Origin of the sequence: Actinobacillus seminis (assembly GCF_002263215.1) — a bacterium.
Lineage (GTDB): Bacteria > Pseudomonadota > Gammaproteobacteria > Enterobacterales > Pasteurellaceae > Actinobacillus_B > Actinobacillus_B seminis.
On the sequence record NZ_NLFK01000009.1, the window covers coordinates 1 to 57,671 of the forward strand.

General features: G+C 40.7%; 46 protein-coding genes, 1 other RNA gene and 2 pseudogenes (1 of these 49 running past the window's edge). 16 read left to right on the forward strand and 33 right to left on the reverse strand.

Annotated features, from left to right (window positions below; translation table 11 throughout):
• Nucleotides 1–1,988, forward strand: a 1,988-nt coding sequence (locus CFY87_RS08945) for a hemagglutinin repeat-containing protein (RefSeq protein ID WP_143226171.1), incomplete at its 5' end; no start/stop codon positions are given.
• Nucleotides 1,989–2,103: 115 nt separating this feature from the next.
• On the opposite strand, the gene grxB is transcribed toward CFY87_RS08945, so the two are convergent.
• Nucleotides 2,104–2,751, reverse strand: a complete 648-nt coding sequence (gene grxB, locus CFY87_RS08950; protein WP_094946843.1) for a glutaredoxin 2 — start codon at nucleotides 2,749–2,751, stop codon at nucleotides 2,104–2,106.
• A 151-nt stretch (nucleotides 2,752–2,902) separates the two neighbouring features.
• On the opposite strand from grxB, the gene CFY87_RS08955 reads away from it, so the two are divergent.
• Complete coding sequence (locus CFY87_RS08955) at nucleotides 2,903–3,769, forward strand: fructosamine kinase family protein (protein WP_094946844.1); 867 nt, start codon at nucleotides 2,903–2,905, stop codon at nucleotides 3,767–3,769.
• A 105-nt stretch (nucleotides 3,770–3,874) separates the two neighbouring features.
• Here the strand turns inward: CFY87_RS08955 and CFY87_RS08960 are convergent.
• The 3 genes and pseudogenes from CFY87_RS08960 to rnpB form a co-directional block, all read right to left on the reverse strand.
• Nucleotides 3,875–4,012: pseudogene (locus CFY87_RS08960) on the reverse strand (MFS transporter); the annotation flags it as partial.
• 126 nt (nucleotides 4,013–4,138) lie between these two features.
• Complete coding sequence (locus CFY87_RS08965; protein WP_094946845.1) at nucleotides 4,139–5,029, reverse strand: Dyp-type peroxidase; 891 nt, start codon at nucleotides 5,027–5,029, stop codon at nucleotides 4,139–4,141.
• 527 nt (nucleotides 5,030–5,556) lie between these two features.
• An RNA gene (gene rnpB, locus CFY87_RS08970) (RNase P RNA component class A) lies at nucleotides 5,557–5,943 on the reverse strand.
• Between the two features lie 105 nt (nucleotides 5,944–6,048).
• Here rnpB and CFY87_RS08975 point away from each other — a divergent pair.
• On the forward strand, nucleotides 6,049–6,984 hold the full coding sequence (locus CFY87_RS08975) for a KpsF/GutQ family sugar isomerase (RefSeq protein ID WP_094947011.1): 936 nt from the start codon (nucleotides 6,049–6,051) through the stop codon (nucleotides 6,982–6,984).
• Nucleotides 6,985–6,988: 4 nt separating this feature from the next.
• Nucleotides 6,989–7,537 (forward strand): KdsC family phosphatase, encoded by a 549-nt coding sequence (locus tag CFY87_RS08980; protein ID WP_094946846.1) that lies wholly within the window; start codon nucleotides 6,989–6,991, stop codon nucleotides 7,535–7,537.
• A gap of 190 nt (nucleotides 7,538–7,727) precedes the next feature.
• Here CFY87_RS08980 and cdd read toward each other — a convergent pair whose 3' ends face one another.
• The 3 genes from cdd to folE form a co-directional block, all read right to left on the reverse strand.
• The gene (gene cdd / locus CFY87_RS08985) at nucleotides 7,728–8,621 is read right to left on the reverse strand and encodes a cytidine deaminase (RefSeq protein WP_094946847.1); all 894 of its coding nucleotides are present in this window, start codon (nucleotides 8,619–8,621) and stop codon (nucleotides 7,728–7,730) included.
• A gap of 226 nt (nucleotides 8,622–8,847) precedes the next feature.
• Entirely contained in the window at nucleotides 8,848–9,675 is an 828-nt protein-coding gene (locus tag CFY87_RS08990; protein ID WP_094946848.1) for a GIY-YIG nuclease family protein, read from the reverse strand.
• Between the two features lie 202 nt (nucleotides 9,676–9,877).
• Nucleotides 9,878–10,531, reverse strand: a complete 654-nt coding sequence (gene folE, locus CFY87_RS08995) for a GTP cyclohydrolase I FolE (RefSeq protein WP_094946849.1) — start codon at nucleotides 10,529–10,531, stop codon at nucleotides 9,878–9,880.
• A gap of 147 nt (nucleotides 10,532–10,678) precedes the next feature.
• Here folE and moeA point away from each other — a divergent pair, with 147 nt between their 5' ends.
• Both moeA and moeB read left to right on the forward strand, forming a co-directional pair.
• Nucleotides 10,679–11,902: a molybdopterin molybdotransferase MoeA gene (gene moeA / locus CFY87_RS09000; protein ID WP_094946850.1), complete on the forward strand. Its 1,224-nt coding sequence runs from the start codon at nucleotides 10,679–10,681 to the stop codon at nucleotides 11,900–11,902.
• A 3-nt stretch (nucleotides 11,903–11,905) separates the two neighbouring features.
• Nucleotides 11,906–12,631 (forward strand): molybdopterin-synthase adenylyltransferase MoeB, encoded by a 726-nt coding sequence (moeB, locus tag CFY87_RS09005; RefSeq protein WP_094946851.1) that lies wholly within the window; start codon nucleotides 11,906–11,908, stop codon nucleotides 12,629–12,631.
• A gap of 343 nt (nucleotides 12,632–12,974) precedes the next feature.
• Here the strand turns inward: moeB and CFY87_RS09010 are convergent, their stop codons facing one another.
• Genes CFY87_RS09010 through CFY87_RS09020 form a run of 3 tightly spaced genes read right to left on the reverse strand, consistent with a single transcriptional unit; the run spans nucleotide 12,975 to nucleotide 15,572 of the window.
• A complete protein-coding gene (locus tag CFY87_RS09010; protein ID WP_094946852.1) occupies nucleotides 12,975–13,559 on the reverse strand; it encodes a UbiX family flavin prenyltransferase in 585 nt (194 codons plus the stop codon).
• Nucleotides 13,549–15,060: an amidophosphoribosyltransferase gene (gene purF, locus CFY87_RS09015; protein ID WP_094946853.1), complete on the reverse strand. Its 1,512-nt coding sequence runs from the start codon at nucleotides 15,058–15,060 to the stop codon at nucleotides 13,549–13,551. Before purF ends, CFY87_RS09010 begins: the two co-directional genes overlap by 11 nt.
• A 14-nt stretch (nucleotides 15,061–15,074) precedes the next feature.
• The gene (locus CFY87_RS09020; protein WP_094946854.1) at nucleotides 15,075–15,572 is read right to left on the reverse strand and encodes a CvpA family protein; all 498 of its coding nucleotides are present in this window, start codon (nucleotides 15,570–15,572) and stop codon (nucleotides 15,075–15,077) included.
• A 253-nt stretch (nucleotides 15,573–15,825) separates the two neighbouring features.
• Here CFY87_RS09020 and CFY87_RS09025 point away from each other — a divergent pair, with 253 nt between their 5' ends.
• Entirely contained in the window at nucleotides 15,826–16,758 is a 933-nt protein-coding gene (locus tag CFY87_RS09025; RefSeq protein ID WP_094946855.1) for a bile acid:sodium symporter family protein, read from the forward strand.
• Nucleotides 16,759–16,820: 62 nt separating this feature from the next.
• Here CFY87_RS09025 and yfbV read toward each other — a convergent pair whose 3' ends face one another.
• A complete protein-coding gene (gene yfbV / locus CFY87_RS09030; RefSeq protein ID WP_094946856.1) occupies nucleotides 16,821–17,264 on the reverse strand; it encodes a terminus macrodomain insulation protein YfbV in 444 nt (147 codons plus the stop codon).
• 271 nt (nucleotides 17,265–17,535) lie between these two features.
• On the opposite strand from yfbV, the gene CFY87_RS09035 reads away from it, so the two are divergent.
• Together CFY87_RS09035 and pta are read left to right on the forward strand one after the other, a co-directional pair.
• On the forward strand, nucleotides 17,536–18,756 hold the full coding sequence (locus tag CFY87_RS09035; protein WP_094946857.1) for an acetate kinase: 1,221 nt from the start codon (nucleotides 17,536–17,538) through the stop codon (nucleotides 18,754–18,756).
• 63 nt (nucleotides 18,757–18,819) lie between these two features.
• On the forward strand, nucleotides 18,820–20,958 hold the full coding sequence (gene pta / locus CFY87_RS09040; protein ID WP_094946858.1) for a phosphate acetyltransferase: 2,139 nt from the start codon (nucleotides 18,820–18,822) through the stop codon (nucleotides 20,956–20,958).
• 112 nt (nucleotides 20,959–21,070) lie between these two features.
• On the opposite strand, the gene topA is transcribed toward pta, so the two are convergent.
• On the reverse strand, nucleotides 21,071–23,668 hold the full coding sequence (gene topA / locus CFY87_RS09045; protein ID WP_094946859.1) for a type I DNA topoisomerase: 2,598 nt from the start codon (nucleotides 23,666–23,668) through the stop codon (nucleotides 21,071–21,073).
• A 97-nt stretch (nucleotides 23,669–23,765) separates the two neighbouring features.
• Here topA and CFY87_RS09050 point away from each other — a divergent pair, with 97 nt between their 5' ends.
• Nucleotides 23,766–24,656 (forward strand): LysR family transcriptional regulator, encoded by an 891-nt coding sequence (locus CFY87_RS09050; RefSeq protein ID WP_094946860.1) that lies wholly within the window; start codon nucleotides 23,766–23,768, stop codon nucleotides 24,654–24,656.
• Nucleotides 24,657–24,707: 51 nt separating this feature from the next.
• Here the strand turns inward: CFY87_RS09050 and rnm are convergent, their stop codons facing one another.
• Nucleotides 24,708–25,547 (reverse strand): RNase RNM, encoded by an 840-nt coding sequence (gene rnm, locus CFY87_RS09055; protein WP_094946861.1) that lies wholly within the window; start codon nucleotides 25,545–25,547, stop codon nucleotides 24,708–24,710.
• Between the two features lie 78 nt (nucleotides 25,548–25,625).
• Between rnm and CFY87_RS09060 the strand changes: the two genes are divergently transcribed.
• Complete coding sequence (locus tag CFY87_RS09060; RefSeq protein ID WP_094946862.1) at nucleotides 25,626–25,937, forward strand: hypothetical protein; 312 nt, start codon at nucleotides 25,626–25,628, stop codon at nucleotides 25,935–25,937.
• Nucleotides 25,938–26,019: 82 nt separating this feature from the next.
• Nucleotides 26,020–26,949: an AEC family transporter gene (locus CFY87_RS09065; protein ID WP_094946863.1), complete on the forward strand. Its 930-nt coding sequence runs from the start codon at nucleotides 26,020–26,022 to the stop codon at nucleotides 26,947–26,949.
• On the opposite strand, the pseudogene CFY87_RS09070 reads toward CFY87_RS09065, so the two are convergent.
• The 10 genes and pseudogenes from CFY87_RS09070 to thiI form a co-directional block, all read right to left on the reverse strand.
• Nucleotides 26,950–27,911: pseudogene (locus CFY87_RS09070) on the reverse strand (AEC family transporter).
• A 132-nt stretch (nucleotides 27,912–28,043) separates the two neighbouring features.
• Entirely contained in the window at nucleotides 28,044–30,500 is a 2,457-nt protein-coding gene (locus tag CFY87_RS09075) for a glycogen/starch/alpha-glucan phosphorylase (RefSeq protein ID WP_094946864.1), read from the reverse strand.
• A 156-nt stretch (nucleotides 30,501–30,656) separates the two neighbouring features.
• Nucleotides 30,657–32,096: a glycogen synthase GlgA gene (gene glgA / locus CFY87_RS09080; protein ID WP_094946865.1), complete on the reverse strand. Its 1,440-nt coding sequence runs from the start codon at nucleotides 32,094–32,096 to the stop codon at nucleotides 30,657–30,659.
• Between the two features lie 56 nt (nucleotides 32,097–32,152).
• Complete coding sequence (gene glgC / locus CFY87_RS09085; protein ID WP_094946866.1) at nucleotides 32,153–33,463, reverse strand: glucose-1-phosphate adenylyltransferase; 1,311 nt, start codon at nucleotides 33,461–33,463, stop codon at nucleotides 32,153–32,155.
• A gap of 47 nt (nucleotides 33,464–33,510) precedes the next feature.
• The gene (gene glgX / locus CFY87_RS09090; RefSeq protein WP_094946867.1) at nucleotides 33,511–35,484 is read right to left on the reverse strand and encodes a glycogen debranching protein GlgX; all 1,974 of its coding nucleotides are present in this window, start codon (nucleotides 35,482–35,484) and stop codon (nucleotides 33,511–33,513) included.
• A 55-nt stretch (nucleotides 35,485–35,539) separates the two neighbouring features.
• Entirely contained in the window at nucleotides 35,540–35,785 is a 246-nt protein-coding gene (locus CFY87_RS09095; protein ID WP_143226172.1) for a hypothetical protein, read from the reverse strand.
• A 20-nt stretch (nucleotides 35,786–35,805) separates the two neighbouring features.
• Complete coding sequence (glgB, locus tag CFY87_RS09100; protein ID WP_094946869.1) at nucleotides 35,806–38,076, reverse strand: 1,4-alpha-glucan branching protein GlgB; 2,271 nt, start codon at nucleotides 38,074–38,076, stop codon at nucleotides 35,806–35,808.
• Nucleotides 38,077–38,087: 11 nt separating this feature from the next.
• Nucleotides 38,088–40,190 (reverse strand): 4-alpha-glucanotransferase, encoded by a 2,103-nt coding sequence (gene malQ / locus CFY87_RS09105; RefSeq protein WP_094946870.1) that lies wholly within the window; start codon nucleotides 40,188–40,190, stop codon nucleotides 38,088–38,090.
• 84 nt (nucleotides 40,191–40,274) lie between these two features.
• Nucleotides 40,275–40,721, reverse strand: coding sequence for a YcgN family cysteine cluster protein (locus CFY87_RS09110; protein WP_094946871.1), 447 nt, complete (start codon nucleotides 40,719–40,721; stop codon nucleotides 40,275–40,277).
• A gap of 8 nt (nucleotides 40,722–40,729) precedes the next feature.
• Nucleotides 40,730–42,187, reverse strand: coding sequence for a tRNA uracil 4-sulfurtransferase ThiI (gene thiI / locus CFY87_RS09115; protein ID WP_094946872.1), 1,458 nt, complete (start codon nucleotides 42,185–42,187; stop codon nucleotides 40,730–40,732).
• A 120-nt stretch (nucleotides 42,188–42,307) separates the two neighbouring features.
• Between thiI and xseB the strand changes: the two genes are divergently transcribed.
• From xseB to CFY87_RS09135, 4 genes are all read left to right on the forward strand, one after another.
• Nucleotides 42,308–42,556: an exodeoxyribonuclease VII small subunit gene (gene xseB, locus CFY87_RS09120; RefSeq protein ID WP_094946873.1), complete on the forward strand. Its 249-nt coding sequence runs from the start codon at nucleotides 42,308–42,310 to the stop codon at nucleotides 42,554–42,556.
• Nucleotides 42,557–42,566: 10 nt separating this feature from the next.
• On the forward strand, nucleotides 42,567–43,457 hold the full coding sequence (ispA, locus tag CFY87_RS09125; RefSeq protein ID WP_094946874.1) for a (2E,6E)-farnesyl diphosphate synthase: 891 nt from the start codon (nucleotides 42,567–42,569) through the stop codon (nucleotides 43,455–43,457).
• Nucleotides 43,458–43,486: 29 nt separating this feature from the next.
• On the forward strand, nucleotides 43,487–45,355 hold the full coding sequence (gene dxs, locus CFY87_RS09130; protein ID WP_094946875.1) for a 1-deoxy-D-xylulose-5-phosphate synthase: 1,869 nt from the start codon (nucleotides 43,487–43,489) through the stop codon (nucleotides 45,353–45,355).
• 346 nt (nucleotides 45,356–45,701) lie between these two features.
• On the forward strand, nucleotides 45,702–46,052 hold the full coding sequence (locus tag CFY87_RS09135; protein WP_236757407.1) for a recombinase family protein: 351 nt from the start codon (nucleotides 45,702–45,704) through the stop codon (nucleotides 46,050–46,052).
• Nucleotides 46,053–46,583: 531 nt separating this feature from the next.
• Here the strand turns inward: CFY87_RS09135 and CFY87_RS09145 are convergent.
• The 10 genes from CFY87_RS09145 to tsaB all read right to left on the reverse strand — a co-directional run.
• The gene (locus CFY87_RS09145; RefSeq protein WP_094946877.1) at nucleotides 46,584–46,793 is read right to left on the reverse strand and encodes a hypothetical protein; all 210 of its coding nucleotides are present in this window, start codon (nucleotides 46,791–46,793) and stop codon (nucleotides 46,584–46,586) included.
• 1,125 nt (nucleotides 46,794–47,918) lie between these two features.
• Nucleotides 47,919–49,661 (reverse strand): hypothetical protein, encoded by a 1,743-nt coding sequence (locus CFY87_RS09150; protein WP_094946879.1) that lies wholly within the window; start codon nucleotides 49,659–49,661, stop codon nucleotides 47,919–47,921.
• A gap of 358 nt (nucleotides 49,662–50,019) precedes the next feature.
• Entirely contained in the window at nucleotides 50,020–50,334 is a 315-nt protein-coding gene (locus CFY87_RS09155; RefSeq protein WP_094946881.1) for a hypothetical protein, read from the reverse strand.
• Between the two features lie 138 nt (nucleotides 50,335–50,472).
• Nucleotides 50,473–51,564 (reverse strand): selenide, water dikinase SelD, encoded by a 1,092-nt coding sequence (gene selD / locus CFY87_RS09160; protein ID WP_094946883.1) that lies wholly within the window; start codon nucleotides 51,562–51,564, stop codon nucleotides 50,473–50,475.
• Nucleotides 51,565–51,693: 129 nt separating this feature from the next.
• Nucleotides 51,694–52,887, reverse strand: coding sequence for a Na+/H+ antiporter NhaA (gene nhaA, locus CFY87_RS09165; protein ID WP_094946885.1), 1,194 nt, complete (start codon nucleotides 52,885–52,887; stop codon nucleotides 51,694–51,696).
• Between the two features lie 238 nt (nucleotides 52,888–53,125).
• Nucleotides 53,126–53,599 carry a sporulation delaying protein family toxin gene (locus CFY87_RS09170; protein ID WP_094946887.1) on the reverse strand — a complete coding sequence of 158 codons (474 nt, stop codon included), beginning with the start codon at nucleotides 53,597–53,599 and terminating at the stop codon, nucleotides 53,126–53,128.
• An 87-nt stretch (nucleotides 53,600–53,686) separates the two neighbouring features.
• Nucleotides 53,687–54,838: a ribonuclease D gene (gene rnd, locus CFY87_RS09175; RefSeq protein ID WP_094946889.1), complete on the reverse strand. Its 1,152-nt coding sequence runs from the start codon at nucleotides 54,836–54,838 to the stop codon at nucleotides 53,687–53,689.
• An 85-nt stretch (nucleotides 54,839–54,923) separates the two neighbouring features.
• Nucleotides 54,924–56,612, reverse strand: a complete 1,689-nt coding sequence (gene fadD, locus CFY87_RS09180; protein ID WP_094946891.1) for a long-chain-fatty-acid--CoA ligase FadD — start codon at nucleotides 56,610–56,612, stop codon at nucleotides 54,924–54,926.
• Between the two features lie 54 nt (nucleotides 56,613–56,666).
• Nucleotides 56,667–57,215 carry a Slp family lipoprotein gene (locus CFY87_RS09185; protein ID WP_419670259.1) on the reverse strand — a complete coding sequence of 183 codons (549 nt, stop codon included), beginning with the start codon at nucleotides 57,213–57,215 and terminating at the stop codon, nucleotides 56,667–56,669.
• A 5-nt stretch (nucleotides 57,216–57,220) separates the two neighbouring features.
• Nucleotides 57,221–57,671, reverse strand: partial view of a tRNA (adenosine(37)-N6)-threonylcarbamoyltransferase complex dimerization subunit type 1 TsaB gene (gene tsaB / locus CFY87_RS09190; RefSeq protein WP_094946895.1) — the 3' portion only. It continues 284 nt past the right edge of the window; 451 of the gene's 735 nt are visible here — the last part of the coding sequence; the start codon falls outside the window, past its right edge — the gene reads right to left on this strand; its stop codon occupies nucleotides 57,221–57,223.

A 57,671-nucleotide genomic window follows, 5' to 3' on the forward strand; every position in this document is an offset into this window, starting at 1 on the left:
TTGACAGCACCAACACGCAAATTACAGCTCAAGCTGAGGCGATTGTGCCAAACCAAATGAATGGCGTAATTATTAACTTACCAGAACAAAGTCTATATCAGATTAACCCCGACGCCCCTAATGGTTATTTAGTGGAAACCGATCCGCACTTTACTAACCGTAAACAATGGCTTAGCTCCGACTATATGTTTAACGCATTGCGTTACAATCACGAAAATGTGCAGAAACGATTGGGAGACGGGTTTTATGAACAACGCTTGATAAACGAACAAATTCATCAACTCACCGGACGACGCTTTTTAGATAATTACCAAACCGATGATGAGCAATACAAAGCCTTAATGGATAGCGGTATTTATTATGCCAAAAAATTTAACCTGCTCCCCGGTGTCGGCTTAACAGCGGAGCAAATGGCAGAGTTGACTGCGGATATGGTGTGGTTTGTGAATAAAGACGTCATACTGCCGAGTGGTAAAAAGTTGACAGTTCTCACTCCACAAGTTTATCTTGTCGCACGAAATCTTGATGTAACTTCACAAGGTGCTTTAATTTCAGCGAGAGAAATTATGGGTAATATTAACGGAAAACTTACCAATACGGGAACGATTGCGGGGCGAAATCTGACCGCACTTTCTGCCAAGAATATCAACAACCAAGGGCTTGTTTTGGGGGATTCCGTCAATTTACTTGCAAAGCAAAAATTAGTTAACCTCGGCGGTAGAATTGAAGCTCTTGATTCAGTGACATTAGTCGGTAAAGAAGGTGTTGACATTGCAAGTACAATAACTCGCCGAGCTTATCAAGATGACTTTGGTAATAAATTTGACCGCACTCATGTAGATAACCTTGCCGGTATTCATGTCAAAGATAAAAACGGTAAATTAATTGTTCACAGCCCAAAAGATGTTACTATTAAAGGTGCAGAACTCAATAGTGCAGGCGGAATACTTGTTCAAGCCAAACATATTGATATTGGTACCCTTAATACAAAAAATAAAACGGATTACAATGCGGATATGGATAATTACTACCGCTTAGAACAGCATCAAGAAGTCGGTTCTCAATTAAATGGAAAAGGTAATATCACCCTTGCCGGTGAACAGGGCATTGTGATTCGCCAAGGGGAAATTCATAGCGAGAACGGTGATGTTCATATTGCCTCAAACGGTAATATTCGCATTGAAGAAGGGCGTCATAAAGAGCGGCTTTCTTCTGCCTCTAAAGTGAAGCATAGTGGTTTTCTTCAATCCACGACAGATATCACTAAACATGACCACCATTATGATTTAGCTCAAGGCTCAAGCATAGACGGTAAAAATGTGTTATTACAAAGCAATGCTAACCTGACGGTTCAAGGCTCAAATATTGTTGCTGAAAATCAGCTCAATGCTCGAGCGAAAAACATCGCAATTAAGGAAGCAGAAAACCGTGTTTTCGAACAAGATGTTGAGAAAACCACGAAATCAGGCTTAATGGGTTCAGGGGGATTTGGCTTTAGCATTGGCGAAAAGAAAAACACCACAGAAACCAATCAAACCAAATATTACGCTACAGGTAGCCAAGTGGGAACCCTGAAAGGAAACGCTACCCTACTTGCCCAAGACCATTATCACCAACAAGGCAGTACCGTCTCTTCCCTTGAGGGCGATGTGATTATTGGTGCGAAAAAAGTCGATATTTTGGCTGCAGATGACCGATACGAAAGCCATTATAAACAGACGATGGAACAAAAAGGTTTTACGATTGCGGTGAATATTCCAGTGGTGCAGGCGGTACAAAATGCCCTTGCGGTAGCGAAACAAGCCGAACAGGTGGGCGACAGTAAAAACAGTCGAATTAATGCCATGGCAGCGGCGAATACCGCATGGAGTGCGTATCGAGCGGGACAAGGGTTAAAGCAAGCGAGTCAAAGTCTCAGCCAAATGGCGAACGGTAATATGATTGACCTATTCAGATTGGGGTTGATCTTCTATATTTTAAATCCCTAGGATTAAATCTGTGCATTTTTGCACCGCACTTTTAGTTATACCTACCTTGTGCGATAAAAGTGCGGTGTATTTTGGCACCGTTTTATCGCAATGCCAAAACTTGCAACTTGCGAACTTAGATTGCTTGGTCAAAATAAAGCGCTACTTGGCTTAAATTTGCCATAGTTTGTATATAATTCAATACATTTTCAGGGAAAACCACGCCTTTGACGCAGGTTAAATTACGCAGCATTGGGAACAGCAAAATATCTTCTTCCGATAATTGTTCGGCGGCGGATTCTGCGCATAAAATAAGCGGTGATAATTCGAGCAAATCTTGCTGCAAACATGTCAGATATTGCGGTGATTGGGCGAAAAGTTCAGCAAAATCGCCAAAATGTTCGCTTTTCTTTTTGACAAAATAATCCACCGCACTTTGTGTGGTGTATTCGCCTAATCTCAAGCGTACAAAACGCGGTATTAATAAATTGTTATAATAACTGCCGACGTTTTTCATCCACGCCTCAATTTCCGGGCGCACTGTCGGAGACAAGGATTTTTCGCCATAAAATGCATCCACATAATGCACAATCTCCAAACTTTCCGGCATTGCCGAACCGTCCTCTTTGACTAAAATCGGCAACATTTTTTTACCAACCAAATCTGCCGGCGTTTTTTCATCGTCATAAGGCAAAGTAATCAATTCAACCGCTTGATTTTTCAAACCGAAAATCATTCTGGCACGCACGCAAAACGGACAATGATCATAAACATATAATTTCATTTTCAGCTCCTTTTTAATAATCATCAATTAACTTAGCATATTCCAATAAATTTTCAGAGATTTTTTGCAAAAAATTGACACTTATCACAGAAATTTGCCGCATTTCCCTTTACTATCAAACATAATCCCACACACAAAACAGGAGGATATTATGTGGAAAGCTATTTCGCAGTTGCTTGCCGATCAATTCGGTGCTTACTACAACATTAAATGTAAAAATAATGTTCATACCGGTGAAATACACGAAGCTTGGCTTATTAGCGACAATATTCAACCTGTTTTTGTCAAAGTTAATGAAAAATCCTATCGCTCAATGTTTCGAGCTGAAGCGGATCAGCTGGAATTGCTCGCAAAAACCAATACGGTGAATGTACCGCGTGTTTATGGCGTAGGTTGCTCCCACAGCCACAGTTTTTTGTTGCTTGAAGCATTGTCGCCGGCGCCGATTACGGATGTTGAGATGGGCGAATTAGGCAATCAGTTGGCCGCCTTGCACCAAGTAAAAGGTACTAAAAATTACGGGTTGGATTTTGATACTTGGCTGGGGCCGCAATATCAACCCAATAGTTGGAACGGAAGTTGGGCAAAATTTTTCAGCGAACAACGGATCGGTTGGCAATTGCAAATTTGTAAAGAAAAACAATTAGATTTCGGCAACATTGATGAAATTGTGCAAAAAGTGGCACAAATCTTGGCAAAACATAATCCGAAACCCTCATTGTTACACGGTAACTTATGGATTGAGAATTGCACTTCCGCTAATCAAAAACCTTATATTTATGATCCCGCTTGCTATTGGGGCGATCGAGAATGCGATTTGGCGTTTACGGAATTATTCGAACCTTTCCCTGCCAAATTCTACGAAAATTATCACCGCACTTTTCCTTTGGATGAAAGCTATCAAGAGCGTAAATTAGTGTATCAGCTTTACCATTTGCTCAATTTTAGCCATCGTTTCCGCCATCATTATATTGAGTTAACTAAAACAGTGCTGCAAAAATTGCTGATGCAAGACTAACAAAAAACGCTGATAAATTTCCTTAATTTATCGGCGTATTAGTTTGGTTTAAAATAATTGTAAATCGCACGTTTCTTTCACTTTCTACAGCGCTAGATACCGACAGCCGATAATCACGGTTAAAACTCCCATTAATAACAACGACATAATAAAGGTATTTTTACGCCCGATACGATCGCCAAAATGCCCCAAAAGCGCCGCGCTTAATGGACGTGCCACAAAGGTTAAGGCAAGGGTGGCGATATGAGATCGGCGCTATGGAAGAATTAATGATTATCCGGTTGCAAAGATAATTTAAATTTTAAAAATAATTAAACAAAAACGGTGGAGACCACCGTTTTAATCCAATTCAATACCATCAAATAGTACTTACAAGCTCATCAATTTTTCCAAAGATGGAGCAAAATAATAGCTGCCGGTCACTGCTTTAGTAAAGCCTAACAATCGATCAGTTTTTCCATCAATTTCGCCGAACATACTTAATAATTGCTGTTCAATATTGTGCAAACTATAGCAATAGGCAATGAAAAATAGCCCGTTTGTACCGCTGGCAGTACCATAAGGCAAACTTTGACGTAAAATTTTCAACCCTTCTCCATTTTCTTTAATATCGACGCGTCCTACATGTGAAGTCTCCGGTACCTCATCTAATTCAACGCTGTCCTCTTTGGTACGCCCAATCACATCTTCTTGTTTTTTATCGGTTAATTTTTTCCATTTCGCTAAATTGTGTTCATAACGTTGCGTAAACACATAGCTTCCGTCTTTATCGGCGCCATCTTGAATAATGCCGACTAAAGAGCGTTGCTCATCTTGTGGATTTTCCGTTCCGTCGATAAAACCGGTTAAATCGCGTTCTTCCACCCAACGGAAACCATGAATTTCTTGCGCGATTTGGATGCTGGAGCCGAAAGCCGCCAATGCCGCCTGTGCCACAGAAAAATTCACATCCGGACGTAACGATTGAATATGAACCAACAAATCATATTGCGTCGCAGGCGCAGTTAAATCGCCTTTACCCAAGGTTGAAAACGGTTTTAATTCAACCGCACTTTGCTTATCCGCCAATTGTTTCCACACGCGATCACCAAAAGCAACTACCGCACCTAAATTTGCCTCAGGATATTGTTGTTGCAAGGCTGCCAATTTTTCGCAAAATACCCGCGCCGCCTCAGGAATTGCCGTTAAATCGACAATATTGGACTCCAGATAAATTGCAGCTTTGCAATGTTCTAATAAAATCCCGCTTTGAATTGTCATTTTTTCCTCTCTTAAACTTTCATTTTCACCTTTTCCATCATAATCCTTAAGCGTTTGTTTTTCAATATAAATAAAGTTGAAAACTCATTAAGCTTCACCTTAATTTTCGCCCCAAAAGGAATCAATTAAACGACGATAATCAACATAATTTTGTCATTACGACGACACTATTTTACCTTACTTGGCAACAACATTTTAAAACCATTGATGATTTACCGGCACAGGCGTTGGCACAATACCAAACCGGCGATATTGACACGAAAAAAATCAGTGTAACAAATGCAACATGACAGTTATAAATTATTTTTGATGAGATCCTTGTTATGCTCCAATACGAATAAAAAAGTTAAATATTAGTATAAATCAATATGTTACAATGTAATAGTCGTGGGAGGCAAGGCACACAGGGGATAGGAAAAAAAAAAAAAAAACAAAATGGTATTGGTGCCTTAAAATATAGTCAAAACAAAAATGGCGCTTAGATTCCTATCCAAGCACCATTTTTATTTTATAATTTTTATATAAAATTAATGAGTTAGTCGATAAGCCGGGTTCTGTCGTGGACAATCATTCCTCTAGACGTACATTTACACATACGCTCAAGCAACCTACCCGAATCCCAAGCGGGCAACTCGTTGGATTCCTATTTGGTCTTGCTACGAGTGGAGTTTACCCTGCCATGACATGTTACCACGCACGCGGTGCGCTCTTACCGCACCCTTTCACCCTTACCTGATCTCAATTGAGCCATCGGCGGTTTGCTCTCTGCTGCACTGGTCGTAGGCTCACGCCCCCCGGACGTTATCCGGCACTCTGCCCTATGTAGCCCGGACTTTCCTCTCGTTTACTTGTCCCGCAGGTCGTCTTATGACGGTTAAGGGCTTCAATAAACCAGCGATTGTCTGACTAACTCAAGGCGCAGTATAGCGTAAATTCAATCTAAAAGATAGGGGCTGTTTTTAAAGGAAAACTTGCGTTAAAATAACCGCACTTTTCCAATCATGAAAATGGTCAATACAATGGAATATCTAAAAATTGCACGCGATACCCTCGCGATTGAGCAACAAGCCTTAGCAAAATTAGCACATAATCTTGATGACGCCTTTCAAAGCGTGGTTGAAGCGATCTTAAATTGCAACGGACGCTTAGCGGTAGGCGGTATTGGGAAGTCAGGATTAATCGGCAAAAAAATGGTGGCAACCTTTGCCTCCACCGGTACACCAAGTTTCTTTTTACATCCAACCGAAGCCTTTCACGGTGATTTAGGAATGCTAAAACCGATTGATATTGTGATGTTAATTTCCTACAGCGGAGAAACGGATGATGTCAATAAACTCATTCCCAGTCTAAAAAATTTTGGCAACAAAATCATTGCAGTCACCGGCAATAAAAACTCGACATTAGCCCGACACGCTGATCATATCCTTGATATTAGCGTAGAACGGGAAGCCTGCCCTAATAATTTGGCACCCACAACCTCTGCGCTGGTAACCTTAGCCTTAGGCGACGCTATTGCAGTTGCATTAATTAACGCGCGTGATTTCCAACCGGCGGACTTTGCTAAACTCCATCCGGGCGGCAGCCTTGGTCGTCGTTTGCTTTGTCGTGTTAAAGATGAAATGCAAACCCGTTTGCCTATTGCACAATTGAAGACCTCCTTTACCGATTGTTTATCCATCATGAATGAAGGTCGTATGGGTGTTGCTTTAGTCATGGAAAATCAACAACTTAAAGGAATTATCACGGATGGCGATATTCGTCGAGCCTTAACTGCCAATGGTGCGGAAACCTTAAATAAAACTGCCCAAAACTTAATGACCTCAAATCCTAAAACCATCAATTACAACTGCTATCTCGCCGAAGCCGAAACGCTAATGAAAGAGAAAAAAATCCATTCCTTGGTGGCAGTAGATGATGAAAATAATGTGGTAGGTTTAATCGAATTCTCAAGTTAATAAAATGATTAATAACGAAAAATTACAAAAAATTAAATTCATTATCACGGATATTGACGGTGTATTAACCGACGGATTATTACATTATGACGCTAATGGCGAAGCCATTAAAAGTTTTCATGCTCGTGATGGATTAGGTATCCGTATGTTGATCGAACAAGGCATTCAAGTTGCGGTATTATCCGGACGTGACTCCCCTATTTTGCGCAAACGTATCGCTGATCTTGGTATTTCACTGTTTTTCTTAGGAAAATTGGAAAAAGAAAGCGCCTGCTTTGAACTAATGCATCAAGCCGGCGTCAATGCTGAAGAAACCGCCTATATCGGCGACGATAGTGTCGATCTTCCGGCATTTGCGGTATGTGGCTTGTCTTTTACCGTTGCTGATGCACCGCATTATGTCAAAGATTGCGCCGACCATTGTCTTTCTTTACCCGGAGGCAAAGGCGCCTTCCGCGAAATGTCCGATATGATTTTAAATGCCCAAGGCAAAACCGACGTGTACGCCACTGCCCAAGGTTTTTTAAAAACGGTGAAAAACATGGCACAGTAAAAAATACCCGGTTACTTTTTATCTATCACTGGCGCAAACGTTGCTTGCACCGGTGATTTATGAAAGAATCATCAAATTTTAACCGCACTTTTCTCTCTTGTTTACGGGAAAGAAAAACACTGCTTATTATTAATAATGTAATTAATTGATTTTTTATATTGCGGTGACTATCGTCACCCACCCCTCTACCCTAAATACTTATTAACTCAAGTTCAACCTCACACAAATACCCTAAAACCTCTTTTGCCATTTGGCAATAACTTAAATTTAGCGATTGTTCCACAAGGACAGCACGAGCAATATTATCGACTTCATTACCGTTAAGCAATAAATAATTTAAGGCAACTTGCATTGCCGGTAGGCTTGGATTAAAGGCGGCATTTTCCGCATAACTACCATGGAAAATTTGTCCGTCTTGTAACTGAATTGCGACGCCATGACGACTATTTGAATAAGGCGCATGGGAAGCATTGGCGGCGTTAAGCGCGGTTTGGATTAACGGATCTTGAGTTTCATAATGCAAAGCGCTTTCCGTAGGGCCGAGTAAGCGCTGCTTAATATCTAAATCATTCGGACCAAACGCCTCCGGTAAATAACGCTGCAACGTATTGTTGGGACTATGTGGTAAATGAATACGCAATGTCTCTGCGGAATTCAGTTCATTCATAAATTGACGACAATGTCCGCAAGGTGTGTAATTTACGCTGATGTCCGTTAATTGGGTTTCTTTACGCATCCAAGCATGAGAAATCGCACTTTGCTCCGCATGGATGGTTTGCTGAATATGGGTTGCACAAAATTCCTGATTAGCACCAAAATATAAATTCCCGCTCTCTCCTCGCACCACCGCACCGACGCTAAAATGCGAAATTGTCGGGTTGGCGTAACAGGCGGCGATCGGTAATAAAATCAATGCGAGTTGTTGCGCGGTCAATCGATATTTTTGGCAAAGATGTTCAACGCTAAAGTGCGGTAAAAATCCTTGAAAATGTTGTTCTTCGAGAATATGCCAAAGATCTGTGGCAAGTTGAGGATTTTCCAGTTGACAAAGACCGGTTTGAATTTTCGTTGAGATATGTTTCATCTTCTCCTCCTATGGTTTGATTAAATCATACTGAATTATGCCCAAAAGTAAGCAAGATTTTACCTTATTTGTGAGAGAGATCAAAAAATGCACTTTATTTTTTAATTTGATAACTCGACGTTATCCTTTTAATGATGAAAATATCATTTTCATTTATAATAAATTGTCGAAATTATCGCGACCGAGGTTTCGACAACGAAAAACCCTACAAAATTTCACCGCACTTTTATTTATCCCAACAAAACTCCACGCTTATTCCCAGTTCATCCGCAAAATTTTGAATCGCTTTGCGGCGATCTTTGGTTGATGAATGTGTATGAAGAAAAAGATTTTCTTCAAGTTGAACCGTATATGCCATTCCATTTGGGCGGAAACTCGGTTGGTTGCCAATACAATGTCCAACGGTTGGTTTGCCATTTAAACAAAATTCTTCCACTAAAGGGCGATATTTGGCGCTTTTTAATAAAAAGAGAAAGAAATTCACTTGGTTATCTCGGTAACTTTTTCCTGAAATTTTATGCCCGTCAAATTCAATATAATGTTTTTTGGATTGTATTTCTTCATCCTCAATAAAATCCGTTTCAAAAATATTAATGTGTGCAACTTCATCCATAATTTCTTGAACAATATTCCAGATATTATCTGCTTTAATTTTATTAGTTTTATCAATATATGATTGATTTCCTAAGGTATTATTATCTAACATTAACCCCGTTTTCTTAAAGGCTTCAATTAATTTCTTTTCTAAATAATCCGTTTGCGATTTATCTAAATGACCATCTTCTCGTCCAAAGAAAATAATTTGGTTCCACCAAGATTTATTTTCATCATTATCATGTTTAATTAGACGATCATAAATTTTATTACTCGCTTGTCCGACATAACGTCTATTTTCGCCTAATAGAACATAAATACCAGCTTTGTTTGCTTCTTCTAAATATTTTAATGCTTTTAAATCATTGCGCTCTGCAATAGCTAAGAAAGCAGGTTCTTTGGTGTAAACAGTAATATTATCTCTTGCGCGATCGCTAATAATCACAGTATGCGTTACCATAAATTAACGTCTCCATCTTAATCTTTCATATAGTTTATCAAGAATTCCACCGCTCTTTTACCATCATTTCATTCTGTTCTCGTCTATTTCGCCGGCAATAACGATAAATTTTTTGATATTAAATATAGTCAATCAGTTAAAAAGGATATTCTGCGATATTTCATATTGCTCTGCACTTTTACAAAGCAATATCAATAGGAGCTTAGCGAATTAATGTTAAAAACTCTTTGCGGGTTTCTCGGTCATCGAGGAACACGCCACCAAAAGCGGAGGTGACAGTGTAACTGTTGGTATCTTTTATACCGCGACATTTAACGCAAAAATGCGTCGCTTTAACATAAACCGCCACATCTTCTGTCTCTAAAATAGTTTGAAACGCCAAGAGAATTTGTTCGGTTAAACGTTCTTGCACTTGCGGACGTTGGGCAAAAAAAGAGATGACGCGATTAATTTTGGATAAACCAATCACCCATTTTTTCGGATAATACGCCACGGAGACCATACCGTCGATAGTAACAAAATGATGCTCACAGGTACTGGTTAAAGTAACGTCGTTAACAAGCACCATTTCACTTACTTTCATGCGGTTTTCAATATTGGTGATTTTCGGAAAATTGGCATAATCCAATCCACTGAAAATCTCATCAATAAACATCTTGGCTAAGCGTGCCGGCGTTTCTTCTAAACTGTCGTCACGTAAATCCAATCCAATCAATTTCATTACTTCGCGCATATGTTGTTCAATGCCAACGCGTCGTTCATCTTTACTTTGTTGAGGTGCGATCATTGGTGTTTCAATTCCCTTAGCGATAAGGGCTTCCCGTACTTTTTTCGCCTCCGGCAAAATACTGTCCATGAAATTACTCCGAAATAAATCAATCCGCACATTCTATCAAACTCTCGTAGAATAATAAAATGAGAATATTCATTAACGATAATGAAAAGAATTGAAGTACAATAAACCAACTTTATTGTTAACCAAAAGTAAGATAAGGATCATTTTATGTTGACGATTGAACAAGCGATCAGCCAAATGTTAAATCAACTTCCCTCCCCTTCATTACAACACGCCGAAACGCTATCCCTCGCCGAGGCGGTTAATCGAATTTGCGCACAAGAGGTGATTTCGCCGATCAATGTGCCTTCTTTTGATAATTCAGCAATGGATGGTTATGCGGTACGTTTTGCCGATTTGCAATCATCGTCCACCTTACCGGTAGTAGGAAAAGCCTTTGCCGGTAACCCTTTTGGCGGTGACTTGCCGGCGCAAAGTGCGGTGCGTATTATGACCGGAGCCATGATCCCTCCGGGGGCTGATACGGTGATTATGCAAGAAGATACGACCTTAAATGAAGATGGTAGCATAACTATTAATGGGTTACCGAAAAAACGCGGTCAGCACGTGCGTAAATTAGGCGAGGATGTGAAACAAGGGGAGGCGGTATTAAAAATCGGTGCAAAATTGACCGCACTTTCCTTGCCTCTATTAGCTTCATTGGGCATTACGGAAGTTCAGGTTTTTCCACGCGTCAAAGTCGCCATTCTTTCCACGGGCGATGAATTAGTCCCTGTAGGGCAACCGTTGCAGGCAGGACAAATTTATGACACTAATCGTTTTGCGGTGAAATTAATGTTGGAAAAATTAAATTGTGACGTCTTGGATTTTGGCATTTTATCCGATTCCCCAGAAATATTTGAGCAAGCCTTTATCAATGCGCAACATCAAGCGGATTTGTTAATTACCAGCGGCGGCGTTTCTGTGGGGGAAGCGGATTTTACCAAAACGGTGTTGGAAAAAATCGGCAGCATTAATTTCTGGAAAATTGCGATGAAACCGGGAAAACCTTTTGCTTTCGGCAAATTGGAAAAAGCATGGTTTTGTGGTTTACCGGGTAATCCCGTTTCGGCATTGGTCACATTTTATCAATTAGTACAACCTGTTATCGCCAAACTTAGCGGTCATCAAGAATGGGCGCCAACACAACGCTTAAACGCCATTGCCGCGACAAATTTGAAAAAAGCGGTAGGCAGAACCGATTTTCAACGTGGCTTTTATTCTCTCAATGCACAAGGACAAATTGAAGTAAAACCGGTAGGTTTTCAAGGTTCACATTTGTTCAGTTCGCTGGTAGAAAGTAATTGTTTTATCGTACTGGAAGCGGAGCGTGGTCATGTGGATGCCGGTGAAACAATTATGATTGAGCCTTTTAATGCAATTTTAGGATAACTTATGGCTGAATTGACTCCCGCAGAGGAAATGCGTTATAACCGTCAAATTGTTTTAAAATCCGTCGATTTTGACGGGCAAGAGAAATTAAAAGACAGCACCATGTTAATCGTCGGACTCGGCGGCTTGGGCTGTGCTGCGGCGCAATATTTGGCAGTGGCTGGCGTGGGAAAATTGATTTTACTGGATTTTGATACGGTCTCTTTATCCAATTTACAACGTCAGGTCTTGCATGCTGACGAGCGGTTGGATTGGCTAAAAGTAGATTCTGCCAAGCAGTCGCTGCAACAACTTAATCCCCATATTGAAATCCAAACTTGTGGTGAAATATTAGAAGATGACGGCTTGTTTGCCTTGATAAAAGAAGCGGATGTTGTGCTGGATTGTACGGATAATGTGCAAACCCGTAATCAATTGGATCATATCTGTCAACAAAGTAAAACGCCGTTAATTTCCGGCGCTGCTATTCGCATGGAAGGTCAGGTATCGGTGTTTACTTATCAAGAAAACACCCCTACCTATCGCCAATTAAGTCAGCTTTTTGGCGACAATGCGTTAAGTTGTGTGGAAGCCGGCGTACTGGCGCCGATTGTTGGCATTGTCGGTTCAATTCAAGCAATGGAAGCGATAAAAGTGCGGTTAAATATTGGTGAGAATTTGTGTGGGCGATTATTGATGATCGATGGGTTAAACATGAATATTCGCGCGCTTAAATTGCCACTTGGTTGAGATTTCAATCTTTCTTGATAGAATAAAATCGATTCGAGAATCAATCATAAGGAGAATTCCATGCTAAAAATCGCATCAATCATGATAATGGCTGCGCTATTGAGCGCTTGTTATATAACCCCAGCTCGCAATATACATTGTTGATCAAGACAGACATTTAGATCAACTTAAACAAATTACCGAGGTGAAAGTACATCCAAATGTCGTTCAAGTCAAACCGTTAAGGTAAAACCGGGGGAAAGTAAAATATAAATCTGCACGATATTATCGTTAATCGTATCAGATAAAGATGATAAACATTGAAAAAACGACCGCACTTTTCTCTATGTTTACAAGCAAAAATCTATTCCCCCCAGCGCTGAAATAAATCCTGCTCCAATTCAATGCCAAGATGATCGCAAAGCCGGTTAACACCTTGATTGATAATATCATCCACGCTTTGTGGCTGATGGTAAAATGCCGGCATCAACGGCACAATTTGCCCGCCGATTTCCGCAAGTTGCATCATTAAGCGCAAATGCCCCAAATGCAGTGGCGTTTCGCGTACACATAAAATCAGCGGTTTGCGTTCTTTTAAGCAAACATCTGCAGCACGTGTAATCAAATCATCCGTGTAGCTATGGGCAATACCGGATAAGGTTTTAATCGAGCATGGTACCACAACCATCCCTAATGTACGGTAAGAACCGGAGGAGATTGCCGCGCCAATATCACGCACATCATAGTTATAATCTGCTAAATCGCGAATTTGTTGTACGGAATAATCCGTTTCCGCTACCATCGCCTGTTTTGCCGCATTGCTAATCACCAAATGCGTTTCAATATGCTCAACAGATTTTAAGACTTCAAGCAAACGTATCGCATAAACAATGCCGGAAGCACCGGTGATACCGATAATTAAACGTTGTTTTTTTGTCTTAACGTTCATTGTGAATTTCTAGGTTAGCGGCATCTTTTTCGCGTTTTTTCTTCGCACTGTCATTGCGTAATCCGGCGATATTATCCAAATATTCTGCGGTAATATCTCCGGCGATATATACGCCGGTAAATACCGAACAATCAAAATCAGTAATATTCGGATTTTCTTGTTGTACGGAGCGGGTTAAGGCTTCAAGATCTTGGAAAATCAATCGATCTACACCGATTAGCTGCGCAATTTCGTCCACCCCGCGACCATAAGCGATAAGTTCGGTTTTTGTCGGCATATCAATACCATACACATTCGGATAGCGAATTTCCGGCGCTGCCGATGCAAAATAAACTTTCTTCGCACCGGCTGCTTTTGCCATATCGACGATTTGTTTTGAGGTTGTACCGCGCACAATAGAATCATCAACCAATAACACATTTTTGCCTTTAAATTCGGAGGAAATGGTATTTAATTTCCGTCTTACCGCACTTACTCGTTGGGTTTGCCCCGGCATAATGAACGTGCGTCCTACATAGCGGTTTTTCACAAATCCTTGGCGATAAGGTTTGTCTAAAATATGTGCAATGCGCAACGCAATATCGTTGGAAGTTTCCGGCACCGGAATCACCACATCAATATCCAACGCTTTCCATTCTCGCGCAATTTTTTCGCCCAATCGTTCGCCCATGTGAACACGTGCGGCATAAACGGAAACGCCATCAATGTAAGAATCCGGGCGAGCAAAATAAACATATTCAAAAATACAAGGCGTTAAACGCGGGTTCTCTGTACATTGCTTAGCATACAATTGTCCATCGAAAGTAACATAAATCGCCTCTCCCGCCTGAACATCACGCACAAACTCAAAACCGACAATATCAAGCGCGATACTTTCCGAGGCAAACATATATTCGGTTTTGCCATTTTCTTCCCGCTTGCCCAATACCAGCGGACGAATTCCGTGCGGATCGCGAAACGCCACCATCCCATGTCCGATAATCATCGCGACACAAGCATACGCCCCGCGAATATCCTGATGGGTAGATTGAATTGCGCTAAAAATATCTTGTGGGCTTAATTGGTAATTTTGTGTTTGATCCAAATGATACGCCAAAATATTCAACAACACTTCAGAATCCGAATTGGTATTGACATGACGGCGCGCCAAGCTAAATAACTTCTCTTTTAATTGATCCGAATTGGTCAAGTTTCCGTTATGTACTAAGGTCAATCCATAAGGCGAATTTACATAAAAAGGTTGCGCCTCTGATACACTTGAACTTCCCGCTGTCGGATAACGCACATGACCAATTCCGGCATTGCCTTGTAATCGAAGCATATGGATTTGTTGAAATACATCACTGACTAAACCATTGGCTTTGCGCAAACGAAAGCGATTTTCGTCGTCTACGGTAACAATTCCGGCAGCGTCTTGTCCGCGATGCTGCAATAAGGTTAATGCATCATAAATGGATTGATTAACCGGGCTTTGACTGACAATTCCAACAATACCACACATACTGGATTGATCCTCTATTTTAACGGTGAATTAAGTAAACTTGAATTTTCTTTTAATTGTTGAAAAAACCACTCAACAATAAACCCAAAGTGCGGTATTAATTTGGAGTTTTTCCACCAGTCACTTTGGCTGAAATTCGTAAATGTATCGACAAAGAATAGTAACGCCGCCACGATAAGTACGCCGCGCAACAAACCGAAACAAGCGCCTAACACCCGATCGGTACCGCTTAGCCCCGTTTTATCCACTAATTGGCTAATCACATAATTGACAATGGCGCCAATAATCAATGTGGCAATAAACAAAATCGCAATCGCCGCCCCATCCCGCAAGTACTCGGATTGAATTTGAGTTAAATAATTGGCAAGATAAGGGTAAAAATTATTTGCCACCAAAAATGCAACTACCCAGCTGGCTAACGACATCACTTCACGCACAAATCCACGTAACAAACTGACAATCATAGAAAAGGCAATGATACCAATAATAATGAGGTCAATATAACTATCCATTACATCATCTCTAAAAAAGACGCATTTTTTCGACCGCGCTATTCTAACAAAAAACGAAAACGTTTGCGTAGTAGAAATTGCGGTTTTTCAAACTCGTCGGTTAATAAAAAAGGGCTACACTATACCACAATTTAGCGGCAAAGTTGGAATACGCTTTCATGGATAAATAAAACATCCTCCCTAATCCGTATTGCAATAAATCTTTTTTATGTTATTTTTTTCAAATATTAAAATAGATTTTTAAGGATAATTCATGCAAACACTATTAAAATTCACTCAATTTATCAGTAAAACCTTCGCCTTGTGGGTATTGCTGTTCGCGTTTTTAGCCTTTCAATTTCCGCAATATTTTGTCGTATTTAGTCGCTTAATTCCTTATCTGTTGGGCATTGTAATGTTCGGTATGGGAATTACCTTGACCTTTAATGATTTCGGTGAAGTCTTGAAACATCCAAAAGCGGTGGTTATCGGTGTTATCGGACAATTTGTGATTATGCCGCTTATCGCGTTTGCGCTGGCAACCGGTTTTAATCTTCCGGCGGAATTGGCTATTGGCGTGATCTTGGTTGGATCTTGCCCAGGCGGTACTTCATCTAATGTGATGACCTATTTAGCCAAAGGAAACACCGCCTTATCCGTTGCTTGTACAACAATTTCCACCTTGCTTTCGCCACTTTTAACCCCTGCAATTTTCTACGTCTTAGCCAGCCAATGGTTGGATATTAACGCTTCGGCTATGTTTATGTCGGTATTACAGATGGTATTATTCCCCATTTTCCTAGGATTAGCGGTAAGAGCCTTATTTAAAAACAAAATTGCCGAACTCAGCCAAACCATGCCGCTGCTTTCAGTAATTGCTATTGTATTGATCTTGTCGGCAGTGGTCGCGGTTAGTAAAGATAAAATTATCGAATCAGGATTATTAATTTTTATCATTGTCATCTTACACAACTGTTTAGGCTATCTGCTTGGGTTCGGCTTTGCCAAACTCTTTACATTAAACACCGCAGACAGTAAAGCGGTTTCTATTGAGGTAGGAATGCAAAACTCCGGTTTAGGTGCAGCATTAGCGGCGGCGCATTTCAATCCGATTGCGGCAGTACCAAGTGCAGTATTTAGCTTTTGGCACAATATCTCCGGTCCAATCTTAGCGAATATTTTCTCCAGTATCAAAAACGAGAAATAATTTGTCCGGCTCACTGCAAACCAAGCAAGTTTGCAGTGATACTTTTCTTCATTATTCTCTGCCTATATTTCATCCCAAAAACTCGGCGGCAATTTCTGCTCGGCTTTGCGCAATAAACAGGCTAAATCGTAATACGTCGGCTTTTCGGGATAAGGAAATAGCGTATCATCCTGCGCATGAACTTGCGTATAAATTTTCGCAAACCATTGTACAGTCCCTGCGGATAATGGCGTTTGCGCCCGTTTTCCTAACCAATATAAGCCTTGTAATGGCAGACAAAGTGAAAAAAGTGCGGTCAAAATAGCGATAACTAAGGCGAAATAAGCAGATTTCATGTAAAGCTGTTGCCATACTATGGAAAATACCGCCACAAATGGCATAAATTTTTGCGCAAACACGGTCGCCTTGATAACGCGGTTTTCCGGAAAAATCATGCCTAATTTATCTTTTAATACCCAAGTAGTTAAATAACGCTGCCCTTGTTTTAAGGTGGAGAAAAAACTCATGTTGATCCTTAGTGATGACAATTTGTTACACCATAACATATTTTTCAGAGTAAAATCAGCCTAAATTTAGGCATTCAAATCCAATAGAGTTATAATTTTTTTTGAATTTTTGATATTTTTTTTGATAAAATACGCATTTTTTGCGGTTCTTAATTTATTTTATTCGCTGAAAAGTGTATTCTATAGAGGTTTTAGATTTTACCAACATATTCGTTCGGTTTTACATATTGAACGAGTTTCGTTTAACATTAATCAAAAATATAGGTTATGTATGTCTCAAAAGTTAGTTCTCATCCTCAACTGCGGTAGTTCCTCATTAAAATTTTCCATTTTAGATCCCATTTCCGGTGATGAAAAACTATCCGGCTTAGCTGAAGCATTCCATTTAGATGACGCACGTATTAAATGGAAATTGCACGGTGAAAAGGGAAATGCCGATTTAGGTGCAGGTGCTGCTCACAGTGAAGCCTTAGCATTTATTGTTAATCACATTTTTCCATTAGATCCGTCATTAAAAGAGGATATCGTTGCTATCGGTCACCGTATTGTTCACGGTGGTGAAAAATTCACATCCTCCGTCGTGATTAATGATGATGTTGTTAAAGGGATTGAAGATGCAATCCAATTTGCACCGCTTCACAATCCGGCGCACTTAATCGGTATTCAAGAAGCGTTCAAAATGTTCCCACATTTAAAAGATAAAAATGTGGCAGTATTCGATACCGCATTCCACACCACAATGCCTGAAGAAGCATTCTTATATGCACTTCCATACTCATTATATAGAGAACATGGCGTTCGTCGTTACGGTGCACATGGTACCAGCCACTACTTCATTAGCCGCGAAGCCGCAAAACGTTTAGGCGTAGCAGAAGATAAAGTTAATGTCATTACTTGTCACTTGGGTAACGGCGGTTCCGTTTCTGCGGTTCGTCACGGTGAATGTATTGATACTTCCATGGGGTTAACGCCATTAGAAGGTTTGGTGATGGGTACCCGTTCCGGCGATATTGATCCGGCAATCGTATTCTATATGCACGATACATTAGGCATGTCAGTGGATGAAATCAACACTACCTTAACTAAAAAATCCGGTCTTTTAGGCTTAACTGAGGTAACCAGCGACTGTCGCTTTGCAGAAGACAACTACGACAACGAAGATGAATCTTTACGTGTTCCGGCACGTCGTGCATTAGATGTTTACTGCTACCGTTTAGCGAAATATATCGGTTCTTACATGGCGGTTATCGGCGAACGTTTAGATGCTATCGTATTTACCGGCGGTATCGGCGAAAACTCGGCTCACGTTCGTGAAATCACCTTGAATCACTTAAAATTATTCGGTTACAGCATTGATAATGAGAAAAACTTAGCCGCGCGTTTTGGTAATGAAGGCATCATTACTACAGATAATACGCCAGTAGCAATGGTTATTCCAACTAATGAAGAATTAGTAATTGCTCAAGATACAGCACGTCTCTGTATCAAATAATAAAAACAGACTGCCGAGATTATTCGGCAGTTTTCTTTTCATCAAAGATAAATAAGGTTTATTATGTCACGTACCATTATTCTTATTCCTATCAGTGCCGGTGTAGGATTAACCAGCGTCAGTCTTGGTTTAATCCGTTCTTTAGAAGAAAAAGGGACTAAAATCGGCTTTATGAAACCGATTTCTCAACCGAACACCGACGAAGATAAATTGGATCGTACCACTTCAATTATCCGTACCAGCACAGCGATTGAAACTGCCGAACCTTTTATGTTGAGTGTTGCCGAAAGCCTGATCGGTCAAAATCAATCCGACATATTATTAGAAAAAATCGTTGAAAATCATCAAATCCTAGCTAAAAACAATGAAATCGTTGTAGTTGAAGGTTTAATTCCAACCCGTAAACATAGCTATGCGAACAGCATTAACTATGAAATTGCACAAGCCTTAGATGCGGAAATTATTCTTGTTGCCGCACCGACAACCGAAACGCCGGCGGAATTAAAAGAACGTATTGAAGCGGCAGCCTCTCAATTTGGCGGTAAACATAATCCAAATTTATTGGGTGTGGTCATCAATAAATTTAATGCTCCAATTGACGAATCAGGTCGTACCCGTCCGGATCTTAGCGAAATTTTTGATGCTTACCAACATAGCCATAACAATGTATCGGAAGTGTATAAATTATTCGAAAAAAGCCCGATTAACGTGCTTGCCTGTATCACTTGGAATGCGGAATTAATCGCCACACGTGCTATTGATTTAGTAAATCATTTAAGTGCCAGCATCATCAACGAAGGTGAAATCAAAACCCGCCGTATTCGTAGTATCACATTCTGTGCCAGATCCTTGCCCAATATGGTAGAACATTTCCGTACCGGTAGCTTGCTTGTTACATCTGCCGATCGTCCGGATGTATTAGTTGCCGCAGCATTAGCCTCTAAAAACGGTATTGAATTGGGCGGCGTATTATTAACCGGCGGCTATCGTATCGACAATCAAATCCAAAAACTTTGCTGCTCAACCTTTGAAAGCACCGGTTTACCAATTTTCCGTATCGAAGGAAACACCTGGCAAACTGCATTAAGTTTACAAAGTTTTAACTTGGAAGTTCCGGTTGACGATAAGGAACGTATTGAAAATATCAAACAATACACCAGCCAACAATTTGATGCTGACTTTATCAATAGTATCGTCGCAGCTTCTTCTCGTTCTCGTCGTCTTTCTCCTCCGGCGTTCCGTTTCCAATTAACTGAATTGGCACGCAGTGCTAAAAAACGTATTGTGTTACCGGAAGGGGATGAACCACGAACTATCAAAGCCGCCTCACTTTGTGCTGAGCGCGGTATCGCAGAATGTGTATTATTAGCCAACCCAGCGGATGTTAAACGCGTTGCAGATGCTCAAGGTGTACAACTTGGCTCGGGTATTACAGTGATCGATCCGGTTACCGTACGCGAAAACTACGTAGAACGCTTAGTTGAATTGCGTAAAAATAAAGGCATGACCGAAGAAGCGGCGCGTGAACAATTAGAAGATACCGTAGTTCTTGGTACCATGATGTTGGAAGCAAATGAAGTGGACGGTTTGGTCTCCGGCGCAGTTCACACTACTGCCAACACTATTCGTCCACCAATGCAAATCATCAAAACTGCACCGGGTAACTCCATTGTTTCTTCGATCTTCTTTATGCTCTTACCGGATCAAGTGTTGGTTTACGGTGACTGTGCGGTGAACCCGGATCCGAGCGCAGAACAATTAGCCGAAATCGCTATTCAATCTGCCGATTCCGCTAAAGCATTCGGTATCGATCCGAAAGTAGCAATGATTTCCTACTCTACCGGTACTTCAGGTAGCGGCGCGGATGTAGAAAAAGTGAAAGAAGCGACCCGTATTGCCAAAGAAAAACGTCCGGATTTACTGATCGACGGTCCGTTACAATATGACGCCGCAGTAATGGAAGACGTAGCGCGTTCTAAAGCGCCAAATTCACCGGTTGCAGGTAAAGCCACCGTATTCATCTTCCCTGATTTGAATACCGGTAATACCACGTATAAAGCGGTGCAACGTTCTGCGGACTTGGTTTCTATCGGACCAATGTTACAAGGTATGCGCAAACCGGTAAACGACTTGTCACGCGGTGCTTTGGTTGACGATATTGTTTATACTATCGCCTTAACCGCTATCCAAGCGACACAATAGTCGATAATCCAAACAACAAAGGCTAAACCCCATGGTTTTAGCCTTTTTTATCCTCAAAGTGAGGTCAAAAATATGTTATTTTTTTCACCGCACTTTTCTTTAAATCAGAGAATTATTTCATTACCCATTTCCCATCAATATAATTCACGATCCATTTAGTCGCTTTGCCATTTTTCTCCGAAGTAACATATTGCCGTTTTTCTTTACGACTGAAACGAATAATGGCTTCATTACCTTCCGGATCAAATTGAGGCGCCTGTGCAAGATAGCGCAATTTTTCCGGCAAACGATCACGATATTGTGCTAATTCCGATACTTTTGCCACCCGCGTTTCGCGCGATTTCGGGAAATTATGCGCCGACATAAACACCCCGCTCGCACCATCACGTAAAACAAAATAGGCATCCGATTTTTCACATTTTAACTCAGGAAAATGTACCGGTTCTTCTTTTGGCGGTGCAACTTCCCCATTTTTCAAAATCTTACGGGTATTATCGCATTGCGTACACGCCATATATTTGCCGAAACGTCCGAGTTTCAAATGCATATCCGCGCCGCACTTGTCACATTCCACTACCGGTCCATCATAGCCTTTAATTTTATATTCCCCCTGCTCCACTACATATCCGTCACAATTCGGATTATTCCCACAAATATGCAGCTTACGATGAGCATCAATCAAATAGCTATCCATGGCGGTATTACATTTCGGACAGCGTTTACGCTCCATTAACGCCTTGGTTTCAGAAGACTCATCCAATACGTTCAACAATTCGGCTTCCGGTATTAAATTTATCGTTGTTTTACACCGCTCTTTTGGCGGCAACGCATAACCGGAACAGCCTAAAAATACACCGGTACCGGCGGTACGAATTGCCATTGGACGCGAACAAGTCGGACATTGAATATCGGTCAACACCAAACTATTCGGTTTCATCCCGCCCTCCAACTCATCTAATTCCGCTTTACTCAAGCGTTGGGAAAAATCGCTAAAAAATTGATTTAATTCTGTTTTCCAATCTTTTTTGCCATTCGCAATTTGGTCTAAAATATCTTCCATATTGGCAGTAAAATCGTAGCTCATCAAATCCGCAAAGGATTGATTTAAACGATCGGTAACAATTTCGCCCATTTTTTCCGCATAAAAACGACGATTTTCTACGCGTACATAACCGCGCTCTTGGATCGTCGAAATAATCGCTGCATAAGTGGACGGACGCCCGATACCACGTTTTTCCAATTCTTTTACTAACGCCGCTTCCGTAAAACGCGCCGGCGGTTTAGTAAAATGCCGTTGCGGATCAACCTTATCCAACGCTAATTTTTCGCCTAATTGTACTGCCGGTAACTCTTGATCTTCCGGATTTTTGCCGGATTGCGGCAAGACTTTCGTCCAACCGTCAAAACGTAAAATTCGCCCTTTCGCTTTCAATTCATATTCGCCGGCATTCACCGTTAAGGTTGTGTTGTCATATTGCGCCGCCGGCATTTGGCACGCCACAAATTGACGCCAAATCAAATCATACAGGCGTACCGCATCTTTTTCCATTCCGCTCAACGCACTTGCACTTAAGCTCACATCTGACGGACGAATAGCTTCGTGCGCTTCTTGCGCATTGGCTTTGCCGGAATAAAAATTCGGTTTTTCCGGCAAATAGGCTTGACCATATTGTTGATCAATATAATTACGCACCATATTTAGCGCATCTTGACTTAAGTTAGTGCTGTCTGTACGCATATAGGTGATATAACCGGCTTCATACAAACGCTGCGCTAACATCATGGTTTTTTTCACGCCAAAGCCTAAGCGTGTACTCGCGCTTTGTTGCAACGTGGACGTGATAAAAGGCGCACGCGGTTTCGAGCTTGTCGGTTTAGTTTCCAAATCAGAGACGATATAATCGGATTTTTGCAAAAAATTCACCGCACTTTGCGCTTGTTCCGCGGTTTTCGGCTCGAATTTTTTCCCGCCGAAATGCGTTACTTCCAAGCAAATTGCCGCTTTTTTCGCATTTTTTACCGCAACATCCACCAACCAAAACTCTTCCGGTTTAAAGGCTTTAATTTCGCGCTCACGCTCTACTAATAATTTCACCGCTACTGATTGAACTCGCCCGGCAGATAAGCCCCGCGCCACTTTTTTCCAAAGCAAAGGCGAAACCATAAATCCCACTACGCGATCTAAAAAACGACGAGTTTGCTGCGCATTTACCCGATCAATATTTAAATGTTCCGGTTTTTCAAAAGCTTGCTTAATCGCATTTTTAGTAATTTCATTAAACACTACGCGACGAAAACGCGACTCCTCGCCGCCAATCACTTCACGCAAATGCCAAGCAATTGCCTCTCCCTCTCTATCCAAGTCGGTAGCAAGATAAATATGATCTGCCTTTTTAGCCAAAGACTTCAATTCAGCAACCACTTTTTCTTTGCCCGGTAAAATTTGATAATTAGCGTCCCAATTGTGATAAGGATCTATCCCCATGCGTTTTACCAACGCTGCACGCTCCTTTTCACTTTTCATTGCCTGCTTTTGTTCTGCTGTCAATCCTTTGCTTGAGACCGGTTTGGCTTTTTCCGTGGTCACACTACCTGTCGGCAAATCGCGAATATGCCCGACACTGGATTTCACTACGTAATTACTGCCTAAATATTTATTAATAGTCTTTGCTTTCGCAGGAGATTCCACAATAACCAAGGATTTACTCATTTTTTATTTACCTAATCTATTTTCTTTTAATAAAATTGCCGATATATTGCTAACTATCTGCTGATAGGTCAACCATTTTTTTAATAAGGATGCATAAATGGACAAACTGAATGCAATTTCTGTGTTTTGCCGCGTGATTGAAACTCAAAGTTTTACGCAAGCGGCGGCACAACAAAATATCTCCGTTGCAATGGCAAGTAAGCTCGTTTCAAAACTGGAGGAACACTTGAAAACGCGCTTATTGCAACGAACCACCCGTAAAATTGTTGCCACTGAAGCCGGCGTGATCTATTACCAACGCTGTCAACCGATTTTAAACGAGCTGGAAGATGCCGAATCCAGTATTACCAACCTCGCCACTACGCTGCAAGGCAACCTTAGTGTCTCCATTCCTCGCGATTTCGGTTTACGTTTTATCGCGCCGAATTTAATTGAGTTTATTAAACAAAATCCCAATCTGCACTTGGATATTGAATTTAACGACCGCGTCGTGGATTTAGTTGCGGAAGGCATTGATCTGGCCTTGCGTATCGGTCAATTGCAAGACAGCTCCTTGGTTGCTAAAAAAATCGGTACCACAACTAAACACGTGGTTGCCTCGCCGAAATACATTAAAAAATACGGACAACCCAAAACACCGGATGAATTAAAAAACTTCGATTGTTTACTATATAAAAAATCTAACCAAATTCATTGGGAATTTAAAAAACAAAATAAAATCTACAATATCAAACCTGAGTCCAAATTGGTTTGTAATAACGGATTAACCTTGGTTGAAATGACAAAATCCGGTCTCGGCATTATCAACACCCCGCGCTTTTTTATTGAGGAAGAGCTGCAATCCGGTGAATTAGTGGAACTTTTCCCTGATTATCAACAACAGGATATGAATTTATATTTAGTCTATCCACACCGTCGTCACTTGACATCAAAAGTCAAAGCCTTTATTGAATTCATCCAAGGTCTTAACCTTTATACGAAAAAATAATCCTTCATTGCTTATGAATCATGTCCCTAAAAGCGGACATCTTCGCCCACTTTATTCCGGCGACAAATCGACATGCTCCCAAATTGCCCGACAATCTGCCGGCAGCTGTAACGATTTACCTAATTCAACCCAACCGCAAGGATAATGAAAATCCGACCCGACGGAAGCCGTCAGCCCATATTCCGTCGCCCAGCGCGCCAACAATAAACGCTGATCTTTTGTTTGACCGCAACCGGCGACTTCAATTGCATCTCCATCCCATTGTTTAAACGATGCAATTAATTGTTTAATCCATTTTGTCGTCAACGTATAACGCAACGGATGCGCCAATACCGCAACGCCGCCGGCTTGATGAATAATCTCAATGGCGGTCGGAATATCCACCCAATTGGTTTTAACATATGCCGATTTACCCTGTGATAAATATTTTTTAAAGGCTTGATTTTCGCTACTAACTTTACCGATTTGCACCAAATAACGAGCATAATGCGCACGAGTGACTTCACCATCTGCCAATTTTTTGGTTTCTTCAAACGCATTCGCCACTCCCGCTTTTTCTAATTTTTGCCCAATTTCGACCGCTCTTTGATAGCGAAGTTCCGCTTGGTGGGTTAAAAGTGCGGTCATTTTTTCGTGCGTTTCATCAAATCCTAAGCCAACCACATGAATCGCACGATTTTCCCACACAGTAGAAATCTCCACTCCATTGATCAACTGAATGCCTAACTTTTCCGCTTGTAAGCGCGCTTCTGCCAAGCCATTCACTGTATCGTGATCGGTTAATGCCAACACATTGACCCCTTGTGCCGCTGCGCGTGAAACCAGCGCTGTCGGCGATAAAAAACCGTCCGATGCGGAACTATGGCAATGTAAATCGTAAATTTTATTCATCTTCTAGCACTTATCGCTTTATTCTGTTTATTCATCCTTTTTAATTAGGGTACACAATGTAGTATAAAAAGGAAAAGTATGTCAAACCATAATCATCATGCGCACTCAGATCATCATGTTCCACAAAATAAAACCGTGTTAAAAAACAGGTTTTATGCCGATTGCAAGTTTTATAATTATCGAATTTTTGGGCGATTATTTTTTAATAGCTTAGCACTCACAGCCGACACCGATCATATGGCAAATGATAGTTTTTCTTTGGGACTTGCCTTATTGGCGTTACATGTAGTGGATAAATCACCGAGATTGGAAAAATATATTTTAGGCAATCGTCCTGTTCCATTTTTTCATCATCAAGACTTTAATGAGCATTATTTTGGCAATTGTTGAGGCACATTTTTCTGTGAATTTTTATTCCCATTCGTTGTAAAAAACAGTACTATTATTCTATTCTCTTTTTTAGGTAACAAGAATGGAAATTGCCTTTTTACTCGGAATAAAAATTGTTGAATTAACACTGGCGGTATTAATGGGTTATGTATTGGTGAAAAGCAAAGCCCTAACCGCGAAAGACAGCTATCCGCTTTCGGTGATCGGGTTATATATTATCAGCCCGGCGGTAATGATTAACGCCTTTCAAATTGATTACACGCCACAAATTCTACAAGGATTGTTACTCTCCCTTGGCATGGCGGTCTTTTTACACGCTTTACTGATTTTATTAGGCCGGATATTAAAAAAATTGCTTAAACTCGATCCCCTTGAACAAGCGGCGTCAATTTATTCTAATTCCGGCAACTTAATTATTCCTATCGTTGCCTCCTTATTCGGCGAAGAATGGGTCATTTATGCCAGCTGCTTTATTGTAATACAAACCTTTTTATTTTGGACTCACTGTCGCATTTTATTGTGCGGAAAATTCAAATTAAGCTTCAAAAATATTTTCACCAACGTCAATATTCTGTCCATTATCATCGGTGTCAGTCTCTTTGCCTTTAATCTCAAATTACCCGCCATTATCACCGGTACCTTATCCTCTGTCGGTCAAATGATCGGTCCAAACTCTATGCTTATTGCCGGAATGCTGATTGCCGCTATTCCGCTTAAAACTATTTTTTCTTCTAAACGAATTTATTTAGTCACCTTTTTGCGTTTAATTTTTATCCCGCTGTGTTTGCTTGCAGTCATAAAACTTATCGGCTTTGAAACATGGGTTACCAACGGAAAAACCATTACCATGATAAGTTTTCTCGCCACCATCAGTCCGGCTGCGGCTACCGTCACCCAAATGGCATTAATTTTTAATCAAAATGCCAATAAAGCCAGCGCAATTTATGGCGTCACTACCTTGCTTTGCGTGATCACCATGCCGCTTATTATCGGTTTATTTTTGTGGTGGTAATTAAATCCACCCCGTTTGTTTTAAAATAATTAACCCAAATGCGGAACTGAACATGGATCCGAACGTAGTAAGTCCGATAATATTGGCAACCGTCACCGCATTACCGCCCATGCCACGAACCATGGCGTAAGTGGCAGTTGCCATAGGGGTGGCATTAACTAAAAAGATAATTCCTAAGCCCATTTCGCTTAATCCGAATAATTTTCCTATCCCTACCATAAAAATCGGCGCTACGATTACCCGTCCTAAACTCGCCCACAAAGAAACATCAGAGGTTTTAAACAGGATTTTAAAATCAATACTGGCGCCGGTACAAATTAAAGCGAGCGGCAAGGTAATATTTGCCAAATAATTGCCGGTTGTCATCAACGGTTTCGGCAGGCTAATTTGTAAATTTACTGCCAATAAACCAAGTATAATGCTGATCACTAAGGGGTTTTTTACTAAATTAGCCAACATCTTACTCACGCTAACCTTACCATCAGATAACGATCGGCTGATCGTAATCACCGCCAAAATATTAAATAATAATACTGCGACTGCGCTGTAAATAGAAGCGGGTGCCAATGCCGAATCGCCATAGGCATTAAAACAAAAAGCCAGCCCTAAAATACCCGCGTTACTGCGATAAATGCCTTGTACGAAAGTGCCGCGTTCTTTTTTATCTTTCACCCATTTTGCCGCCACCAACTCCGCCAATGTAAATAGCAATAATGTCCCGACGATACAAGCAGACAGCAGACGAAATTGATCTTCGATATGCTCAATAGGATTTTGATAAATATTAAAAAAAGTAAGGTTGGCAACGTAATATTAAAAATAAGTTTCGTCGCTTGCTCACTAAATTTATCGTCAATCACGTTTTTACGACGCAAAACAATACCGATCGACAACATCAATAAGATAGGCGAAATCACGCCGGCAGAAAATAGCAGCGAGGAAAGAAATTCATTGGATTGCATAGCTTATCTCGTTTTTCAAAATAAAAGTGTGGTGTTTTTTTGGAAAGTTTTGCTATATTGTCATCATCACGTTATGGGCAAAAACTTATAAAAAAACTACCGCACTTTTAGGGAGAAAATCAAGCAACTTTTTTAATTAAAGGGCTTAATTTTCCAAATTTTCTCGGCGTACTCTTTGATCGTACGATCGGATGAGAAGAAACTCATATTCACGATATTTTGAATCGCACTTTCCACCCAAGCCGCTTGATTACGATATTTCTCATCTACTAATTTTTGTGCATCCACATAGCTGCGGAAATCCGCAAAGGCTTGATAATAATCCGTGTAACGCAAGCCGTTGAGTAAATCTTGATAACGGTTTGGATCTTGCGGAGAAAAACGTCCTGATGCAATTTGATCAATAACCATACGCAAACTTTCATCATTTTGGTAAATATCAAATGGGGTATAACCGTTACGACGTAACGCTTCCACTTCTTCTACTCTGTGACCGAAAATAAAAATGTGATCTTCACCAACATTTTGCAAAATTTCAACATTCGCTCCGTCCAACGTTCCCAAGGTTAACGCACCGTTTAAAGCAAATTTCATATTGCCGGTACCGGAAGCCTCTGTACCGGCTAAAGAAATTTGCTCGGAAATATCCGCCGCCGGAATAATTAATTGCGCGAGACTCACGCTGTAGTTTGGAATAAAGACCACTTTTAAGCGACCGTGTAAACGTCCGTTATTATTGATCACTTGCGCAACATCATTGATTAAATTAATCGTTTGTTTTGCCGCATAATAGGCTGACGCCGCTTTACCCGCTAAGATAAACACGCGCGGTGTCCAATCTTTTTCCGGATGTGCCAACATGTCGTTGTAGCGACTGATAATATGCAACACGTTCAAAATCTGACGTTTATATTCGTGAATCCGTTTTACTTGCACGTCAAACAAAGCATTTGGATCAATGTCAATACCCAATTCTTGTTTCACATAATGTGCTAATTTGACTTTATTGGTATATTTTATCTTCGGAATTTCCGCTTTAAATACCGGTTCGTTAATATGTGCTTTCAATTTTTCAATAAGACTTAAATCTCTACGCCATTCTTTGCCGATATAACGATCGAATAATGCGGATAAGTCCGGATTTGCGACCGCAATCCAGCGACGTGGTGTAATTCCGTTGGTCACATTGGTGAAACGTTCCGGATAAATGCGGGCAAAATCAACAAAGGTAGAGCTAACCATTAAATCGGAATGAATTGCCGCCACCCCGTTGACTTTATGCGAACCGACCACTGATAGCCATCCCATACGGACTTTGCGCTGCTCCCCTTCTTCAATTAAGGAGACTCGACGAACGAAATCTTCATCTTGTGTCACATAGGTTCTGACGTATTCCAAGAAATAATCGTTAATCTCAAAGATAATTTGCAAATGGCGTGGCAATACTTTCGCCATCATTTCTACCGGCCAAGTCTCTAACGCTTCTGACATTAAGGTATGGCAAGTATAAGAGAAAACCGCACGACTAATATCCCATGCTTCTTCCCATTGTAACCTCTCTTGATCCACTAAAATATGCATCAATTCCGGAATGGCTAACGCCGGGTGGGTATCATTTAAATGGATCGCCACTTTTTCAGCTAAATTTCTCACACTGTCATTAGCACGTTTATGGCGCTTAATAATATCTTGTAATGATGCCGACACTAAAAAGTATTCTTGGCAAAGGCGCAATTCACGCCCCGCCCAAGTAGAATCATCCGGATATAATACGCGAGAGACGTTTTCAGATTGCGTACGTCTTTCAATGGCTTTGAAATAATCCCCTTTATTAAAAGATGCTAAGTTAAAAGAATCGCCAGCATAAGCACTCCATAATCGCAATGTAGAAGACACATTATTGGCATACCCCGGGATCATTTGGTCATACGCAAGTGCGGCAATTTCTTCCGAGTGCGCCCAAATACAACGTTTTCCTTCAAAATAAATATGTCCACCGAAACGAATAACATAACGTTTTGAAGGACGTAAAAATTCCCAAGCGACGCCTTTTTCTAACCAAGCATCCGGTTTTTCCACTTGGCGACCATCTTCGATATGTTGTTGGAACATTCCGTATTCATAGCGAATACCATAACCAATTGCCGGAATATTTAACGTCGCAATGGAATCCATAAAACAAGCTGCTAAGCGACCTAATCCGCCATTGCCCAAACCAGGATCGACTTCTTTTTCTAAAATTTCTTCTAAATCGACATTTAATTCATTTAATGCTTCTTTTGCCAAGTCATAAACCCCTTCAGCAATTAAGGCATTGGATAAGGTTCTGCCGATTAAAAACTCCATAGAAAGGTAATACACGCGACGACTATTTACCTCACGATAATCATTGGCGGTAGAAATCCACCCTTCAGTGACTAAATCACGTACCGCAAATAAGGTGGCATTTAACCAATCCCGTTGACTGGCTTCCTCAGGCGAACGTCCAATGGCAAAAATTAATTTATAAACAATCGCCTTTTTCAAAGACCCCGTATTTTGCTGCGGACGATTGTACAAAAATGGAGAATGTAAATTTTCCATTGTCATAATATGTAAGCTCCTCAATAAAAATGAGTGAATTTTATGCATTTAGAATAAAATTACAACTCTTTTTCATGGTATTTTGTATTAAATATTTTTTACACAAAAAAAGGAATGCATAATTAAACCTAATCGCATTATGCTATTCCTTTAATAAATCAATTACATAGATAAAATGCGTTGATACAAGGCACGATATTGTTCGGCGGAAATCTGCCAACTAAAATCCTGTGCCATTGCCACCGCTCTTATCTCGCCCCACTGCGCTTGTTTTTGCCATAATTCAAATGCACAACCTATGGCATATAGCATACCGCCACGATCCGCATCATTAAATACAAAGCCGGTCGCTTTATGTGCCGCCATATTTTCTTGCGTGCAATGCACCACGGTATCTGCCAACCCGCCGGTTAAACGCACCAATGGCAAAGTACCGTATTTCAAACCATAAAGCTGAGTCAATCCACAAGGCTCAAAACGACTTGGTACTAAAATCACATCACCACCGGCGATAATTAAATGTGATAAGACTTCATCATAACCAATTTTTACAGCCACATTATGCGGATAACGCTCCATCAAATACAACAGCCCTTGTTCCAAATGTGGCGCACCTGATCCCAGTACTACTAATTGCCCACCGTGGTTGACAATTTCTTCTGCGCTTTCAATCAGTAAATCCACACCTTTTTGCTCGGTTAAACGAGTCACCATCACAAACAATAACGCATCCGGCTGTTGTGGCAATTGGAAATGGGCTTGCAATTTGGCTTTATTTTTAGCTTTCCCATTAAGGTTATCTATTTGATAATGATCTTCGATATACGGATCTTGATTTGGACTCCAAATTTTCGCATCAACCCCATTTAAAATCCCAACCAATCTGCCTTGCCATTGCAAGGTATTCAACAAACCTTGTAAACCGTAGGAAAATTCCGGTGTCGTAATTTCTTTGGCATAAGTCGGGCTGACCGCTGTAGAGACATCAGAATAATAAAGTCCGGCTTTCAGATAAGACATTTCGCCATAAAATTCTAAACCCTCTACGTGATACATATGGCTCGGTAAACCAATTTCAAATAAATGATAAGGAGAGAATTTGCCCTGATAGGCTAAATTATGGATAGTAAATACCGATTTTACCGGTCGTCCTTTATTAGCTAAATAAGCGCCGGTTAATCCCGCATGCCAATCGTGGGAATGCACGACTTGCGCCTGCCACCAAAAATCCAAACCGGTCGCTAATTCCGCGCCAACCCAAGCCAATAACGCAAAGCGCTTATAATTATCCGTATAATCGTTATACCACATATCATGATAAGGGTTGCCTTCCCGCCAATATAAATGCGGTGCATCAATCAGATAAATTCCTACTCCGTTATATTCCCCGTAACGCAATACTACATGACCTGCAAAATTATCAAATTCCGCCACGACAACCGTATTTGCAATTCCATTGAGCATTGCCGGGTAACCGGGAACCACAACTCGAGCATCAATACCGATTTCTTTTTGTGCAAAAGGCAACGCTCCCATCACATCTGCTAATCCGCCGGTTTTTAATAAAGGATATAACTCTGAACAAACGTGTAACACTCTCATTAATTTTTATTCCTTAACCTAAATACTGACGGTGCTATCCGCACCGTCTTATCTCATTAATCCAAATGATCTTCCGACTCTACCTGCTCACCATTGAGCTTTTTAAGCATACTTGGCGTAACTAACACAACCCGCCCGGTACTGCTTACGCGAAAACGCTTACTATCTTCCTCAATATCGACCCCAATTTGCATCCCGTCCGGAATAACCGAATGGCGATCAACAATACAATTTTTTAATACACAGTTTTTACCGATTTTTACTTGAGGTAAAACAACGGAATAATCAACGGTAGATCCTTCATCAATCCTTACGCGATCAAACAATACCGAATAGCTTATAGAGGCATCGGTAATCACACATCCTCCTGCAATCAATGAATTATCCACCGCTCTTATATCTGCTTTCTTATAGAAAAACTTAGATGGATATGTTTGTATTGGATTACCACGAATCGGCCAGCGCTGATCATAAATATCCAATTGCGGATTTTCTGAGACTAAGTCAATATTGGATTGCCAAAAACTATCCAATGTGCCCACATCTCGCCAATAAATTTCTCCCTCGGTATTGCGCCCCATACAAGAACGACTGAATGGGTGTGCATATAATACACCTTCCTCAAGGGATTTAGGTAAAATATCCTTTCCGAAATCATGAGAAGTATAAGGTGTATTGACTTCATGAACTAACACATCATATAAATAATCCGCATTAAACACATAAATTCCCATAGAAGCGAGTGAGATATCCGGTTTACCGACCATTGCCGGCGGATCTTTTGGTTTTTCCACAAAGGCTTTGACTTTCAAATTTTCATCTACCGCCATCACCCCAAACTCCGTCGCCTCTTTACGCGGAACTTCAATACAGCCCACAGTACATTTCGCCTCGCTTGCGACATGATCCAATAGCATTTGGCCATAATCTTGTTTATAAATATGGTCACCGGCTAAAATTAACACATATTTAGGGCGATAATGATCACGGATAATTGCCATATTTTGATACACCGCATCAGCAGTTCCGCGATACCATGTAGAATCATCAATTTGTTGACGCGCCGGCAACATATCAATAAACTCGCCACGTTCTTGCGGTAAAAAAGACCAACCGTTTTGCAAATGACGCAATAAGGAATGTGCCGCATATTGTGTCACGACGCCGATACGATTAAGTCCCGAATTAATACAGTTAGACAACGCAAAATCAATAATGCGACGGTTACCGCCGAAATACAGCGCCGGTTTAGCACGTTTATCCGTTAATTCATGTAAACGTGATCCCCGACCACCGGCTAAAATAAGCACTAATGTATCTTTGACTAATTCATATTTACTAGGTAATTGAGAAATACTACTTTTCATAGTGAACTCCATTTTTCCAATTAATTCAACCCAAAGTGCGGTTGAATTTAAGCCACTTTTCGCAACACACTAAACGCCAATGCATCAAACATCTGTTGATTTTCATTTAGGTGTACACCATCTATCGTTTCCCATAGCCCATCGGGCAGGAAAAAAGTTTGTAAGCGTTCTTTAGTATTAATCAAAAACAACCACTGATTATCCAACACTATCTGCATTGCTTTTAAATCGGGATTTTGCCACTGCGCTACCGTCATTGGCTGCCCTTGCGTATCCAACCATTGTACATTTTCCGCACTCCACCATTGATCGCAGGATAAGCTACATATTTTTTTACGCAAGGCAATCGTTTGCTTAACCTCCTCAAATAATGCTCGGTCAAATTCATCCCATTTCAACCAAGCCATCTCATTATCCTGACAATAGGCATTATTATTGCCCCATTGGGTATTACCAAATTCATCTCCCGCCAATAACATAGGAGTACCATTTGCCAATAACAAAGTGCGTAATAACGCCATTTTGCTAAAAAAACGACTGCGCATTACTTGCTCGGAAAGCCCATCCGTACCTTCAATACCATGGTTATAACTGTAGTTTTCATTTCTGCCATCACGGTTTTCTTCCCCATTCGCCAGGTTATGCTTCTCGTTATAACTTACCGCATCATGTAACGTAAAACCGTCATGGGAGGTAATAAAATTAATCGAATGATGCGGCTTACGATTACCCCGTTGATAAAGATCACTTGAGCCCGCAAAGCGCTCGACAAAGGCGCCTAACTCACCACTTTGCCACAACCAAAAACGCGAAATATCATCCCTAAATCGATCATTCCATTCAGCAAAATACGCCGGGAAATTCCCCACTTGATAGCCATATTCGCCAATATCCCAAGGTTCGGCAATAAATTTACGCCCTTGTAAACGCGGCTCAATGGCAATATCGTGGAATAATTGCGCCTGTGCATGATAATTCGGCGTTTCGCGTCCTAAAACGGTAGCTAAATCAAAACGGAAACCATCCACATGGCATTCTTCCACCCAATAGCACAAACAATCCAATACCCATTTTCGGCTCATTGAATGCGATAAATTCAGCATATTGCCGCATCCTGTCCAGTTCAAATACCTCCCTTGTGCGTCTTTCCAATAGTAATAATCATCGTCGATTCCACGTTGGCTAAAAGTCGGATACCCTTGTTCCGATTCGGCGGTATGATTAAATACTACATCCAAAATCACTTCAATTCCCGCCTGATGCAAGGCTTTGACCATGGTTTTAAACTCATACAAAGGTGAACTGCCTGCTTTACCCGACCAATATTTAGGCTCCACCGCAAACATTGCCAACGGGTTATAACCCCAATAATTTTGCAATTGTTTTTGCTGCAAATGCGGTTCATCAATAAAATAATTTATTGGCAATAACTCTATCGTAGTAATACCCAAATTTTGCAAATAAGCAATGGATGTCGGATGAGCTAATCCTGCATAGGTACCGCGAAGCGCTTTAGGTAAAGCGGTTTGTAATTGGCTAAATCCTTTGACATGCAACTCATAAATAATCGTATTCGCCCACGAAACATCAGGAAATCGATCCGCTTCCCAATCAAAATCCTCCATCTCAATTTTTGCTTTAGGCGCCACTGCCGCATTATCACGCCAATCACTCAATTCAAACCAAGCCCGTTTTTCCGCGCTACTTAAATCCGGTTTTCCCTCTACAACCTTAGCATAAGGATCGAGCAATAATTTTTGCGGATTAAACCAAGGTTCATCACCATACACCCGATAACCGTAACGTGTTCCCTGTGTGATATCCGATAACCAAATATGCCAAATATCCTTGGTTTTCTGCGTTAACTCAAAACGCGTTTCCCGCTCATTTTCATCAAACAAGCAAAGCTCAACCCGACTTGCTTTGGAAGAAAACAAGCTAAAATTCAGCCCCGTTCTTCGTTTTTCTATCCGCACCGTACAGCCCAACGGATAAGGCACGCCGACACCCACTTTGCTCATTTTCTTACTGCTTTCCTTAATGGTATTACGCATTTACATTCGCTTATTTTTACGCTTATTCTTGCGTTTTTTTCACCGCACTTTTTCTCACGCGACCTTTTGCTTGCACACCGGTTGTCGTAGCCACTGAAGTTGTCGATTTATCTTCTATCGCCACTGCTTCCACTTTTCGCGTTTTACTTCTCGTCACACGCGTTTTTGTCGCCGTTTTTTCCACATTAACATCAGCAACGAGCTGATGCTCCGCTTGGTTTTTAGTCGCCGTTTTTGCGGTTGTACGTTTTACGCTTGTTTTTTTCACCGGCGTTTTTTCCACCGTCTCTACGACGCTATCTGCCTCTGCAGTTGCGTCTTTCCTTGTCGTTTTTTTACTGTTGTCCGTTTTTTAGCCACATTTTTTTTCGCCTTTTTTAGCTTTAAATAAACAGTGGCAAGTGGCGGAATGACCAAACTAAGAGAATGGGTTTTGCCATGGCTTTCGATTTCTTCGGTCACTAATTTACCCACATTTGCTACATTAGACCCTTTATAAACGCCGGCATCGGAATTGATAATTTCTTCATATTCCCCCACGATATTTACGCCAAAACGATAAGCATAACGAGGTACCGGCGTAAAGTTACTCACCACAATAATCGGCTCTCCCTGACGGCTGCGACGTTCAAAGACGAACACCGAATTTGTGGCATCATCTGCTACCAGCCATTCAAAACCGGCAGGATCATTATCCAATTCGTACAATGCCGCTTGTTGTTGATAAGTGCGGTTCAAATCTCTCACAAAATCTTGCACACCTTTATGCCAACCGCCGCCAAATTCATCTTCCAACAAATACCAATCTAGGCTTTCTTGATAATTCCACTCGCGCCCTTGGGCAAATTCATTGCCCATAAACAACAATTTTTTGCCCGGATACCCCCACATATAGCCATAATAAGCACGCAAATTCGCAAATTGTTGCCATGCATCTCCCGGCATTTTGCCCAATAAGGAATATTTGCCATGCACCACTTCGTCATGAGAAAGAGGCAACACAAAATTTTCGCTATATTGATACATCATACCGAAAGTCATTTGATTGTGATGATATTGACGGTAAATCGGATCTTTTTGCATATACGACAGCGTGTCATTCATCCATCCCATATTCCATTTAAAATTAAAGCCTAAACCGCCCTCATTCAAAGGATGGCTAACGCCGGCAAAGGAGGTCGACTCCTCTGCAATCGAAATTACTCCGGCGATTTCTTTTTGGATAATCTCGTTGATATGTTTTAAAAACGCAATTGCCTCTAAATTTTCGCGCCCTCCATATTGATTTGGGATCCATTGCCCATCCGCGCGACTATAATCACGATAAATCATCGACGCAACCGCATCCACCCGAATACCGTCCAAACCGAAACGCTCTAACCAATATAAGGCATTGCTTGCCAAGAAATTTTTCACTTCATGGCGTCCATAGTTATAAATCAAAGTATTCCAATCTTGGTGATAACCTTCACGCGGATCGGCATGTTCATAAAGCGCAGTACCGTCAAATGCCGCTAACCCGTGGGTATCGCTTGGAAAATGTCCCGGCACCCAATCTAAAATCACATTAATCCCCGCTTGGTGCGCTTTATTAATTAAACGTTTGAAGGCTTCCGGCGAGCCAAAGCGACTAGTTGGCGCATAAAGCCCGATCGGTTGATAGCCCCAAGAACCATCAAACGGAAATTCCGACAACGGTAAAAATTCAATATGCGTAAAGCCCATTTCTTTCACATAAGGAATTAATTCTTCAGCAATTTGATCGTAATCCAACCAATAATTATTGGCTAAGTTACGCCGCCACGAGCCTAAATGCACTTCATAAATCGATATCGGTTGATCCGCCTGATTCGCTTTTCGACGTTGCTCTGTCATGGCAACAATATCCGGCAACGCGCCGATTTGCGAGGCGGTATCCGGACGCAATTGCGAACTAAATGCATAAGGATCGGCTTTGAGACGCAGTTGATCGTTGCAGTCTAATAATTCAAATTTATACAATTGCCCAAGGGAGGCTTTTGGCAAAAATAATTCCCAAATCCCCGTCGATTGATGACGTCGCATAGGGTTACGACGCCCATCCCAATAGTTAAAATCTCCCACCACAGAGACGCGTTTGGCATTCGGCGCCCATAAACGGAAATTCACCCCCGTGACACCGTCACATTCCATAAAGTGCGCCCCTAAAATTTCATAAGGTCTTAAATATGAACCTTCGGCAAAGAACCAATTATCCAAATCACTCATCATGGGATGGAAACGATACGGATCTTCAACAATTTGTGATTCATTCCCCCAAAATACTTGTAACCGGTAAGCAAAAAAACTTCTCGTATCCGGCACAACGGCGGTAAAAAAACCTCGCTCATCAACACAATTTAACTCACAAATGGCTTGATGCGTTTCTTTATTCAATACCACCACTCGACTCGCATCGGGCAATATCGCTCTAATTTCAATCCCCTGTTCTGTTTCATGCATCCCTAATACCGCAAAAGGATCCCCATGGCGACCGGCAAAAAACGCATCAATTTCCGCTTGTGAAACTAATTTGTTCATAAAATCCTCACTTATTTGTGTCGAGCCGAATTAATTCGGGTTAAAAATGACGGAATATAATCATTACTAAATAACCCTTCCAAGGTATAAGGCAGCTTTTTCCGCCAGTTCGGATATTCGGTTGAAGTTCCCGGCAAATTAAAGGAAACTTCTTGATTTAATAAATTTTCTAACTGAACGCCGATCAATTGGCTTCGGCTTTCAGCAACATATTGATGAATCATATCATTGAGATGATCGTGCATAGCCATTGACAAGGCATCACCGGCATAATCCGGCGGTAAATAATGATCACGACGCAAGGTATTTAAAATCGCTTGTTTATCAATCACCCGCCGATCATATTTTTGACGCAAAAAATCCGCACTTAAAATGCCTAAATCCGCAAATAATTGTAAATCGCGACAATGCCAGAAACCGGCAAGTGATGGCACATCATGGGTACCAATAGTGGCAAAAGCGTTTAATGGAAATGCTTGATTATTTGGAAATTGTTGATCGCGCTGTTCAAAATACAACACAAAATAAGAAAAAATCGATAACGCTTTTAATTTTAACCGCACTTCATCCGGCACCGTTCCCAAATCTTCTCCGATAATCAAACAACGATAGCGCTGACTTTCAATGGCAAGTACTGCCATCAATGCCTCAAAGGCACAGCGCACATATAACCCATCCGCCGCCGTTTTCCCCTCAGGAATTAGCCACAAGCGGAACAAGCCCATAATATGATCAATGCGCAACACACCGAAATGGCGCATATTCGCGCGTAACATCTCAATAAAAGGTTGAAAACCGCGCGCTTTTAATTCCATCGCATTATAAGGCGGAATATTCCAATTTTGCCCCACCGGACCAAGCGGATCGGGCGGTGCGCCAACGGAAACATTAACGCAATACAAACTTGGATCAGACCACACATCCACGCTGCCGCGCGAGCTGCTTACCGCTAAATCACCATAAAGCCCCAGCGCCATGCCAAAGGTTAAACAATCCGCTTGCAATTGCGCCAACTGCACCGCAGTGATCCACTGCAACCACGCATAAAACATCACTTTTTCTTGGTGCTGTGTCAGCAGTGCATCACGTTGTTCAACACTTAACTGTTGCCATTCTTTCCGCCAGCCGAGCCAGCCAATTTGATTTTCATCCTCCGGCATTTTATCGTGTTCCAAACTGTCTAAAACGTTAAACAATCCTTGCAACAACAAATCTTCCCCTTCACATTGCACAAAGGCAGCAAAGGCTTCACGGCGAGCGTTAATTTTGGCGGTTTTACTGCGTTTGAAAAAATTAAACAATTTTTCTAACGCTCTTATTTTAAGCTGATGCACACCGCTGTAATTCACTAATTCTTCGGCACGCAATGCCCTCAATTGTTGTTGAATTTCCTCTGTGGCAAACCATGATTGTACGGATTTGCACAATTTAAATTCCGGCAATTGATCAATGGCGAGATAAAGATAATTTAACCAACGACGGGAAGAAGAACTATAAGGACTTGCCCATTCCGGCACCGATGGATACAACAAATGCAGCGGATTGATGCCGATAAAATCGGCGCCAAATTTGACCGCACTTTTTGCCAAATAGGCTAAATCGGCAAAATCCCCAATCCCCCAATTTCGTTCAGAACGCAAACTATAGACTTGCACATTCAATCCCCAAACTTTTTTCTGTGCAAACACTGGCGGCTGATAAACCGTGGACGGGCTGACTAATAGACGCAAACGATATTGCTGCTTGGCGGCAACTAAAATCAACGAATAATAACCGAAAGATAAAGGCGGTAAGGAAAGAACGGATGTCAAAGAAGAAGTTTGTTCAAAAACGGATTGCCCGTTTTCAGCAGTGATTGTAACATAAACAGCGACACATTGAGGCAAATTTAAAGGCGCGGTATCGTACGTTATCGGTTCGCTTTCCTGAACAACGATAACATCATCAAACCGTTCGCCATTCCCCTGCACTCCCCCGCCCGTTGAACGCAACACTTGCGTAAAATAAGCCACGCTTTCCGGATTGGCATAAATTAACTGTCCGTCAATATCATAATGAGACAAGGCAATACCTAAAGTTTCAGCTTCATACTGTAATTGCTCCGCCATATTCATCTTTATTTCCAACAACAATAAAAACCGGATAATGAATACATTGTAAACAGATAAACGGAAAAATTACAATGCCTTTAATCAAAATTAGTGATCTTCATCAACATATTCAAACCAGTCAATCACCTCTTTTTCATGAATTCCATTTTCCACCATCACGCCGGCTAATTTTACTGAGTTCGGATCGCCGGAAATAAGCGGATGCCAATCAAAGAGCGGTTTATTTTCATACAATAATCGATAGGCACAGGTTTTCGGCAACCAAGCAAAATCGGGCAAATTTTCCTTGGTCAATTTGGTACAATCGGCTTCCAATTGAAAACGTAAGGAATAATGACCGCACTTTCCACTGTCTAAATCAAGCAAATTACAGGCAATGCGGGTAAAATACAAGCGCCGGCGGCGCCCGTGTCCCTCGATAAATTTACGATAGCAGCATTTACCACAACCGTCACACACCGCTTCCCACTCCGCCTCGTTCATGTCCGGCAGCGATTTATGCTTCCAAAATTCCTTAGCTAAAGCAGCCATCATTTTCTCACTTAGTTATGCGGTTGACGAAATACTTTGATATTTGAAAAACCATTTTCTTTCAAATACAACGCCTGTAATTTACTCATCACGCCACGCTCACAATACAACAAATATTGTTTACTCTGATCCAGCTCGCCGAAATGTGAAGATAATTTATAAAATGGCATTAACAGCACCTGATGGCTATCAATTTCCAAGGGATTTTCATCGGTTTCTTCCGAGCTGCGAATATCCAGAATAATGTCATTTTCCGCCAATGTAGAAACCGTATCCACGGTCATCACGTCTTTTTCCGTTTGTTCTGCAATTTGACGAATGTCCAAATATTGCGCATTTTGCACCGCACTTTCCAACACAGAAAAATCAAAATGCCCTTCTTCTTGTTCAATTTTGGCTTTAACGGCTTTGACCGTCGGATTTTTTGAAATCACGCCACAAAATTCCGGCATTGATTTAGCAATATCATCAGTACCAATCTTTTTCGCCATGGCAATAATTTGTTCCTTATCATGGGTGATCAATGGACGCAACACCAAACAATCCGCCGCCTCATCAATTAAACGCAAATTGGTTAAGGTTTGGCTGGAAACTTGTCCCAAGGCTTCACCGGTGACAATCGCTTGAATACCAAAACGTTCGGCAACTTTACCCGCTGCTCGCACCATCATGCGTTTTAACACGACGCCCATCTGACCGTTATCGACTTTTTCTAAAATTTCGCCGACCACCGCTTCAAAATCAATCGCCACAAAACGTACTTTATGAGAACCGCTATAGCGATTCCAAATATGATACGCCATTTGTTTCACCCCAATTTCATGAGCAGCACCGCCAAGATTAAAGAAACAATAATGCACTCGGCAACCGCGACGAATAAGCATATAACTGGAAACGCCGGAATCAAAGCCGCCGGAAATCAAAGATAACACATCTTCTTGCGTCCCTATCGGATAGCCACCTATGCCTTCATAACGCGCTTTGACCAACAACATTTTATCTTGATCAATTTCAATGCGCACCGTGACATCCGGTTTACTTAATTGCACTTTGGCGCCGGCAATATGCTGATTTAACCCGCCGCCCACATAACGTTCCACATCCAATGAGCTAAACTGATGTTTACCTTTGCGTTTTACGCGGACACAAAAGGTTTTATTTTCCAATTGGGAAGCTACATCCGCCAGAGTATATTCAAAAATGTCATGTAAGGCAGCAAACGGTTTCTCTTCTACTTGTAAGAAATGATGAATGCCGGGAATACGTTGTAATAACTCGATTAAGTGCGGTTGATTTTCTTCATTTTTTAACCGCACTTCAATGTAATCCCAATGTTTAATCACTGCCACAGAATCATCATATTTATGCAATACATTGCGAATATTACCGGTCAGAATTTTGATAAAACGTTTCCGTACCGATTCGCTTTTAATCATAATTTCAGGAAAAAGTTTAATAATAAATTTCATAATCTCAATACATTAACAGGTTAACGAAAAAAATTTGCGCTATTGTAACACTATTTTTTAACAACGCCGCAAAAATAAAGTACAATGAGGAGTTTATACATTTAACTGAAGGAGCAATCAATGGCACGTCAAGCAAAACAAATGCCTCCGGCAGATTTTGAAAGCACACTGTCCCAACTGGAAACCCTTGTTTCGCATTTGGAAAGTGGCGAATTACCGCTGGAAGATGCGTTGAAAGCATTTGAAAACGGGATTAAATTAGCGCAATTAGGACAAGAACGCCTCCAATCGGCAGAACAACGTATTCAAATTTTATTGCAAAAAAGCGACAGCGCAGCATTAACAGATTATCAGCCGGATGAAGAATAGGTGAATGTGTATGTACCGCTTTGCTGAAGATTTAACCCACTTCCAACAACGCATTAATGGTTTTTTAAACGCGCAATTTGAGCAAATAAACAGTCAACCGTCACCCTTGGCAGATGCTATGAAATACGGTTTATTGCTTGGCGGAAAACGCATTCGTCCATTCTTAGTCTATGCTACCGGACGGATGCTGGGCGCCGAGATCAATCAATTGGATTATGCGGCGGCGGCGATTGAATCTATCCATGCCTATTCGTTAATTCACGACGATCTGCCCGCAATGGATAACGATAAATTGCGGCGCGGACAGCCTACGTGTCATATTGCCTTTGACGAAACGACAGCCATTTTAGCCGGTGATGCGTTGCAAGCCTTTGCCTTTGAAATGATTAGCAAAGCGACCGCACTTTCTGCAGAACAAAAAATTGCGTTAGTGCAGGTATTAAGTCATGGTGCCGGCGTGCAAGGCATGTGTTTGGGACAAAGTTTAGATCTCTTAGCGGAACATCAACAAATTGATTTAGCCCAATTAGAACGCATTCACCGCAATAAAACCGGCGCTTTGCTTTCAGCAGCTCTTAAAATGGGCGTGATTTGTTCTCCACATTTTGCCGATCCCGCGGTACTTGCACCGCTAACCCGTTATGCAGCAGCGATCGGCTTAGCGTTTCAAGTGCAAGATGATATTTTAGATATTGAAGGGGAAAGCGCGGTGATCGGAAAAACGGTAGGCGCGGATTTGATGGCAGATAAAAGCACTTATCCTAAATTATTAGGTCTTGCCGGCGCAAAACAAAAAGCATTGGATTTATACCAACTGGCGCTTAATGAATTAACGGATTTGCCTTTTGATACGAGTGCATTGCGCGCGTTAGCCGAATTTGTCGTTAACCGTAAAAGTTAACTAAACCCTGTAATTAAAATAACGATATTATGCAAAACTACTCTTTATTATCATTCATTAATTCGCCCGACGATTTACGTCTTTTAGAGAAAGAACAACTTCCCCAAGTCTGCCGGGAGTTGCGCAGTTATTTGTTAGAAACCGTGAGTCAAAGCAGCGGTCATTTAGCATCCGGATTAGGCACGGTTGAGTTGACAGTAGCATTGCACTATGTATTTAAAACTCCGTTTGATCAATTATTATGGGACGTGGGACATCAAGCCTATCCGCACAAAATCCTGACCGGGCGTCGGGATAAAATGTCAACCATTCGTCAAAAAAATGGTATTCATCCGTTTCCTTGGAGGGAAGAAAGCGAATTCGACGTATTAAGCGTCGGACATTCCTCGACTTCTATCAGTGCCGGATTAGGCATTGCCATTGCCGCCCAACGCGAAAATGCCGGTCGAAAAACCGTGTGTGTCATTGGTGATGGTGCCATTACCGCCGGTATGGCATTTGAAGCGCTAAATCATGCCGGCGCCTTGCATACGGATATGTTGGTGATTCTAAATGATAATGAAATGTCGATCTCGGAAAATGTCGGCGCACTGAATAATCACCTCGCCCGCATCTTATCCGGTTCGCTGTATTCGTCTTTACGCGAAAGCGGCAAAAAAATCCTCTCCGGCGTACCGCCGATTAAAGAATTCGTAAAAAAAACCGAAGAACACGTAAAAGGATTAGTCTCGCCACTTGGTACCATGTTTGAACAATTAGGATTTAATTACATTGGTCCGATTGATGGGCATAATATTGATGAATTAATCACAACCTTGAGCAATATGCGCTCCTTGAGCGGTCCACAATTTTTGCATATTCGTACCAAAAAAGGAAAAGGCTACGCACCTGCCGAACAAGATCCGATTGGTTTTCATGGTGTGCCGAAATTCGATCATTTAAGCGGAAAGTTGCCAAAATCGTCAACGCCAACCTATTCGCAAATTTTTGGCAAATGGCTATGCGAAATGGCGGAACAAGATCCCCAATTAATTGGGATCACGCCGGCAATGCGCGAAGGTTCCGGTTTAGTTGAATTCTCCAACCGTTTCCCTGAACAATATTTTGATGTTGCCATTGCCGAACAACATGCTGTCACCTTTGCCGCCGGTTTAGCGATCGCCGGTTATCGTCCAGTCGTGGCAATTTATTCCACGTTCCTACAACGGGCTTACGATCAATTAATCCATGATGTCGCCATTCAAAATCTGCCCGTATTATTTGCCATTGATCGTGCCGGCGTTGTCGGCGCTGACGGACAGACCCATCAAGGCGCCTTTGATATTAGCTTTATGCGCTGCATCCCGAATTTGATGATTATGACGCCAAGTGATGAAAACGAATGTCGCCTAATGTTGTACACCGGTTATCATTGTGGTCAACCTGCCGCAGTACGTTACCCGCGTGGCAATGCTATCGGCGTAGAATTGGAACCGTTGCATAGCTTGGAGATAGGCAAATCCCGCTTCGTGCGCCAAGGGGAAGAGATTGCCATTTTAAATTTCGGCACCCTGTTGCCAAATGCCTTGCATATAGCGAAAAAATTGAATGCGACCTTAGTTGATATGCGTTTTGTTAAGCCGCTGGATACAGAACAATTACAATTTTTAGCCAAAAATCACCGCACTTTTGTGACAGTAGAGGAAAATGCCGTTCAAGGTGGCGCCGGCAGCGCTGTTGCCGAATATTTAAATGCGCAGCAGCTTGAAGTGAAATTATTGCAACTGGGTTTACCGGATTTCTTTATCCCACAAGGAACACAACAAGAAATCTTAGCGGATTTACAATTAGACGCGGCAGGAATTGAGCAACAAATCGAAAAATTTTTACAAAAAATAAAAATTTTTAATTTTTTGTGAACTATTTTTTTTATTTCGAGTCTCAGTTAATGCCAGTGCACTGCAAATGCGGTCGTCTTTTTTAAATTTCTCTTATATAAGACCTCCCCGCTATTCAACTGTTTTGAATAGCGGTTTTTTCTTTTCGTTCGTTTGAATTCATCTCTGCCAACACTTCCGGTGATGAAAGCAACCTAGCTTGCCTGTTTTGGTTGCATTGTCGAAACCCGTAATCGTACCGCCAGCACCTGTTTCGTAGAAAACACCGCCTTAAGTTTTGAATAAGGATATTTTTAAAAGTCTAGGTTACATACTCTTTTCATTTTTGGTTTTATTATTTACCGGCAAATAAACAAAGTAGGTGTAGATGGCTAAAATCGGTTATGCTAAAGTAAGCACACAAGGACAAGATTTAACAGCGCAGCTGAACGCATTAAATGCGTTTGGTTGCGAAAAAATATTTTCAGGCAAACACTCAGGAAAAGCTAAAGAAAATGAGCAACAACTCAATGAGTTACTAAATTATATTCGCGAAGGTGATATTGTTATTGTAACAAAACTTGATAGGTTGGAGCGTAGCCTGAGCCAATGCCTAAAAGTGCTTGATATGCTAACAGAAAACAAAATAGGCTTTGTTGCCTTAAATCAAGGCATAGATACAACAAAACGTAAAGACCCTATGGCAATGGCAATAATTCATCTATTCGAAATTTTATAATAGAGCGAACGCAGGGCGGAAAACTTGCAAAAATCGAATTAGGGAATTTAAAAGCTATTGGAGGCAGACCGAAACTCTTATCAGAAAAGATAGAAAAAATTAACTAAATAGCTACCGCCTCCCTGCGATCGTTGCCGAATCCTCCAGAGCTTTAGAAAGCCACCTATCTTTCTTTTGTAACTCATCAGCCTTTACTCCATTTACTAAAACATCATAAGATTTTTGCCCTGTTCTTTCTGAAATTTCACGATTATAGGAAAAATCAACTTTATAAGTTTTATTATGTTCTAAAGGAATTAAAGAATTATTGATTCTAATGATTTAGATTGTGGGTGCTTTAATATAGCTTCAATCTCATCTTCAAAAAAATATTTTTGATTCTGATTAGACACCTTTCATAAGGTAATATTATTTACTTCAAAATCTCTTGCCAAATAAATTTCTTGTTGAGAATTTTTAGACCAGTCTAATTTAAATCCAACAGTTTCAAAAAGTGTACAAGTAAATTATCGTAGAGTTCGACTATTTCCATCAGGATAAGGGTGAAAATAATATACCTTTAGTTGATAAAAATTTAAAATCAATGTTATCGTAATGAGAACTATATAAATCCTCTCTTAGATTCATTAAATAAAGTTGTTCCTCGTTATCCTCCGCATTTGGAGCATGTCTCAAATCGATTGTTGCCATAGTATTAGCAACTATTTCAATTAACACATCTTTTTGCACTAAAGTACACATACAAACCACCTTTTATAAGTTTCTCCAAAGTCTTTTTTCACTCTTTTATTAAAAATTTATATTATTTAATCAATTTATTTTCACTAGAGGTTTTTCTTTATCTGTATTCTTCATTTTTAACTGGTGAAGGGCGAAAACTCGAAATGTAACCAAGAATGCTTTAGCGTTCCCAGCTACGTTGAGAGGTTGGTTTTTTGGCTTCACTGTCCAGTGAGCGGAAAATCTATCTTTATATACTTTGTGTTGAATAAAAGAGCATATGTTTGAACTGTTATTTACTGTAAGCGTAGCGGAGTTTTCTTGATAAGGTGCGGTTCAAAGGTACCGTCACGGTCGCGAGGGTATTGATTTCTATATATTGATGGTTATCGCTAGTCTAAAAATTCTGAAATAGTACTGATTAACTGTGGTTAGAGGATTAAACTTGAGTTATAGCAAGTAGTTCAGGTATTTTTTTCCGACTAAATCCTAAATTTAGTAGCTAATGCGCATGGTTTTTGGGGTAATGATTGTCTAAAAAATCCCAGACAATTTATACGAAAACATTAAATACGTAACGAGCGAAAATTTGCTATACTATTAAATTTTTTAGCAGGAACGGAAGTAATCTTTTTAAGGAAAATATTTTGTAGATGAACTTAAAAAGCGAGGTCGCAGGATTGTAGAGTGTGAGTTTGTAAAGCTTAAAAAAAACTGTTAGAATTATCAGAGCAGAAATTTCTGATATTTTCAGTTGAGTAGCACGCTACTTAAAGTTGCAAATAGCACGAGAGTAATTTTAGTATTATAGAACCATCTAAAAGGACATTTTTGTGTTACGACACAAGTTGATAATGTAATGAATTATTGTTAGTGGTTGTGAGTTAGTAGTGTGGGAGGCAAGGCACACAGGGGGATAGGAAAAAAAAAAAAAAATTATTATTATTTTTAGATTATTTTTGTAGACATAAAATTACAAATACGAAGAGTAATAAACTTATAAAAATTGAAAAGTAGCATTCAGACAAATATATATGCATATACTTTTATATCAATGGAGCATTCTAAATCAAAACAGTAATATACTCAACAAAAATAACTAAATACATAACATGGGTTTGTTATTATATTATGATTTCCTAAATTTTAGAGTAATTTTTTAATGCCGTTCCAAATCCAATTGTTGTTCGTCTTTTTAGCTTCTACATGTCTAAATAACGACATGTTCCCGCCCTTAGAATCAACGTAATCACTACTTACACCTTCGCTTGATATGATTTCAATTAGCAGCTTGAATAGATTCTCATCTCGACTATAAACGTCACCTTCGCCTGATAGGAATTGTTGAATGTTTTTAGGTTCGTAAACCGCGCTACTAAAGCCTGAGTTTTCTTTTTCATTTCTCGCAGGAAAACTTAGTACAAAAAATGTTCTTTGTTGCATATCTACTCGTAATATTAACACTACGGCTGGATAGTATTGTTCCAGAGAATCAAGGATTTCTTCTAATGAAACTAACGTAATTTTATCGCTTTCGTTAAACCCCAGTTTAGGTGTGTACCAATAGACCGTAGCACTTTGTTCGTTGCGTAGGCGTTTAGCGTGTTCCCAAACAGTATCGAGGCGTGATTTACCTTCGATTTCATTCGTGCTTGGAATATCGTAGAAACAGTTAGCAATACCTGTATTACCTGTTTTCCCTTGTTTCTCACCTACACCGTAATTTTCTGGTGCATCGTAGTTTAAGAATTTAATTTTGCCACCTTTTTCAGCTTCTTGAACAAGCTGAATACGGTTAATCGCTCTCTCTTCGCCGAGTAATTTCAGATGTTCAATAACATCAGCCATCACAAGGTTATTCACGTTATCTAATGCAATGTCGAGCTTTTCAAGTTCGTGTTCTCGTTTTCTCGTTCTGTATTGAGGTTCACCGCCTTTTTGCCCCTTACTATTTTTACTTGTTTTTATTGCAGAATGGTAATAAAGGTGAATTGACTCACCTTGTGGTTGGCTAATCCCTGTAATTTGGCAGCAAAGCACTGAATTTCCTAACTCAACACCATAGAATGAAAGCATGATTGGTTTGTCGTGCCAACAAGAAATACGATAGTGCGGTTTTTCTTGACCTTTAGAAAAGATGATTTTAGTCGTTATATCTTTTACGACTGTTTTTGTGTAAGCGTCATATTTCAAGTGATAAAGAAACACCGCGTCTTTCGTGGAAAAGTTATTCGGTACGAACACGCCTTTTTCTTTGAAAAATTCATTCAGGTGTAATTTCTTCTCAACCTTACTCCAGTTGTCTGTAATCAAGATGCGTTTTAGCTCGCTCGAATAACCATAGTGAGCCATAAAAAAGTGTAGTGGATGAACAATATAAGACTTACTATCACCCTCAGGCTTAATAATGAGTAACTGATTTCCATCTCTTTTAAATGTTTTCAAATAAGCTGAATGAACGTATTTGTCCGCTTCAAATGGATGAGATTCCTTATTTATCCAAAGTGGCTCATAGGTTAATCCCTCACTCTTTGAAAAGGTAACTTTAAACTCTTTAAGTTTAAACTTATATTTCGACTCACCATTCTGCCAAATACTGCCGAATGGAACTTTATGCAGGTAGTTGATAGGTAAAGCAATCTTAAAGAAACTTTGGCATTCTTCGCCGGTATTCTTGTTTATATAGGTGGGATTGGTTAAATTGATAAAAGTGACTTCAACAAGCGTTTTAGATTTATCTAGCGAAAGACGGTTTTCATACCAAGTGGCAACATATTCATTGTCTTTATAGCAACATCCGCCAAGTAGTCCACCCTCAAAATACTTCTCTAAATTAAACGAACAACAGCAGCGAACTCTCTCTAAATTATTCTCATTGAAATATGACATAATTCACTTTCTTTTCAGTCACTTAAACAGGTAAGTAGATTATAAATGATTTGATTTATAAGGCGACAATTATTTGTATCGTTTGACAGTTATTTGTAATTTTAACACCATCAACATTGCCGGCTTGTACATTCGTCATATTGTGTTCATAACGCGAAATTATGGTAGTTTTACTAAAGAGTCCTTTTTCCGTTGATTTATACGAATTTGGGTTAAATCTCGGTTAACAATAACGGTCGAATTATTGGCTTGAATACTTCCTTGTAATGCTTGGGCTTCAATCCTGTTCGCAGAAGTTTGGGCGTTATCCAAGTTCACGTCTTGGGCATTGACTTGAATTTTCCCTGAAGCAAGATTTTTACCTTGCGACTTTTTCTGTTGTTTTAACCGAAATGGTTTTACCCTGTGCAGAAGCCGGTACAAGGGAGCGAACCTCGCCTTGTGCAGTATCTTTAATATCCACACCGGCGGCAATCAATGATGATGTTGAAGCAGTTACTTTAGGTACAAGATAAGTAATATTACCTTTTGCAAGGCTTTTCGCCTTGTTAGCTAATTTGTTTGTTGGCTTGTTTTTGAATATTGCCCGAGCGAGCAACAATCGAACTGTTTTGTTGAATATCGGCTTTTGTAGAAAACTGAATATCGCCTGAACGGTTTTCGATTTTGCCACGGTTTTCAATGCCTTTTATTCCCGTAAACTGGACATTTTTTGTGCATTGAGCGTCCCTATATTCACAATCCTCCCCTGACTATCAATTTTTAAAGTGTCTATAACCAATCTTATTCACAATATACCCATCATTTACTATTAGCTCACCTGAATAAGCACGTCGTTTTCTGTTTCTTTATCTAACAGCCGACCGACTTCGATTAATTGGATACCATCTTCTTCCGCCATTGTTTTGACTTGCTGTTCCGCTTCCGGTTTGACAGCAATTAATAAACCGCCGGAAGTTTGCGGATCACAAAGTACCGCTTTTTGCAGATCTGTCATTGAACTGATCTTATGCCCATAACTATCGAAGTTACGTTCTGTTCCCCCCGGTACACAACCTTTTTCGATATAGCGCTCGACCCCATCTAATGTCTTGATTTTGCTAAAATATACTTCTGCTTGTAAGTTGGATCCCTCGCAAATCTCGCTTAAATGTCCCAATAAACCAAAACCGGTCACATCCGTCATGGCAGTTACCGCATCCAATTCAGCAAATCGGCTGCCAATACTGTTCATTTTGCACATAGTTTCTGTTGCTAAACCTTGATGCGCCACTTTTAATTTACCTTTTTTCTCAGCGGTCGTTAATATGCCGATACCTAAAGGTTTGGTTAAAAATAATTTACAGCCAGCTCGTGCTGAGTTGTTTTTCTTCACTTTTTCCGTACTGATCACCCCTGTAACTGCCAAGCCGAAAATCGGTTCCGGAGCATCAATAGAATGCCCACCGGCAAGCGCGATCCCCGCTTGTTGGCAAGCAAAACGTCCACCATCCACAATACGCTGCGCCACTTCCGCAGGCAGCACTTTAATAGGAAAACCTAACACCGCAATTGCCATAATCGGTTTACCGCCCATGGCAAAAATATCACTAATTGCATTGGTGGCGGCAATTCGTCCAAAATCAAAAGGATCATCAACAATTGGCATAAAAAAGTCAGTGGTACTAATGATCCCAATACCATTACCAATATCATAAACTGCGGCATCATCTTTCGTTTCGTTACCCACTAACAAATGTGGATCAACAAATTTCTCCAAGTTGGAATGCAAAATCGTTTCTAATGCTTTAGGCGAAATTTTACAACCACAACCGGCGCCATGACTGTATTGGGTCAAGCGAATCGTATGGGCAACGGTCTTATTTAATTCACTTTGAATATCTTGTAGCTCTTCATTTTGCATAGCTTACTCCTTGTTGAATAGGATTATTTCATTATACCGCTAATTCGGTAAAAGCGCGGTGCTTTTTTGGAAAGTTTTCCTCTGTTGTCAATCTGATAAAAAAGGAGCATCGCAGCCCCTTTTCTCATCTTACTGTACCACATTCACTTTCGCCTCCACAGATGAGGAAGTAAACATTTTTAATAATAAATAACCGATCGCCGCCGATAATCCCGAACCGATTAAAATCCCAAGGCGGGCAAATGCAGTCGTCTCACTTCCGCCCTCACCACCAAATGCCAGTCCGGCAAGGAACATGGACATAGTGAAACCAATTCCACAAAGTACCGCTACTGCAAAAATTTGTTTAAAATTAATACCTTGTGGTAATTTAGCCAGCTTGAATTTCACCGATAAATAACTAAACAAAAATACGCCGATTGGTTTTCCTAATAATAAACCTAATGCCACGCCCAGGGTTAATGGGGAAGTTAAAGTGTCTAATCCCATACCGGCTAAGCTCACCCCCGCATTGGAGAAAGCGAAAAACGGTAAAATAAAAAACGAACACCAAGGTGCTAAGGCGTGTTCCAAATCATGCAACGGTTTGGCTCCACGTCGTGCTTTCAGCGGTACACAAAAACCGATAATCACCCCGGCAAGGGTGGCGTGGACACCGGATTTCAGTACTGATGCCCACAACACGGTTCCTACCACCATATAAGCACTAATCGAACCGACGTTGCGCATATTCATCCCAATTAATACCATAATAGATATCGCTGCGGTAATTAACGCAGTGGTACTTAAATCATGCGAAAAGAACAAGGCAATGACCACAATCGCACCTAAGTCGTCGATGATCGCAAGTGCCAATAAGAAGATTTTCAGTGCAAAAGGAACCCGTTTACCTAACAGCGCCAATACTCCAAGTGCAAAAGCGATATCCGTTGCCATTGGAATTGCCCAACCTTGCCGGAAATCCGGAAAATCATGATTGATAAACCAATAAACCAACGCCGGTACTACCATACCACCAAAGGCCCCCATTGCGGGGAAAATCGCTCGTTGATAACTGGAAATGGCACCTACCAGCAATTCTCGTTTCACTTCAAGTCCAACTAAAATGAAGAAAACTGCCATAAATCCATCATTCACCCACATCAATAATGGTTTGTTAATACTAAAGGCACCAATTTGAATGACCACCGGAAGATCAAGAAAATCAAAATAGAAATGACTTAATGGCGTATTCGCCAACAAAATTGCCAACGCAGCAAAAGCTAATAACAATACCCCGCTCGCTGCTTCCAGCTTCATAAAATACTTTATATATTGAACCATTTACCCTCCCAAAAACAAAAGATAAAGAATATAAGTGCATGATTTACTTTGTTTTAACATAAATAACTTAGCTTGGTCAAGGTAAATAGGAAAATCTCGCAAAGGAGCAAGGAAAAATGATGCAATAAACCAAATTAAATAAAAAAATAAGAATAAAAGGGCGGTCTTTTTTTCTTCAAATTTCTTTCATAAAAAAGCCACTAAACTCTCATTTAGTGGCTTTCTATCTCATGAACGATTATTGTTTTTTATTAAATTTTTCCGTTAATTCACTTTTTAATTTTAACACTTCTTGGGAGCTTTTAACCGTATCTTCTGTTTTTTTCTGAACAGCAGCGATTTTTTCCGGTGATTGCTCTGGGTTACGTAGCAATTCGATGCCATCTTGAACTAATGAAGACGATAACTTTAGGGTTTCTTGCATTTTAGTTTTTAGTGCTTTTATTTCATCATTTTTTACTTCAACTGCATCAAGGCTTTGCTTAATTTTAGTGATATTATCATTAAATTCTTTTGCTGCTTGTTCAATTTGAGCTAAGTCGCCACTTGTCATTTTCTTTTGAAAATCCGCTAGGAATGTAGCTTGCGCTTGTTGATTAGCGATACTCCAATCTTCTAATTTTTTTAGCTCCGCCGCCGGATCAGTTTTATTACAAGCGACTAAAAAAAGAGCAAATAAAAGCGTTGCTCCAATCTTAAATAATTTATTCATTTCATTTTCCTTAAATATTAGTTAAATTTCATCATTCTACATGACGAGACACATTTTACCTTGTGATATATGCTTTGCCAAGTTGTCTTATGAAAAACTTTGTAAAAACTTTAATAATTGCACACCAAACTCTCTTCTCCAGCCACAGAGTAATTTCGGTAAGCAGTTAGGATCTTGTTGTTTTATCCAAACCCAACGCAGCAAACTTTCCAAACTTTTCTTACTAGCAAGTGTTTCAGGTGCCAGCGTCGGCGGTACCATATCTTTGACTTTCCGTTGCAATAACTTGATCGCGCGTTTATAACGGGGATCATCAGAGATTCGATTGATCACCGGCGGATAATCTGCCATATTAATTCGTTTCATTTGCTCCAAAATTTGTAGCATTTTTTTACCGTGAATTCGCACTTCTTGCACACTTAGTCCAATTTCTAATAACGCAGAAGTATTTTTGGGATTATATTTGGCTACTAACCATAAATTTTCGCCTTTCACAACAAAATTCAAGGCTAAATTACGTTTTATCGCTTCTTCTTGACGCCATTTTGCCAACAATTTTAAGCGCATTAATTCTTCCGAACTCAATCTCCAAACATTAGGAATAGTTAAATACGCATTTTCAGTATCTTTGCCTCGTTCACGTTTATGCAATAAATTTTCGCAATCATATTCCACCGCATTTTGCCATGGCGTTTGGCTTAACGCTTGTTGCATACGCACATAAAGCGGTAATAAATACCGCACATCAGCGGCGGCATAATAAAGTTGGGTATCGGATAAAGGACGTGCAAGCCAATCTGTTCTTGACGCGCCTTTATCCATTTCCAGAGCAAAATAATGTTTCAATAAACTCGCCAATCCGACAGAATTGCCTAGTCCTAAAAAGGCGGCGGCAATTTGCGTATCAAACATTGGTGTGGGATTTTGTTGAAAATAATGCTGAAATACTTCCAGATCTTCGCTGCCGGCATGTAATACCTTGACGACTTGAGGATTTGCCAATAAATGGATAAAAGGTGAAAAATCATCAATATCATTGGGATCAATCAAACTGACTTGCTCTCCATCATATAATTGGATCAAGCCTAATTGCGCATAATAGGTACGAGTGCGCACAAATTCCGTGTCTAACGCGATCGCACTTTTACGTTCCGCTTGCAAGCATACGTCATACAAATCTTGATTGGAGGAAATGACGACAAAGTGCGGTGGATTTTCAAGTTCTTTTTTATTGGTCATAAATGCTTATATGTAACTAAAATGCGATGAAATCAAAGTGAAAATTTAAATTAACAGTGGGTCAAAAGACCCACTATTGATAAAATTAAGCATTCGCTCGTTTTGCCAATTCTTCTTCACGTAATACGCGACGCAAAATTTTCCCCACATTGCTTTTTGGCAATTCCTCTCGGAATTCAATATCTTTCGGTACCTTATAACCGGTTAAATGCTTGCGACAATGTTGTCGAATTTCATCGCGCGTCAGACTATCATCTTTTTTCACTACGTAAATTTTGATCGTTTCGCCTGATACTTCGTGTGGCATACCGATAGCCACCACTTCCGCCACTTTGTAATTTAACATTACCACATCTTCAATTTCGTTCGGATACACATTAAAACCGGACACAATGATCATGTCTTTTTTACGATCCACGATACGTAAAGTGTAATTTTCATCCATGATCACAATATCTCCCGTCGCCATCCAACCGTCTTTCAAAACTTCCGAAGTAGCTTCCGGACGTTGCCAATAGCCTTGCATCACTTGCTCACCTTTCACTAACAACTCGCCGGGTTCGCCTAATTTAGCTTCACTTCCGTCATCTTTGATGATGCGAATATCCGTATTCGGAACAGGCACGCCAATGGTTCCGTTATGTTTAACCACATTAATTGGGCAGGCGGCAATTAACGGGGAGCATTCCGTCATGCCATAGCCCTCAATAATATTACAGCCGGTTAACTCATGCCAACGCGTCGCAACAGATTGCTGAACAGCCATCCCGCCACCGACAGATAATTTTAATTGAGAAAAATCCACTTCTTTAAAGTTTTCGTTATTTAACAACGCATTAAATAAAGTATTTACGCCGGTTAGCGCCACAAAAGGGTATTTTTTCAACTCTTTGACAAAACCATCAATATCACGTGGATTGGTAATTAAAATACCAGTAATGCCTAATTCGATAAATAACAAGCAATTCACCGTCAGCGCGAAAACATGATATAACGGTAAGGCAATCACAGCGCTACGCTCTTTCGCACGGCTACCGATAAAAGGCTCCGCAATCCATTTAACTTGGAAAACATTGGTAATGATATTACCATGAGACAACATAGCTCCTTTCGCTACACCCGTCGTACCGCCGGTATATTGCAAAAATGCCAATTCATCACGTTCCAATTGCGGCCGTACATATTGACGATGTTTACCAATCGCCAACACTTCACGAAACGTCACCGCATTCGGCAATTTATATTTGGGCACTAATTTTTTAATATATTTCACCACAAAATTAACTAACGTACGTTTACCAAAGGATAGCTGATCGCCCATACGGGTTAAAATTACGTGTTTAACGTGGGTATTAAAGACGACTTCTTCTAGAGTAGAAGCAAAGTTTGAAACCACTACAATCGCTTTCGCACCGCTATCTTGCAATTGATGTTCTAATTCGCGTGGCGTATAAAGCGGGTTCACATTTACCACCACTAACCCGGCTCGCAAAATGCCAAAAAGTGCGATTGGATATTGCAATAAATTCGGCATCATCAATGCCACCCGATCACCACGTTCCAGTTTTAATTCATTTTGTAAATACGCGGCGAACGCTCGGCTACGTTCTTCTAATTTACGAAAGGTCAACACCTGCCCCATATTAATATAGGCGGCACGATCCGGGTGTTCAAAAATCGCCTTATCAAACATATCCAAAATACTGTCGTACATTGATGTATCAAGTTCTCTTGGAGCGCTTTCCGGATAATTTTTAAACCAAGGTTTTTCCATTGTTTTTCCTTATAAATAAAATAATTTGTGGCGATTTTACCACCTAAAATACAATTAATACAAATAATAGCGCAAACGAGGCTCTTGCCGCCAAAAACGGGATGACCAACCAAATCGCCCATATCCCCACTTATCCCAATCGTCCGGTTCATAATAGTATTCCTGTACTAATTTCCAGCGTTTATAATGAGTTACATCAACTACCGGATACCAATAATCCGCCTGATCAATTTTTCCTTTTTCTTGCTTAATTAATTTTCCGGCAACGGTAATAAATTGATCTTTTAAATATTCCGGATCAATAAATCCCGGCAAATAGGCGACAAAACGCCCTTCAACAGTACCATCAATGGACGGTTTTGCCGAAAGACCACGCACAGGCAAACTCAATACTTCAATTTTTATCTGATCTTTCAACGCTATTGCCGACAAGACTTTACCGCCCAAACGCACCTCTTTGCATTGACATTCATAATCCGACGGTTCAATCTTTTTCACGCTTTGAATCGTAAATTCATTGCGTTCCAATCCTAGTGGTGGCGCGATACAGGCGCTTAACCCACATACCATCACCACCATTAACCACATTCGTTTCATAAGCATTCCCCTTATTCTCTACCTGGTAATTTATTCCAAACCACGGTATTACGCAAATAAACCGGCTCAATTTCGACCGCACTTATATATTCTTGGCGACAATAATGCGGCAACGCCAACGACAACATATAACGCGCTGATGGCAATTGAATATCCGACGGACGCCCGATATTACCTTTATTTAATAAAGCATACGCCCCCCAGCCGGTTCCCACTTGCCGATCTTCTGCCTGCAAGGAATGTGTATTCATCCCTGCTAATTGCATCACCACTTGCTCCGGCGAACAAACTTGTTCGGCAATAATGGGCTGCCAATCCATAAACTCGCAAAAATCCGACCGCACTTTTTGCCCCTGCAAATAGCTAAAATACACCTCATCCATACGTGCATCAATCGCCGCCAAAACCCGATTTGCCCCGTATTGCTCATAGGCTTGTTGCGCCATGGCGGTTAAATTTGAA

What these genes read in the sequence shown, in the direction of transcription:
- selD (WP_094946883.1), bottom strand. Translation starts at nt 51,564, where the DNA reads ATGCAAAATGAAGAGCTACAAGATATTCAAAGTGAATTAAATAAGACC.
- dxs (WP_094946875.1), top strand. Translation starts at nt 43,487, where the DNA reads ATGCAAAACTACTCTTTATTATCATTCATTAATTCGCCCGACGATTTA.
- malQ (WP_094946870.1), bottom strand. Translation starts at nt 40,190, where the DNA reads ATGAATATGGCGGAGCAATTACAGTATGAAGCTGAAACTTTAGGTATT.
- fadD (WP_094946891.1), bottom strand. Translation starts at nt 56,612, where the DNA reads ATGGAAAAACCTTGGTTTAAAAATTATCCGGAAAGCGCTCCAAGAGAA.
- yfbV (WP_094946856.1), bottom strand. Translation starts at nt 17,264, where the DNA reads ATGAGTTTTTTCTCCACCTTAAAACAAGGGCAGCGTTATTTAACTACT.
- glgA (WP_094946865.1), bottom strand. Translation starts at nt 32,096, where the DNA reads ATGAGAGTGTTACACGTTTGTTCAGAGTTATATCCTTTATTAAAAACC.
- CFY87_RS09035 (WP_094946857.1), top strand. Translation starts at nt 17,536, where the DNA reads ATGTCTCAAAAGTTAGTTCTCATCCTCAACTGCGGTAGTTCCTCATTA.
- glgX (WP_094946867.1), bottom strand. Translation starts at nt 35,484, where the DNA reads ATGAGCAAAGTGGGTGTCGGCGTGCCTTATCCGTTGGGCTGTACGGTG.
- rnm (WP_094946861.1), bottom strand. Translation starts at nt 25,547, where the DNA reads ATGAATAAAATTTACGATTTACATTGCCATAGTTCCGCATCGGACGGT.
- CFY87_RS09110 (WP_094946871.1), bottom strand. Translation starts at nt 40,721, where the DNA reads ATGATGGCTGCTTTAGCTAAGGAATTTTGGAAGCATAAATCGCTGCCG.
- CFY87_RS08990 (WP_094946848.1), bottom strand. Translation starts at nt 9,675, where the DNA reads ATGGTAACGCATACTGTGATTATTAGCGATCGCGCAAGAGATAATATT.
- CFY87_RS09135 (WP_236757407.1), top strand. Translation starts at nt 45,702, where the DNA reads ATGGCTAAAATCGGTTATGCTAAAGTAAGCACACAAGGACAAGATTTA.
- CFY87_RS09065 (WP_094946863.1), top strand. Translation starts at nt 26,020, where the DNA reads ATGGAAATTGCCTTTTTACTCGGAATAAAAATTGTTGAATTAACACTG.
- CFY87_RS08975 (WP_094947011.1), top strand. Translation starts at nt 6,049, where the DNA reads ATGGAATATCTAAAAATTGCACGCGATACCCTCGCGATTGAGCAACAA.
- nhaA (WP_094946885.1), bottom strand. Translation starts at nt 52,887, where the DNA reads ATGGTTCAATATATAAAGTATTTTATGAAGCTGGAAGCAGCGAGCGGG.
- glgB (WP_094946869.1), bottom strand. Translation starts at nt 38,076, where the DNA reads ATGAACAAATTAGTTTCACAAGCGGAAATTGATGCGTTTTTTGCCGGT.
- moeB (WP_094946851.1), top strand. Translation starts at nt 11,906, where the DNA reads ATGGCTGAATTGACTCCCGCAGAGGAAATGCGTTATAACCGTCAAATT.
- grxB (WP_094946843.1), bottom strand. Translation starts at nt 2,751, where the DNA reads ATGAAATTATATGTTTATGATCATTGTCCGTTTTGCGTGCGTGCCAGA.
- CFY87_RS09060 (WP_094946862.1), top strand. Translation starts at nt 25,626, where the DNA reads ATGTCAAACCATAATCATCATGCGCACTCAGATCATCATGTTCCACAA.
- thiI (WP_094946872.1), bottom strand. Translation starts at nt 42,187, where the DNA reads ATGAAATTTATTATTAAACTTTTTCCTGAAATTATGATTAAAAGCGAA.
- pta (WP_094946858.1), top strand. Translation starts at nt 18,820, where the DNA reads ATGTCACGTACCATTATTCTTATTCCTATCAGTGCCGGTGTAGGATTA.
- glgC (WP_094946866.1), bottom strand. Translation starts at nt 33,463, where the DNA reads ATGAAAAGTAGTATTTCTCAATTACCTAGTAAATATGAATTAGTCAAA.
- cdd (WP_094946847.1), bottom strand. Translation starts at nt 8,621, where the DNA reads ATGAAACATATCTCAACGAAAATTCAAACCGGTCTTTGTCAACTGGAA.
- CFY87_RS08955 (WP_094946844.1), top strand. Translation starts at nt 2,903, where the DNA reads ATGTGGAAAGCTATTTCGCAGTTGCTTGCCGATCAATTCGGTGCTTAC.
- CFY87_RS09020 (WP_094946854.1), bottom strand. Translation starts at nt 15,572, where the DNA reads ATGGATAGTTATATTGACCTCATTATTATTGGTATCATTGCCTTTTCT.
- xseB (WP_094946873.1), top strand. Translation starts at nt 42,308, where the DNA reads ATGGCACGTCAAGCAAAACAAATGCCTCCGGCAGATTTTGAAAGCACA.
- topA (WP_094946859.1), bottom strand. Translation starts at nt 23,668, where the DNA reads ATGAGTAAATCCTTGGTTATTGTGGAATCTCCTGCGAAAGCAAAGACT.
- ispA (WP_094946874.1), top strand. Translation starts at nt 42,567, where the DNA reads ATGTACCGCTTTGCTGAAGATTTAACCCACTTCCAACAACGCATTAAT.
- rnd (WP_094946889.1), bottom strand. Translation starts at nt 54,838, where the DNA reads ATGACCAATAAAAAAGAACTTGAAAATCCACCGCACTTTGTCGTCATT.
- CFY87_RS09025 (WP_094946855.1), top strand. Translation starts at nt 15,826, where the DNA reads ATGCAAACACTATTAAAATTCACTCAATTTATCAGTAAAACCTTCGCC.
- CFY87_RS09150 (WP_094946879.1), bottom strand. Translation starts at nt 49,661, where the DNA reads ATGTCATATTTCAATGAGAATAATTTAGAGAGAGTTCGCTGCTGTTGT.
- CFY87_RS08980 (WP_094946846.1), top strand. Translation starts at nt 6,989, where the DNA reads ATGATTAATAACGAAAAATTACAAAAAATTAAATTCATTATCACGGAT.
- CFY87_RS09075 (WP_094946864.1), bottom strand. Translation starts at nt 30,500, where the DNA reads ATGACAATGGAAAATTTACATTCTCCATTTTTGTACAATCGTCCGCAG.
- CFY87_RS09010 (WP_094946852.1), bottom strand. Translation starts at nt 13,559, where the DNA reads ATGAACGTTAAGACAAAAAAACAACGTTTAATTATCGGTATCACCGGT.
- CFY87_RS09050 (WP_094946860.1), top strand. Translation starts at nt 23,766, where the DNA reads ATGGACAAACTGAATGCAATTTCTGTGTTTTGCCGCGTGATTGAAACT.
- CFY87_RS08965 (WP_094946845.1), bottom strand. Translation starts at nt 5,029, where the DNA reads ATGACAATTCAAAGCGGGATTTTATTAGAACATTGCAAAGCTGCAATT.
- CFY87_RS09185 (WP_419670259.1), bottom strand. Translation starts at nt 57,215, where the DNA reads ATGCTTATGAAACGAATGTGGTTAATGGTGGTGATGGTATGTGGGTTA.
- moeA (WP_094946850.1), top strand. Translation starts at nt 10,679, where the DNA reads ATGTTGACGATTGAACAAGCGATCAGCCAAATGTTAAATCAACTTCCC.
- purF (WP_094946853.1), bottom strand. Translation starts at nt 15,060, where the DNA reads ATGTGTGGTATTGTTGGAATTGTCAGTCAAAGCCCGGTTAATCAATCC.
- CFY87_RS09170 (WP_094946887.1), bottom strand. Translation starts at nt 53,599, where the DNA reads ATGAATAAATTATTTAAGATTGGAGCAACGCTTTTATTTGCTCTTTTT.
- CFY87_RS09145 (WP_094946877.1), bottom strand. Translation starts at nt 46,793, where the DNA reads ATGTGTACTTTAGTGCAAAAAGATGTGTTAATTGAAATAGTTGCTAAT.
- folE (WP_094946849.1), bottom strand. Translation starts at nt 10,531, where the DNA reads ATGGACAGTATTTTGCCGGAGGCGAAAAAAGTACGGGAAGCCCTTATC.